We start from the raw sequence: 53,266 nt of genomic DNA on the forward strand, positions 1-53,266 counted from the left end.
GCCGGTCAGCGCCAGCGTGTTGGCGAGGCCGGCCAGCAGCAGGTCGCCATTGGCGATGACGGGCGAGAAGTCCCAGCGATACACGGCCGCGTCAGCCGAGCATTTCCTTGATGATCGGCGGCGCAGCCTTGGGGTCGAGGCCGAAGCCGGTGAGGAACTCCTCGTACCAGCCCTGGATCCTGCGGCTGCGATAGTACTCCCCGACCTGCTGCTCGACGAAGGCCAGGAACGGCGCATCGCCCTTGCGTACGGCAGCGCTGGAGGGGTTCGACTGCGTCGGCTGAGGCACGACGATCTTGCCGGAGCCAAGGCGCTGGCGGGCGGCGATCAGCGGCGGATGGAACAGGCAGACCGCGTCGACGCGACCGGCCTGGAAGGCGGCGATCGCCTCGGTATTGCCAGGGAAGCGCTGGATCGCCGCCTTGGCGACATTGGTGGTGAGGAACCGGTCCATGCTGGTCGCCTGGGGCACGGCGATGCGCACCTCCGGCTTGTTGAGGTCCTCCCAGGAGCGCACCGCGAGATCGTCCTTCGCCAGCACGGCGAGGGAATAGTAGAGCAGCGGCGAGGCGGGGAAATCGACGGCCTCGGCGCGCTCGGGCGTCGCGTCAAGCACGTACATGATGTCGATGCGGTTGGCCTGCAGCGCCGCGATGGCGGTGCCCCAGGTCACCTCGACCGGCTCGAAGCGGACGCCGAGGGCTGCCGCCATAGCCTTGCCGACCGAGACCCCGACGCCCGAGGACCATTCACCGGTGCGGGCATCCTTGGAGTACCAGGGCGGCGCCTGGGTCACGCCGACGCGCAGCGAGCCGCGGCGCTTCACCTCGTCGAGGGTGCCGGTGCCCTGCGCGAAGGCCGGCGCGGCCAATATGCCGCCTGCGGCCGCGGCGAAAGTGGTGGTGAAGGTCCGCCGGTCGATCCTGCTCATGCCCGCCCCCTTGGCTGAAGAATTGCAGTCAAGAATGCCGATTGTCGATTGTCAACAATCTTCGGATCAACGCGATTGACACGCCGAAGGTCGAGCTGGGCAGTTGCATAAGCGCAGCGGCCCTGGGATGCATTCCAACCGCGCATATTGATGCCGTCGCTTGATTTCTGGTCGCCGTGATCCACCTCCCCGCCTCCACGGATGAGGCAGGCATGGCGGATCGTTGGATCGGAACACGCGCGGCGGGGCTCGCGGCCATGGAGGCCTTCGTGCCGGCCATGGGCCGGCGCTATGCCAATGGCCGCAACTACGACGACGGCCCGGGCCATCATCGCGCGGTGTCGCGGCTCTCGCCCTATATCCGCCGCCGCCTCCTTACCGAGCAGGAGGTCGTGGCTGCGGCGGTCGCCGCCCATGGCGCCGAGGGAGCGGAGAAGTTCGTCCAGGAGGTGATCTGGCGGACCTATTTCCAGGGCTGGCTGGAGCGCCGCCCGCAGGTCTGGGACGCCTATGTCACGGGGCTTGCCGGCGACCTTGCCGCCCTTGATGCCGACCGGCGGCTGCGGCGTGACGTGGAGCGGGCCGAGGCCGGCGCCACCGGCATCGCCTGCTTTGATGCCTGGGCGAACGAGCTCGTTGAGACCGGCTATCTCCACAACCACGCCCGCATGTGGTTCGCCTCGATCTGGATCTTCACCCTCGGCCTGCCCTGGCGCATCGGCGCGGACTTCTTCCTGCGCCATCTCATCGACGGCGATGCCGCCTCCAACACACTGGGCTGGCGCTGGGTCGCAGGGCTCCACACCCGCGGCAAGGCCTATCACGCCGAGGCCTGGAACATCGCGACCTATACCCGCCAGCGATTCACGCCGCGTGACAGCGACCTGTCGCGTGCGGCGGAGACGCTGGAGCATCTGGAGCCGGAGGGGCTGCCGCCGCTCCAGCCCCTGCGGCCCATTCGTGCGCCGGAGCCGGGACGCCCGACGGCCCTGCTCATCACCGACGAGGACGGGCGGGTCGAGGAGTTCGATCGCGATGGCCTCACCATCGTCGCTGCCGCAACGCTCGCTGCCTCGGCGCTGCGCTCACCGCGCGCCGTCGCCGAGCATGTGACCCGCTTCGAGCAGGAGGCGCTCGCCGACACCGCCGCGCGGGCGGACGTCACGGCGATCTCCCTCGAGGCGCTTCATCCGGGCGACCTCGCGCGCTGGGCCGCTGCGGCGGGCGCCACCCAGATCATCACGCCCTGGGTGACCCGCGGCCCCCTGCATGACTGGCTGCGCGCCGCCACGCCGGCGCTGGAGCGCGGCGGCATCGCCCTGTGCGAGTGGCGGCGCGACTGGGATGCTGCGATCTGGCCCCATGCCACCGCAGGCTTCTTCAAGGTGAAGCAGCAGATCCCGGCGGTGCTGGAGCGCTTCGGCATCGGCTGAGGCGGTTCGGAACCGCCTCGTCCACGCCGGCCTCAAGGCACGCGCTAAGCGCTGTCGGTACCGACGGCCAGTTGAGACAGCGCAAAGGCGTTCGGCGCGCCGGCATCTAGAAGAGGCGCATCGCTCTTCCAGGTCTGCGGTCCCATGTCTCTCCTGGCCTTTACCGGCGCCTCGCTGCTGATCCTCCTCACCCCCGGTCCGACCAACACTTTGCTGGCGGCGGCGGGAGCAGCCGGAGGTTTTCGGCGCAACGCCACCCTGCCGCTCGCCGAATCCCTCGGCTATGGCCTCGCCATCGGCGCCTATGGCGCGCTGGCGACCGCGCTCGCCGACAACCCGGCAGCGCTCGCCGTGCTCAAGCTCGCCAATATCGGCTGGCTTTGCCTCACGGCCGCGCGGCTCTGGACGCGTCCGCCTGCGGGTGCGGAGCCGGCGCGCGGGTCCTACGGGACCGTGCTGCTCGCGACGCTTCTCAACCCGAAGGCCATGCTCGTCGGCGTGATCCTCATCCCGGCCATGATGGCGCAGGCCCCGGTGGCCGCGATGCTCGCCTTCGCGGCCCTCTCCTTCCTCGCAGGCCTCACCTGGGTGGCGGTGGGCGCCAGCCTGCCGCCGGTGTTGAAGCGTCACGCAAACCGGGCGGCGGCAGCCATCGTCGCAGCCTTCGCCGTCATCGGCGCGATCAGTCTCGGCCAGGCCTGACCGTTCAGCGCGACAGGCGATCCCCGAGTTCGCCCTGATAGGCGCGATACCGCTCCACCTCGGCCTTGAGATAGTCGCCGGTCTCGGCGAGGGTCGCGGGGCTGTAGGTCTCGATACCGGCCCGCTGCAGCCGTTCACGCACCGCCGGATCGCGCAGGGCCTCGTTGATCGCCCCGTTGAGTTTTGTCACCGCCTCCGCCGGCATGCCCTTGGGCCCGATCATGATGACCCAGGAGGTCATGGTCGTGCCGGGAAAGCCGAGGGTTTCCAGCTGCGGCACGGCACCGACCGCGGGCGTATTGCTGGAGGCTGCGAGGGCAAGTGCCCGCACGCTCCCCGCCTCAATGAAGGAAACGGCCGATGCCAGCACCGCCACGCCGAAATCCGCCTCGCCCTTGTAGAGCGCCTCCATCATCGGCGCGCCGCCGCGATAAGGGACATGGAGCGCGGTCAGATCGCCGGCACGCTTGAGGTAAAGCTCGGCGCCGAACTGGGTAATGCCGCCATTGCCCGACGAGGCGTAGGAGACGCGGGCGGCATTGCCGCGCAGATGCGTGTTCAGCTCGGACAGGGTGCGGAAGGGTCGGTTCGCCGGCACGACGAGCACCAGCGGCGACTGGCCGACGAGCGCAATCGGCGCGAAATCGGCAAGCGGGTCATAGCGGGCGGTCTGGGGGAAGACGATCGGGTTGATGGCGAAGGCACCGGGATCCGACAGCATGATCGCGTAGCCATCGGGGGTGGCGCGGGCCGTCGCGGCGGCGGCGACGGAGCCACCCGCGCCGGCGCGGTTCTCGACGACCACGGGCGTCTCCAGCGAGCGGCTCATGCGCTCGGCGAGGATGCGGGCGGCGACGTCGCTGGTGCCGCCGGCCGCGAAGCCGACGGTGATGGTGATCGGCCGGTTCGGATATTGCGCGGCCGCCGGGGCGATGCCCCATGCTGCAACAAGGGCCAGTGCTGCGAGAGCGCGTCTCAGGGCGATCAACGTCATCGGCGGGCCTTTCGCGATGAGGGTCATGTCAGGTCATCATCTCCGGCAGGGTGACGACAGCGATGCCGGCGGCCTCCAGCCCCTTGCGCACATGGCCGGCAACCGCGACCGCCGTCGGCTCGTCGCCATGGACGCAGATGGTCTCCACCGCGACCTTCACCGTCGTGCCCTGTCGCGAGACGACCGTGCCGTCGCGGACCATGGAGAGGCACTGGGCGAGCGCGGTGTCGCCGTCCTTGTAGACAGAGCCCTTGATCTTGCGCGAGGTCAGGTTGCCGTCCTCCTCGTACTGGCGGTCCGCGAAGCCTTCCCTCGCAAGCTTCAGGCCAAGCTTCACCGCCGCCGCCTCCATCTGCGAGCCGGCAAGGGCGACATAGACGAGGTCCGGCGCGACGACCTGGATGGCGCGGCCGATAGCCAGCGCATAGTCCTCCCGCACCGCTGCCATGTTGTTGAGGGCGCCGTGGGGCTTCAGATGGGTCACGGGGAGGCCGGCATAGCGCGCCATCGCCTGGAGGGCGCCGATCTGGTAGGCGACCATGTGCTCGAGGTCGCGCGGGTCCATGTCAATGTTGCGGCGGCCGAAGCCCCAGAGGTCGTTGAAGCCGGGATGGACGCCGATGCTCACGCCCTCCTGCTTCGCCAGCATGACGAGGCGCTGCATGGTATTGGCATCGCCCGCATGGAAGCCGCAGGCGACATTGGCCGACCGGATAATGGTCATGAGCGCGGCATCGTTGCCGATATCGTAGGCGCCGAAGCCCTCGGCGATATCGGCATTCAGGTTGATCTTGAGCGTCATGGCAGCCCTCCTCGTCACGCGAGTGTAGAGGGCCGCGGGCGCAAGGCCTGCGCGTTTTTCGCAGAGCGGCATCGCCCGCTGACGCGCCTCTCCGTCAGCTCCTCAGGCCGGGGGCTTCCTGGCCGGTGCGGGCGACATACTCAAGATAGCCGCCGCCATAGACATGCGGCCCCTCGGGGGTGAGTTCCAGCACGCGGTTCGACAGGGCGGCGAGGAAGTGCCGGTCATGCGAGACGAAGAGCATGGTGCCCTCGTAGTCGCTGAGCGCCTGGATCAGCATTTCCTTGGTGGCCATGTCGAGGTGGTTGGTCGGCTCGTCGAGGACGAGGAAATTCGGCGGATCGTAGAGCATCCGCGCCATGACGAGGCGCGCCTTCTCGCCGCCGGAGAGCACGCGGCAGCGCTTCTCGACATCGTCTCCGGAGAAGCCGAAGCAGCCGGCAAGAGCGCGCAGCGAGCCCTGGCCCGCCTGGGGGAAGGCGTCCTCCAGCCATTCGAAGACGGTGGCCTCGCCATCGAGGAGGTCCATGGCATGCTGGGCGAAATAGCCGAGCTTGACGCTGGCGCCGACCTGCACCGTGCCGCGATCGGGATCGGTCGAACCGGTCACGAGCTTCAGCAGCGTCGACTTGCCGGCGCCGTTGACGCCCATCACGCACCAGCGTTCCTTGCGGCGGATGCTGAAATCCAGCCCCTCGTAGATGGTGCGGCTGCCGTAGCGCTTGTCCACCTGCTTGATGTTGACGACGTCCTCGCCGGAGCGGGGCGCCGGCAGGAACTCGAACATCACGGTCTGGCGGCGGCGCGGCGGCTCGACCCGATCGATCTTGTCGAGCTTCTTCACCCGGCTCTGCACCTGCGCGGCATGGGAGGCGCGGGCCTTGAAGCGCTCGATGAAGGCGATCTCCTTGGCGAGCATGGCCTGCTGGCGCTCGAACTGCGCCTGCTGCTGCTTTTCGGCCAGCGCCCGCTGCTGCTCGTAGAAGGCGTAATCGCCGGAATAGGAGGTGAGCGCGCCGCCGTCGATCTCGATGATCTTGCCGACGATGCGGTTCATGAACTCGCGATCGTGCGAGGTCATGATGAGCGCGCCCTCGAAGCCCTTGAGGAAGGATTCGAGCCAGATGAGGCTCTCGATGTCGAGGTGGTTGGAGGGCTCGTCGAGCAGCATGGCGTCGGGCCGCATCAAGAGGATACGGGCGAGCGCGACGCGCATCTTCCAGCCGCCGGAGAGCTTGCCGACATCGCCCTCCATCATCTCCTCGGAGAAACCGAGGCCAGCGAGGACCTCGCGCGCGCGACCGTCGAGCGCGTAGCCGTCGAGCTCCTCGAAGCGCCCCTGGACCTCGCCATAGCGGCTGATGATCTCGTCCATGCGGTCGGCCTGGTCGGGATCGGCCATCGCGGCCTCGAGCGCCTTGAGCTCGGCCGCAACCTCGCTCACGGGGCCTGCGCCCTCCATGACCTCGGCAACGGCACTGCGGCCGCCCATCTCGCCGACATCCTGGCTGAAATAGCCGATGGTGACGCCGCGATCGACGGAGACCTGGCCCTCGTCGGGCTGCTCCTGGCCGGTGATCATGCGGAACAGAGTCGTCTTGCCCGCGCCGTTGGGGCCGACGAGACCGATCTTCTCGCCGCGCTGCAACGCGGCCGAGGCCTCGATGAAGATGATCTGCTTGCCGTTCTGCTTGCCGATGTTCTCGAGGCGGATCATGCGCGGGAGGCTGCCGGGTCAGTTGCTGGTGCCCGGGGCCATACGCCATGCGGCGGCGCAGCGAAAGCCCGCAGCCGCGCGCGGCGCGCTACAGCGCCTCGTTGGTGGCGCGCAGGCGATGCACCAGCACGTCCATCACGAACCAGCAGAAGCCAGGGATCTCCTCGACCATGAAGCGGAACTTCTTCTGGTCGATCAGCGCGATCTCGGCGGTCTCCACCACCTTGGCGGTCGCGGAGCGCGGATTCTTGTCCACCATCGACACGGTGCCGAGGGCGCGTCCCGCCTCCACCGTCTCGATGAACTTGCCATGGCTGGTCATCTCCACCCGGCCACCGAGGACGAAGTAGAGGTAGACGGGCTCGTCGCCCTCGCGGAACAGGATGTCGCCCTCGCCGTAGCGCATGACCGTGCCGAGGCCGCGCGCGATCTCGCGGAAGTCGCTGGAGCCGTTGGATGTCATGGAGCGGCCTCCCTGCCGTGTCGCAATACCGTCACATGACGATAGGCGAACGGTCAATTGGCGGGACCGTGGATCAGCGCGGACCGAGCGTCGTCACCCAGATGACGCGGGCCACCTGCTGGGTCGGATTGTCGAACATATGCGGGACGGTCGAGGGGAAGCGGAAGCTGTCGCCGGGTTCCAGCACATGGGCCTCGTGGTCAAGCCAGAGCCTGAGGCGGCCGGCAAGGACATAGCCGGCCTTCTCGCCGGTATGGCGAACGAAATCGGTGCCCGAGGAGCCGCCCGGGTTGAGGGTCAGCTCATAGAACTCGATCTCGCCTTTCTCAGCCGGCGTCAGCGCCTCCTTGACCACGCCGCTGGCGGTGAGGCGGAGCAGGCGGCGGTCGTTCTTGCGGACGATGTAGCGAGCAGGCGAAGCCGGCGCGTGCTCCTCGAAGAAGTAGGAGATCGGCACGTCGAGCGCGATGGACAGGAGCCGGAGCGTGCGCACCGACGGCGTCGCCAGCGCCCGCTCCACCTGGCTGATCATGCCGGAGGACAGGCCCGTGCGCTTCGCCACCTCCTGGATGGAGAGACCGGCACGCTGGCGCATGACGCGGATGGTCTCGCCGAGGCGCTGGTCGCCGTCATCGGCAAGCGCCGTGGCGGCCGGCTCGGCGAGAGCCTCGGCCTGCGGCACGACCCCTGCCCGCCCTGCGCTGCTGCGACCGCTCATGCGACGTCCTTCTCCATTTCGCGAGGCGACGAGAACACCATCCTGCCACGCGCAAATGCAGGGGTGATCTTCTGCCAGGGCAGGCGTGGGGCGCGGCCGGCGCCATTGACAGCCCTGTTTAGCAGTGTTGAAGTTTGCTGACGATAATTCAAGCGCATTGAACGCCGCGGACGGTGATCCGCCGGGCGCCGGAGCCCTTCCGGCGGACGGGAGAGCCATGCCGCGTGTCAGTCACGGGGGTCGATGATGAGCGACGAGACGAACAGCGTCAAAGCAGTGCCGACCCTCGCCACCGGACCGAGCCGCCGCGTCCTGATGGTGCTCGGCGCCGGCGCCGCCGCCGGCCTCGCCGCCCCCTCCGCCCTCCTCGCCCAGGGCGCACGGCCCGCAGGACCTCCCGACCGGCCGCGCGGCCAGATCGTCGCCGCCCTGTCGCAGGAACCGACCTCCTTCAACCCGCTCATGCCGGGCATCGAGGTCGACCAGGCGGTGTGGTGGCAGGTCTTCTCGACGCTCTGGGTCATCGATCCCGAGGGCAATTTCGTCCCCGACCTCGCCCGCGAGGTGCCGACGGTGGCCAATGGCGGTCTGTCGGCCGATGGCCTCACCTGGAAGATCAAGCTGCGCAGCGACGTGAAGTGGCATGACGGCACGCCCTTCACCGCCGAGGACGTGAAATACTCGCTGGAGCTGATCAACAACCCGAACTTCCGGGTGCGCAACCGCGTCGGCCACAGCCTCGTCAAGGATATCAAGGTGGTGGCGCCGGACGAGATCCACTGGCGGATGGAGAGCCCCTATTCGCCCTACCTGTCGATCCTGGCGCTGACCTATCTCGTGCCGAAGCACATCCTGGAGAAGGCGCAGGACGTCAACGCCTCGGTGATGAACACCGCGCCCATCGGCACTGGCCCCTTCCGCTGGGTGTCGCGCCAGCCCGGGGACAATATCCAGCTTGCCGCCAACACCGCCTATCACGGCAAGGGTCCCTATGTTGAGCGGCTGATCTTCAAATACATCCCCGACCTGACGGTGCTCTACACCCAGTTCCGCACCGGCCAGGTCGACTACACGGGCATCCAGGGCATCCTGCCGAACTTCGTGCGCGAGGCGAAGACGCTGCGCGACCGCACCGTCGTCGTTTCCTCCACCTCCTCGGTCGAGCATATCGCGCCGAACCTCGACTTCGGCCCGCTCACCGACAAGGCGGTGCGCGAGGCGCTGTACATGGCGGTCAACAAGAAGGCGATCATCGACGCGCTGAACTACGGCCTGCCGACACCGACCGAGACCTTCGTGCCGCAGGACGGCTGGGCCTTCCAGAAGGGCCTGCCCGCCCACAGCTTCGACCCGGCCAAGGCCAATGCGCTGCTGGATGCGGCCGGCTGGGCGCGCGGCTCCGACGGGGTGCGCGCCAAGGGCGGCGTCAGGCTCGAATTCACCAATTCGACCACATCGGGCAATGCCGTGCGCGAGCAGACGCAGCAGCTGCTGATGCAGGACTGGAAAGCCATCGGCGCATCCATGCGCATCCAGAACATGCCGCCCGCCGTCATGTGGGGCGAGTTCTGGCAGCAGTCGAAGTTCAACTCAGCCCTCGTCTCGGTGAACTTCATGCTCGGCGCCGATCCAGACGTGACGCCGCGCTTCGGCTCCGGTGCCATCCCGGCCAAGGGCGGCCGCGGCTTCAACACCTACCAGTACCAGAGCGCCGAGGCCGACCGGCTGCTGACCCTCGGCGCCACGCAGTTCGACCTTGCTGAGCGCAAGCAGACCTATGGCGCGCTGCAGACGCTGATCCGCAACGACCTCGCCATCCTGCCGCTCTACCAGGGCGTCATCGCCGAGGGCCTGAAGGCGAACTTGCGCGGCTTCCGCCCCAACGGCAACGCCTCCACCAACACCTGGAACATCCGCGAATGGTACTGGGCGTGACGGCCGACGCAGGCGGGCCGGTCTGACATGGCGCGTTTCCTCGTCAACCGGCTGGGACAGGCGGTGTTGCTGCTCGCCATCGTCTCCATGCTCGGCTTCGCCATCCTGCATCTGGCGCCCGGTGGGCCGCTGTCGCAGTTCGCCCTGTCGTCGCAGATGACGCAGGAGGATCTCGACCGCATCACCCGCCAGCTCGGCCTCGACCGGCCCCTGCCCATCCAGTACGCCGACTGGCTGTGGCGCATGCTGCGCGGCGACTGGGGCAATTCCTATCGCGACGGCGAGCCGGTGCTGAAGATCATCGGCGCCCATCTCGGCGCGACCCTTGAGCTGATGGCGACGGCCACCGTCATCGCCATCCTGCTGGGCTGCTGGGTCGGCATTCTCGGCGCCATCCGGCGCTACTCGATCTTCGACCAGCTCGCGACCGTCGGCGCCATGGTGGCGCTGTCGATCCCGACCTTCTGGTTCGGGCTCATCGCCATCTACCTGTTCTCGGTGACGCTGGGCTGGCTGCCCTCGGGCAATCGCCACACGGTCGGCGAGGAGGGCTCGCTCCTCGACATGATCCATCACCTCATCGCGCCCGCCCTGGTGCTGGCGCTGGTGGAAACGGCCATGTGGGGGCGCTTCATGCGCTCCTCCATGCTCGACGTCATCAACCAGGACTATATCCGCACGGCCCGCGCCAAGGGCCTGCCGGAATGGCGGATCCTGTCGCAGCACGCGCTGCGCAACGCGCTCCTGCCGATGATCACCGTGGCAGGCCTGCAATTCCCGACATTGCTCGGCGGTGCGCTGGTCACTGAGACGGTCTTCACCTGGCCGGGCATGGGCCGGCTCTTCCTCGATTCCATCGGCTACCGCGACTATCCCGTCGTGATGGGCATCCTGATGTTCTCCGCCACCATGGTGCTCATCGGCTCGCTCATCGCCGACATCCTCTATGCGGTCGTCGACCCGCGCATTCGGGTGGGCTGAACCATGACCGTCGCCGCGCTGCCCATCGAGCACGTCACGCCGGCCCAGGCCGCCTGGCGCCGCTTCCGCCGCCATCGCCTCGCCATGGCCGGGGCGGTGGTGATCCTCGTGCTGATCCTCGGCTCGACGATCGGGCCGTTTCTCCTGCCCTTCGACGACAAGTTCATCGACATCATGCACCGCTTCGCCCCGCCGCTGACGGGCGCCCATGTGCTCGGCACCGACGAGCTCGGCCGCGACGTGCTGGCGCGGCTGATGATGGGCGGGCGGGTGTCGCTCGCCATCGGCATCGTCGCCATGCTCATCGCCATGGGGGTGGGCATCGTCATCGGCACCTTCGCCGGCTTCTATGGCGGCGTGCTCGGTGCGGCGCTGATGCGCTTCGTCGACGCGGTGCTGTGCTTCCCGGCGATCTTCCTGCTGCTGGCGCTGGCGGCCCTCATCGAGCCCGGCATCCTCGCCACGACGATCCTTATCTCGGCCACTGCCTGGATGAGCGTCGCCCGCATCGTCGAGGCGCAGATGCGCGCCCTGCGGGAGCGCGACTTCGCCGCGGCCGCCGTCGCCTTCGGTGCCTCGGACCTCCGGATCATGTTCAAGGAACTGCTGCCCAACGCCATGGCGGCCATCGTCGTGGCCGCGACGCTCAACGTCGCCAAGGCGATCCTGCTCGAATCCTATGTGAGCTATCTCGGCTATGGCATCCAGCCGCCGGCGGCGAGCTGGGGAAACATGCTCAACAACGCGCAGATCTACATGACGAGCGCGCCCTGGCTCGCCATCGTGCCGGGCATCGCCATCACGCTGGCCGTGACCAGCTTCAACTTCCTCGGCGACGGGTTGCGCGACGCGCTCGACCCGCGCCTCGACATCCACTGAACGTATCCGGAGCCGCCCATGTCCCCGCCCCTCACCCGCATCGAGAGCGATGCCCGCCTGCCGGAGAGCGTCGATGTGGTCGTCATCGGCGGCGGCGTCATCGGCGTCTCCTCGGCCTACCAGCTCGCCCGCAAGGGCCTGTCGGTGGCGCTGGTCGAGAAGGGCCATGTCGGCTGCGAGCAATCGAGCCGCAACTGGGGCTGGTGCCGGCAGCAGGGCCGCGCCCGCGCCGAGATCCCGCTGGCGCGCGAGAGCCTGCGCCTGTGGGAGGAGATGCAGGCGGACGCGGGCGAGGATGCCGGCTTCCGCCGCACCGGCGTGCTTTTCCTCACCAAGAACCCGGCCGAGCTCGCCGCCTGGGAGAAGTGGGCGGAGATCGCCCGCGAGATGCAGGTCCATTCGACTGTCCTCTCCCCCGCCGAGGTGCAGGAGCGGCTGCCGCATAATGCCGATACCTGGGTGGGTGGCCTCGTCACCCCGAGCGATGGCCGCGCCGAGCCCTCCATGGCCGTTCCGGTTCTCGCCAAGGCGGCGCGCAAGCACGGCGTCACCATCCACGAGGACTGCGCGGCCCGCGGGCTCGAGACCTCGGCCGGCCGGGTCTCGGGCGTGGTGACGGAGAAGGGCACGATCCGCGCCTCCTCGGTGCTGCTGGCCGGCGGCGCCTGGTCCTCGCTGTTCTGCCGCCGCCACGGCATCGACCTGCCGATCGGCCTCGTCAACGCCACGGCCTGCCGCACGACGCCCGCCGGCGAGATCACCGACGGCGCTCTCGGCACCGATTTCTTCTGCGTACGCCGCCGGCTCGACGGCGGCCTGACGCTGGCGCTGCGCGGCCGCGGTACGGTGGATCTGACGCCCGACCTCATCCGCTATGCCCGCACCTTCCTGCCGACCTACCGGCAGCGGCGGAAGGGCCTGAAGATCTCTTTCGGCAAGCCCTTCCTCGACCAGCTGCTGCGCGGCACCAGCTGGCGGCTCGACCAGCCCTCGCCCTTCGAGGCGGAGCGGGTGCGCGACCCCGCCCCGGACATGAGCCTCGTCGAGGAGGCGCTGGCCGCCCTCGTCAAGGCCAATCCGAACCTTGAGGGAATCGGCATCGCCGAGGCCTGGGGCGGGACAATCGACACGACGCCGGACACGATCCCGGTCATCTCGGGGGTCGACACGCTGCCCGGCTTCTTCCTCGCAACCGGCTTCTCCGGCCACGGCTTCGGCATCGGACCGGGCGCCGGTCGCCTTGCGGCCGACATCGTCACCGGGGACACGCCACTCATCGACCCCGCCGCCTATTCCCACCAGCGCCTCGTCGACGGCCGCCCCCTCGCCCCCGTCGGCCTGTTCTGACGGGCGGCACGATGAGCTTCCTCTACAAGGCCAACCCCGTTCGCGGCGCCGAATGGGGCCGGCACTTCGCGGCGCTGGCACCCGACATTCCGTTTTCGCTGTGGCCGGGGACGGGTGACCCGCGGGACGTCCGCTGGCTCGCCACCTGGGTGCCACCGGACGACATCGCCGCAACCTTCCCGAACCTCGAACTGGTCTTCTCGGTCGGTGCCGGCGTCGACCAGTTCGACTTCACCAAGATCCCGCCGCAGGTGCCGCTGGTGCGGATGCTCGAGCCGAACATCGCCGAGAGCATGGTGGAATATGTCTGCCTCGCCGTGCTGGCACTGCACCGCGACCTGCCACTCTTCCTCGCCCAGCAGCGGCGGGAGGTGTGGAAGGAGTTCCAGATCACCACGGCGGCACGGCGGCGCGTGGGGGTCATGGGCCTCGGCCAGCTTGGCCAGGCGGCGCTTCAGCGCCTCAAGGCCTTCGGCTTCCCGCTGGCGGGGTGGAACCGCTCGCCACGCGCCATCGACGGCGTCGAGGTCTTCACGGGCACAGAAGGACTGCCGGCCTTCCTCGCCCGCACCGATATCCTCGTCTGCCTGCTGCCGCTGACCGACGAGACGCGCGGCATTCTGACCGCCGACCTGTTCGCGCAGCTGCCGGACGGCGCCATGCTGGTGAATGTCGGCCGCGGCGGGCACCTCGTTCAGGAGGACCTCTTGGCGGCGCTCGATACGGCCAAGCTCGCCGCCGCCATGCTCGACGTCGCCGATCCCGAGCCGCTGCCGGCGGGCCATCCGCTCTGGCGGCACGAGAAGGTGATCATCACCCCCCACATCGCCAGCATGACCCATCCGGAAACGGCCGTGCGCTTCGTCCTCGACACGATCGCCCGCCACCGGCGCGGCGAGCCCCTGCCCGGCCTCGTCGACCGCAGCCGCGGCTATTGAGCGCCGCAGACGCAAGCCTCAGAGCATGCCGCCGATGCGCAGACGGAACTGCTGTCGTTCGGCATTGACGAGGTCGTAGTTGCCCGTGGCGCCTGCCGCGGCGCGACCCCAGATCTGGGGCGTCCAGGCGACCGAAAGGAACACGTATTGCAAGGGCCCGACCGTACCGAACTCATGGTAAAGCGTCGGCCCGGCGAGGATGGCGTGGCCTGACCAGCGGCCATAGAAGGCATTGCCGAAGGAAGCTGCGTAGCGGGCATTGACGCCGACGAAAGTGTTGCCGCCCGGCGTCAGGCGATAGGTCGCGGCGAGGCCAAGTTCGAGGGCTGAATCGGCGACATGGCCGGGCGCCAGGCGCACGCGCTCCGTGCCCGGCCCGAGGCTGAAGTTGAAGGCCCCGTAAAGCCGATCCCCTGACAGGGCCATGTCGATGGCGCCTTTGATCGCGACGGAATAGCGGTCGGCGGAGAAGGCCGTGCCCTCGGAGATTTTCGCATAGCGCGTCTCGATACCGACCGAGAAGCCGGGGTCGAAGGCGTGTTCGCCGCGCTCGCGGAACTGGTAGGCGACCTGGACCGACGCTCCGTCAAAGGCGGAACGATTGTGGTTGGGATAGCCCGGCACCGTGTTGTCGCGGATGGCATGGAAGGCGTGCCAGAAGGCCACCGAGATCATCCAGCGCGGCGCGGCGAGCCAGGTGGCCTCCACCTTGGAGTTGAGGGAGGTGAAGCGTCCGTTCTGCTTGCCGTGATGTCCGATGATCTCGGTCTGGATATCGACGGTGCAAGGCTCGCTGAGCGCCGTTCCGTCAAGGAAGCCGAAGGCGTCGTCCGGCTCGGCGGGGCTGGGTGGATGCTGAACCGGGGTGCACGTGGCAGCGAGCGCCGGCGAGGCGGCGAGCAGCGCCAAGCAACACAGCGTAGCCGGTAGCCCCCGGATCATGGCGACGCCCCCCGTGCCGCGATTCCCTGGCCGACGGTATCTCAGTGGTGCATCGACTCACAAGCGAGAGACCGGCGGGTCGGGGACGATGAAAAGCGGCAATGCAACACGGACGGCGACATCGCCGTCATCATGACGAACACCGTGACCCTTCGGGCCGGCATCGTCGGCTGGCGCGAGCGCGTGGCCACCAATGCCGCCTGGCTCGCCTAGGCTCATGCAACGCCGGTCCTGAGCGGCGCGGCTCCGGTCTGCCTTGCCGATGCGATCATTCCGCCCCACGCGCCGGACGACGACGGCGCGCCCTTCGCCTCACCGGGGGCCGTGAGGCTTCGACGCCGATGCTCCCTGACGGGCTTCCCACGGGGGCGTCAGAACCGTCGCCCCACCACCGCCAGGAACTGGTGGCGCTCGAAGTCGCGCATTTTGAGCGTACCAACGCCGCCCACCTCGCGGCCGGCGACCTGGACAGTCCAGGACAGGCTGATCCAGCCCTTCTCAATGGGCGCATAGAGGGTCGGACCGACGTGGATCGCGTCGCCCTGGAAGCGGCCGAAGGTCGAGCCGGCATAGGCCCGCTGGTAGATCAGCTCGGCACCGAGCCAGAGATTGTCGGCGACCCGTGCCGACCCCGCGATGGCCAGGCCGGCATTCGACGTCATGTCGAAACCGGCATTGCCCGATACGTAGCTGCGGCCGCTCGCCATGATGATGTTGGCCCCGAAAAGCAGGCGGTCCCAGATCGGCTCGATATCGAAGGCGAGTCGTGCCTCCACCTGATCAGACCGCCCGCGTTCACCGGTGGCCATGTTGCGCTGGTCAGTGGTGGCCGCAAGCTGCAGCGTCATTCCGAATGGGGCACGCTCGCGGTCGAGAAAGCGATAACGGCCCTGGATGCCGAAGCCTGTGACGAATGCGCCGCGTACATCGGTGGTCCCCGGGACGTTGTGATTGTTGGCGGTCAGCCCGCGCAGCGACAGAGACGCCGAGAAATTCTCCACCACGCCGTATTTGAGCTCCAAAGTCGGGCTGGTGGTCGCATAGGCCCCCGCGCGGCGACCGATGCGGCCCGGCAGCACCAGATGCGGGACGAATGCTCCCGGCTCCTCCGTGTCGGCGCCGGAGGTCTGGCCGAAGAGATGTTCGGTGTCGACCTCACTCGCGCGCTGCCGTCCCGGCGGATCGGCGAAGGCCGAGGCGCATCCGGACCAGAGGACAAGAGCGAGAAGCGGCGTGCGACGCGACACGGAGTACCTCCTGAGGCCCGAAATCGCGGCCTCTTGCAAATGCGAACTGTTTGCAACAATATCGATGGATCCGGCTTTGTCCAGTCGGATGAGCCATGCCGACCTGCCCGGTCAGGGGGACTGTTGCGGAAAACTCCCGGCGGCGCTTCCGGCCGCGTCGGCAGGCGAGTCGTGAAGTCGGCAGGAGTTCAGAACCGGACCATGGTCCGGATGCCGCCGACGAGTGCGTTGCGGCCGGGATCGCCATTGGGGTGGATCACATAGGTGAGCACCGGCTGCACCGTGAGACCGGGCCTAACCAGGGCCTGATAGGTGAATTCCAGGTTGAGCTCGTAGTCGCGGATCACCGTCGGCAGCCCGGTGAAGATGGCAACATCGCGGTCGAAGGCGCGCGCACGATCGGAGAAGCGCGAATAGTCGATGCCGAACCCGAATTTGTCGTCCGGGCGATGCGGGATCATGCCGGAGAAGATGATGCCGCCGTCAGCGAAAAAGCCGATGAGGTTGCGGTCGCCAGGGCTGAAGGAGACACGGCCGTAGAGGCTGACGCCGCTGTCCGCATCGCCGCCCTGCGGGCGATAGATCTGTTGGTCCACCACGGCATAGAGACCCCAGTTGCCGCGCCGGGACAACGGCACTCCGGACCCGGTAGGGTTCGCGATCAGCGTTCCGTCATTGGCAAAGCGCTGATCGTTGAAACGGCCGAGATGCGCCCAGGTGCCGAGCTTGATCGTGGTCGCGAGGCCGGTGTCGGTGGGTGCCCGGTTCTGCCGCCACTGCGCCTCGGCCATGAGCAGAGCCGGATCGGTGACACGGAAGTTCAGGCCGTAGCGGTTGCGCAACTGCTCGTCGCCGGCACCGGGACCGGCCGGATTGCCGTTGAAGATGGCGAAGAGCAGCGACCAGTTCGGGGTCGGATCGATCTTGAGGCGCACACCGGGCGTGGAGAGCGGATAGGCCGGGCCGCCGCTCTGCAGGTTGGCTGCGGCGATGGTCGCCCAGTCGCTCTGCAGCATGAGCGCGCTCATGGCGGAGAAGAAGAACTCCGTGTCGGCGGCCAGCTGACCGACCCTGACGCTGGCGGCGCCACCGGCGAATTTCTGCTCCAGCCACAGTTCCGACAGACGGATCGTCGGCACGGCCTCGATGGCGGCGATGGTGTTGAGGCCGCCGACATAGTCGCGGCGGATCCGGCCGGTGTTGTGGATGAAAAAGACATTCGAATAGAAGGTGAGGCCCTGGAGGCCCATCAGCTTCTCGAGGTCGGCCTGCATCGCCGCCTCGAGCTTGCCCTGGTTGATGACGCCGCGCCTGAGGCCGCCGACGGCATTGCCGAGGACGTCGTTGGTGTAGAGCAGGTTCCAGTTGATGCCGCGTTCGGCGAGCCAGCGCCGCGTGCCGGACGGATCGCCGTCCGAAGGCAGGGACGTCGCGATCGAGGGCACCGGCACGCCGGCCCCATTGTATTCGGGCTGGTCGGCCATGGCGGGCCGCAGCGTTGCCGCGGCGCCGAGAAGCAGGCCAGACGTCAGCGCGAGGGCTCCCGCCCCCCTGAAAATGTCGCGCATCAGCCACCCCTACCCGCAACGATAAAAGCCCTGCCATAGGGCGGCTATCGGAGCAAACGTTTCCTGCGAGTCATTCGCAACAGGACGATGACACCCGGGCCCGCTTTGGCTGTGTAACTGTTTGCAACGCAGCATAGAAAGGCGTAAGGCGACATTCGATTTCATTGTGCGAAGTCGGTCCGATCAGTTGCCCGTTTCCCCCGTTTTTTGGCGCTCGGAGCGCCAGCTGGCCGCGACGGCTCCTCAGGCCTCGCTGGCTGCGCTGGTGGCGCGGCATGGCGGTCGCATCTTCTGGACCCTGGCGCTGACCCACGCAGTTCTGTCGGTGGTTGCGCCGGCGATTGGTTTCCACACCCTGCCGCGCGACACGATCGAGGGCTTCCTCTGGGGCCGCAGCTTCCAGTGGGGCTATTTCAAGCATCCGCCCCTGCAGGCCTGGATCCTCGGCTGGAGCGAGACCGTGGCTCCGCGCGCCGCATGGCTCGCCTATCTCTATGCCCAGATCTGCGCGCTGGTGACGCTCTTTGCCATATGGCGCCTGGCGCGGACTATCCTCGGGCCCGCAGCCGGCGTCATCGCCAGCATGCTGACGCTGGTCGGCATCCACTATTACGGCCCGCCCATGGCGACCTTCACGCCGGACACGCTGTCGGCGCCGCTCTGGGCCCTCACCGGCCTGTTCTGGTGGCGTGCGGTGGTGCAGCGCCGGCCGCTGTTCTGGTTTGCCCTGGCGCTCACCGTCGCCGTCTCGGTCTATGCGAAATATGTCGTGCTGCTGCTGGTCGGCGTGCTCGGCGTCCTCACCCTGGGCACGCCCGAGGGCCGTAAGGAGCTGATGCGCCGCGAACCCTGGCTGGCGCTGGTCTTCGGCCTGTTGCTGGCGGCACCCCACATCGCCTGGATCATCGATGCCGGCGGCTCCTCGCTCGCCCATGCGGTCTCGACCGACGCCAAGGCCGGCACGTTCGGGATGCGGCTGTGGTTCTGCTTCAGTTTCCTGATGGCGCAGGTTGTCGAGCACAGCGGCCTCATCGCGCTGGTGGTGCTCTGCATCGGGATCGGGCGGGCACGCCCCGCAACCGAGCTCATCATCGAGGAACGGCCTGTGGCCGAGCGAGAGCGGGCCATACTGCTCGCCATGGCCTTCGCGCCAATCCTGATCGCCCTGCTCACCAATCTCATCGTCGGGGGCGAGTTCCGCCAGGGTCGCGGCACCGCGCTCTTCGCCTTTTCCGGCATCGCCGCTGTCCTGATTGCAGGCCCTGTCCTGCGTATCGGCCGGCTGAGGGTTGCCGCCGTCATCGCCCTCACCATGGTCGTGGCGCTGCCGATCATCAATGCCGGCCATCACCACCTGCGCCTCGCCTGGGGGGCGGCCGTCGTGCCGACGCTCTATCCGGCCCGGGCCCTTGCCACGGAACTCGAGGCGCGCTGGAAGGAGCGCACCGCGCTGCCGCTGCGCATCGTCGTCGGCGAGCGTTGGCACGCCGGCAACATCGCCTTCTATGCCAATTCCAGGCCGCAGATCCTGCTCGACGGCGATTTCCGCATCTCGCCGTGGATCAGCCGCGAGCGCCTCGCGCGCGAGGGCGCGCTTCTCGTCTGGCACCCGTCCGACCGCGCGATGCTCGCGCGCCTTCGCGACCTCGTTCCGGATCTCGAAGCGGAGGGCTATGCCTTTGCGCCGCCCGCGGTTCGCGGCGGCGTGCCATCGCGGCTCGCCTATGCGGTGATCGAACCGGAACCGGTCGACGACGAAGACTGACGCGTCCGGCCGTCAGCGCCGCGGCGTCTCGGCCGGCGGCACGACACGCAGGTCACGCCAGGCATCGCCGCGCACCTCCCAGTCCGACCGCGCCGGTGCCACCGGCTGCCCCGCCGGCACAAGGCTGGCGATGCCGAGCCGCGCCGGTTCAAGGCGTCCCGTGGCGGCCAGGATGCTGAAGGTCGCGACAATCCGGTCGCCCTGCGCCTGGATCAGGCGGCCGCGGGCGATGGTGAGGTCCTGCTGAGCGTTCAGGAGCTCGACGAGGGTGCGCACGCCCGCCTCGACCTGCTTCTGCATGCCGTCGACACTGACCTCTGCCGCCTTCGACTCCGTCGTCGCCGCACGGATCGTTGCGCCCGCGCTCAGATAGGCAGTGTAGCCGGCATAGGCGGCCGAGCGCGCCTGAAGACGCGCAGAGTCCAGCTGAAGGCGGGCTGCTCCAAGGAGCTCCTGAGCCTGGCGAACCTGCGCCTCCGGCCCTCCGCCGGCATAGAGCGGCACTGTCAGACGACCGGTCAACTGGGCGCTGTCGGTGCGCCGCGTGCTGGCGTCCGTGTCGAGATCACGAGCCACTGCGCCTTGCATCGAAAGTTGCGGCAGCATTTGGCCCTGTGCGATCCGCACGGCGGCGTCGGCCGCACGCACCTGCTCCGTGGCTGCCAAAACCGCGGGATTGCCGGTTCCCGCAAGATCGCGGGATGAATCGCGACTGGACGGCAGCAAGGCGTCGAGCGAACGGACCGGGCGGAGCTGGTTCGCCGCCGGAGCGCCCACCAGACGGGCGAAACGGTCGCGGGCGATCTGCAGGTCGGCCTCAGCGGCGGCCAAGTCCGCCTGCCCGCGGCTGAGGCGTGCTTCAGCCTGGGCCACGTCGGTCGGGGTCGCGACACCGGAAGACAGGCGCGTTCTTGCGCTGCTCAGCGTGGTGTTGAGAAAGCCGATGTTGCGCCGTTGCACGTCGACGAGCGCATGTCCCGTGAGCACGGCGACATAGCTGGCCGCGACATCCAGAAGAATCGACTGCTCAACGGCGCGCAACTGCTGCCTTTGCCCTTCGGTAAGCCGCTGAGCCTGGATCACGGAGTTCTGTGTGCGGCCGCCGTCGAAAAGACTTTGGGTGGCGACGAGACCGACGCCGCGCATGCCGACGGTGGCGCTGTTGATCGTGTTGGTGGGCGTCCCACGCAAGGTTTCACGGGTGGCCAGAACGCCGGCATAGGCCGTGGCGCTGACCTGCGGCAGGCCGGCCGCACGCGCCTGGGCGATGCTCTCGGCGGTGGCGCGCACCTGGCCGCGCTGGGCCTGGATGTCGGGATTGGTCGCGAAGGCGCGGGCGAGCGCCGCCTCCAGCGTGGTGATGCCGACGGGGGCGGCCGGCGGCCGGCTGCCCTGGGCGGAGCGTGGCTGCGTGCCCTCGGCGATGGCGGGCGCGACGAAGCCCGCGGCCAGGGCCGCCACCGCCAGCGCAATCAGCGATGCGCCGGCCCAGCGGGAACGACGGGGAGGCAGCTGGCGGTTCATGAACAGGCTCGCGACATGACCGCCACCAACGCCTGTCGGCCGGCGAAGTCAAACGGCAGAATGCCGCGCGACAAGGCGATCCCCAGGCTCATGTCACCACCTCGCTCTCGTCTCGCTGACGGCGCGACACGAGCGCGATCAGCGCCGGGAGGATGATGAGGATGAGGAAGGGAGCGACCAGGATACCGCCCACCACGACGAAGGCGAGCGGGCGCTGCACCTGGCTGCCGATGCCGGTGTTGAGCGCCGCCGGCAGCAGGCCGACGCAAGCTGCGACGCAGGTGATGAGCACCGGCCGCATGCGGACCCTGCCGCATTCGATCGCCGCCTCGATGCGATCGCGACCCGCCCCGACAAGGCTGTTGAAATAGGAGATGACGATGATGCCCTCCATCACCGACACGCCGACCAGCGCGATGAAGCCGATGGCGGCGGAGACGCCGAAGGGCGTGCCGGTCAGCACCAGCGAGAAGATGCCGCCGACCATGGCAAGCGGCACGACCGAAAGCGCGAGCAGCGTGTCGACAATGGAGTTGAAGTTGGCGAAGAGCAGGAAGGCGATGAGCAGCAGGGTGATCGGCACGACCACCTGGAGGCGGGCGATGGCGTTCTGCAGGTTCTCGAACTCCCCGGCCCATTCCATACGCATGCCGGCGGGCAGTTGGACCTGCTCGGCCATCTTGGTCTGCGCCTCCTGAATCGCCGATCCAAGGTCGCGGTCGCGCACGGAGAAGCGGATCGGGATGTAGCGCTGCTGCTGCTCGCGATAAATGGCGGCGGCACCGGAGACGAGGTTGACGGACGCCACTTCGCTGAGCGGGATCTGCGTGACCGTCCCGGACGCATCCACTGCGCCGATGCGCAGGTTGAGGATGGCCTCGGGGCTCTGGCGGAACTCTGGCGCGAGGCGGACGATGATGGGGAAGCGCCGGTCGCTACCGGGCTCGAAGAAGTCACCGGGCGTGTCGCCGCCGATGGCGGTCCGGATCGCGGTGTTGATGTCACCGGGGCTGAGGCCGTAGCGCCCGGCGGCGAGCCGGTCGATGCGGATGGTCAGCGTCGGCTGGCCGAGCACGGTGAAGACGGCGAGGTCGTCGATGCCGCGCACGCTGGCGAGGACGCGGCGCACCCTCTCGGCCTGTTCGGTGGCGACCTCGAGATTGTTGCCGAAGAGCTTGATGGCGTTCTCGCCCTTCACGCCCGAGGCGGCCTCGGAGACGTTGTCCTCGAGATATTGCGAGAAGTTGAAGTCGACGCCGGGGAATTCCCGCGAGAGCCGCGCGAGCATCTGCTCGACGAGCTTGTTCTTGTCGACGCCCTGGCGCCATTGCTCAGGCGGCTTGAGGGGCGTGAAGAACTCGACATTGTTGAAGCCGGCGACTTCGGTGCCGTCGTCGGTGCGGCCCTGCTGGGAGACGACGCTCTGCACTTCCGGATAGCTTGCGATCACCCGCCGGATGCGATTGGCGTAGAGGTTGCCCTCCTCCAGCGAGATGGTCGGATTGAGGGTGGCGCGGATCCAGAGGTTGCCCTCTTCCAGCTTCGGCAGGAATTCGAGTCCCAGGGTGCGGCCGGCGAGCAGCGACACGGCGAGCAGAACGACTGCGCAGACCATGGTGATGCCGCGATGCGCCACGGCCCGGGCGAGCATCGGCTCGTAGACGGCGCGGATGCCGCGAACGATGAAGGTTTCCTTCTCGGACAGGTGCCCCCGCAGCAGGAAGACGGCGAGGGCCGGCGTGACGAAGAAGGCGCAGATCAGGCCGCCCGAGAGCGCATAGGCATAGGTCTTCGCCATGGGCGAGAAGATGTGCCCTTCGACGCCCTGCATGGTGAAGAGCGGCAGGAAGCTCGTCACAATGATGAGGCAGGAGAAGATGATCGCCGTGCCCACCTGATTGGAGGCGGTCAGGATCGTGTGGATGCGGCCGCGCAGGTCGGTGGCGGCATCCTCCTTGATCCCGTGCTTCTCCTTCTCGTGACTTCGTTCGGAGAGCATGCGGAAGATGTTCTCGGTCATGATGACCGCGGCATCGACGATGAGGCCGAAATCGACCGCGCCGACCGAGAGAAGGTTGGCGGATTCCCCCCTCACGACCATGAACGTCACGGCGAAGGCGAGCGCGAAGGGAATGGTCAGCGCAACAATGACCGCCGAGCGGAAATTGCCGAGGAACAGCCACTGCACGATGAAGATCAGCGCGATGCCGAAGGACGCGCTGTGCAGCACCGTATGGGTGGTGATGTCGATGAGTTCCTTGCGGTCGTAGATGCGCTCGATCCTGACACCGGGCGGCAGCACGCCGCCGTTGTTGATCCGGGCCACCTCGGCGAGGACGCGCTCGATGGTCGGGCGGCTCTGCTCGCCGCGGCGCATGAGGACGATGCCCTGGACAATGTCGTCGTCGTTGTTCTGGCCGGCAATGCCGAGGCGCGTCTTGTGGCCGATGGAGACCGTGGCGATGTCGCGCACGCGGACGGGGGTCGTGCCGGCATTGGCGACGAAGGTGTCCGCAATGTCCTCGATCGAAGAGATGAGGCCGACGCCGCGGATGACGCCGGATTGCGCCCCGAGCGACACGGTGTTGCCGCCGACATTCTGGTTGGAGTTCTGCAGCGCCGTCATCAGCTGCGGCATGGTCAGGCCATAGGCGAGCAGCTTGTTGAAATCGACGGTGACCTCATAGGCCTTGCTCTTGCCGCCCCAGCCGATGGCGTCGACGACGCCGGGGATGGAGCGGAAGCGGCGCTGAAGCACCCAGTTCTGCAGGGTGTTGAGATCGGTGACGGAATAGTCGGGCGGCCCGACGAGCCGGTATCGGAAGATTTCGCCGATGGGGCTGAGCGGGGAGATCTGCGGCTGGGCGCCGTTCGGCAGGCCGGAGAGCAGCGACAGCTGGTTCAGGACGCGCTGGAGCGCCACCTCGTAGGTGACGTCATAGGTGAACTGCAGCTTCACGTCCGACAGGCCGAAGACGGAGGTCGTGCGGATCAGCCTGAGGTTCTGCAGGCCCGCGGTGACCGATTCGATCGGCACGGTGATGTAGCGCTCGATCTCCTCGGAGGAGAGCCCTGGCGCCTGGGTGATGACGTTCACCATCGGCGGCACCGGGTCAGGATAGGCCTCGATGTTGAGCCGCATGAAGGCAATCGAGCCGGCGAGGCACAGGACGCCGGCGAGCAGGACCATCAGGATCCGCTGCGTCAGGGCGAACTCGAAGATCTTGTTCATGATCCCGGCCCGGTCAGCGGCGGAAGGCGGCGGTCATCTGGTCGATGAAGAGCGCCCCCCGGACGACGACCTCCTCGCCAACCCTAACGCCCTCGACGATCTGCACCTGATCACCGTCGGTGATGCCCGGCGTGACGCGGCGAAGCTCCGCCGTTTTGTCGGGATGGGCGACCCAGAGGCGGGCGATGGGGCCTTCGTAGATGAGGGCGTTGCGGGGCACGGCGGGCGCCGTCACCGCCTGGCCCACCTGGATCGTCACGCTGGCGAACATCTGCTGCTTCAGCACGCCCTGCGGATTGTCGACCGTTGCTCGGACGAGAAGCCGCTTCGAGGTCGCGTCAATGCTGGCGCTGATGAAGTCGAGGCGGGCGGCGAAGGCCTGATTGCGCAGGGCGATGATGCGGAACTCGACCGGCGCACCGCGGCGCACGCGCGGCACATCCTCCTCGCGGACGAAGATGTTGAGCCAGAGCGTGTCGAGATCGTCGATGACGAAAACCGGTTCGCCGCCGCCGGAGAGGAACTGGCCTGGGCTGACGCGCCGCGTGACGACGGTGCCGTCGGCGGGCGCAGGGATCGCGATCTCCGGGTTGATGCGGCGATCGGCGCGGAAGCTGGCGATCTCGGCATCGGTCTTGCCGAAAAGGCGCAGGCGGTTCTCGAGGGCCTCCAGCCCCGTCACGGCCGCGCGATGGTCGGCGCGGGCATTGTCGAGGTCGGCACGGGCCTGGTCGACGTCGCGCTGCGGCGCCGCCCGGCCCGCCAGAAGATCGTTCTGGCGCTTCTCGTTGATCTCGGCGAGGCGGAGTTGCGCGACCGCCTTGTCGAGATTGGAGATGGCGGCGACGAACTCGTTCTGGGTCTGCACCATTTCGTTGGCGAGCATGAACAGCAGCGGCTGGCCGCGGCGCACCACGTCGCCGGCGATGACCGGCACGCGGGTGGTGCGGCCGGCATAGGGCGAGATGACCGGGACGGCGCTGTTCTCGTCGATCGCGAGACGGCCTTCGGTGAGGATCTGTTCGCGGAAGCTGCGGGGCTCGACCTTGGTGAGCACGAAGGTCGACCAGTCAGCCTCGGAGATGCGGAACCGGCCGTCGACGCGGGTGACGCGATCAGGCGCCTCCGCCGGCGATTCGGCCGGCTTCGACGAGCCGAAAAGGCGGCCGAAGAAGGACAGATCGACGGCCTGGGCGCCGGAGGCGGCCGCGGACATGCCGAGGACGACCAGCGCCGGGAGCCAGAGGGAGCGGAATTTCGGCAGCAAGGTCGGGCACTTTCGCGTCGAGAAGGACCGCCTCGGCGATTGGCCGGCAGCGGCTTTCCACTAGCCGGTATCGGCCAAACGGTCAAAACGATCAATCAGCACATTCACGCACAGCAACACGCTACCGCGAGGCGGTTTTGTCGGCCCTCAGGCCGCCACGCCCGCGACCCGGTGGGCGAGGTTGTTGCAGTAGCCGCGCGGGTTCCAGGGCGCGGTATCGAGCGGTTGCTCGCGACCAGCGAGGTCCCGGGCCACGGCGACGAGCGTCACGGGCCCTCTGGTAACGGTCAGCGCGGCCGAGAAGCGGCGCCAGGCGAAGGGTTCGCCGGTCGGTGCCAGATTCGCCTCGGTCCAGCTGGCGCCGCCATCGGCGGAGACGCGCACGCCCGCGACGGGCGTCGCGCCCGACCAGGCCCAGCCCGCGACGGCGAGCGGGGCTTTGGACCCATGGGTGAAGCCCGCCGCTGGCGTGGTGATCAGCGACTTCACGGGCATGTCGGTGATCACGGCGAAACCGGCCGGATCGACGGCCTCGCCCGGCCCGAGAGGCGTCACGGGAAGCCGGTAATCCGTGCCGCGCATCTTCTCGCCGTCATGCTCGCGGTCGCGGATCTCGAGGCGGTCCAGCCATTTCTGCCAGGCCGATCCGGGATAGCCGGGCACGACCACCCGCAGCGGTCCACCATGAAGAGCTGGCAGCGGTGCGCCATTCATGGCGAAGGCGAGAAGCGTTTCGGGGGCGAGCGCCTTGGCGATGGGAATGCCGCGCGACAGGGCGGGCTTGCCAGGCGCCGTGAGGCTGCGATCGGGGCTGTGATGGGCGGTGTAGACGGCCGCTTCGGTAAGTCCCGCCCGCTGCAGGACGTCGCGCATCCGCACACCCGTCCAGCGGGCGCAGCCGACGGCGCCATCACGCCATTGCGCGCCGGAGACGGGCGGCGAGAGGAAGGCGCGGCCGTTGCCGGCGCATTCGAGGACAGCGCTCAGGTCTACGACGGGAAAGTCGCGGGCGAGGTCGGTAAGGCTGAGGGACAACGGCTGGCGTACCTCGCCGGTCACCTCCAGACGCCAGGCCTCGGGGGCGCCGATGGCGGGCATATCGCCGTTGTTGCGGACGAAAAAGGCCTCGTCCGGGGTCAGTTCGGGGTCAAGCGCCGCGGCATCCGGCTCGCCGTTCAGCGCGTCGTCCTCGAGCCAGCGCAGGCGCGGCTTGCTGGCGAAGACGGCATCGGGCGCCGGATGCGGCATGCGGGGGTGACCTCGTGCGGAAGCTGCCGGCGAGCCTAGCCGGGCACCCGCCGGGGTGCCAGCCCCGGGCCCGCCGGAGGAGAACGGCGTTTCGTCACGCCCCGCGTCCGGAGATGCTTGATCTCCGGACGCGGGGCGTCGGGGGATCGGCTCAAGCCGGGGCGCCGCCATCGTCCGGCGACCAGTCCGGCGGCGGCACGCGGGCGATGATGCCGCGGCGCATCGCCTCCGGCCGGTCGCGCCAGGGAACGAAGCCGTGGGGGGCCTCGGCGCAGGCCCTGGCCATGGCGACGACGTCACCGGCGTCGCGTTCGGGATCGAGGTCGCCGAAGACGAAGGTGTAGCCACCGGCGGCCGACAGCGACACCGTGCAGATGCGCTTGCAGACGCTGAGGCATTGGGTCGGCCGAACGCGGCAGTCCGTTCCCTCGGCGGCGCTCGCCACGGCCTCGTAGAGCCGGCGGCCGGGCGCATCGGCGAGGTCGCTGCCGGCGCTGCGGCAGGATGTGCAGACGGTGACGATGACCGGCCCGGCGGGACGGTCAGGGGATGGGGTGGTGGTCACGATGCAATGTCCCGGCGCCGCGGCGCCAGATGCCAGCCCTGACGGTCGAGGCCCGGCATTCGGCCTCGCCAGCGCGCAACCCGTGCTCCCCGCCGGCTTGCGTCCATCAGCAGCGATATGAGCAGCCGGTCTCCTGGCTCGCGACTAGGGGCGCCCCGCCATCCTTCCCGGCCTTTCGGCCAGTGGCTCACGGCAAGGGCTCGTCGCCTACAGTTGCGGGGGCAGCCGCGGCTTCGGGAAACCCCTCACCGCATTCCCGTTTCACCCGCCGGGGCGGGCACTGCTCGGGCCGGACAGTGCCACGACCCTGCCGCCGGCTCAAGCCGCCGGTGTCAGCGGGCCGGCACGAAGGGGCGGCGCTTGCCCTCCGGCCGGGCCGCGGGCGCTGCCGAGGCAAGGGCCCTGAGGATCCAGTGGCGCGTGTCGGCGGGATCGATGACCGCGTCGATCTCGAGGAAGGCGGCCATGCTGGTGGCCTTGCCCTTCTCATAGAGCGCGTCGACGTGCCGGCGATAGGTGGCCTCGCGCTCCGCCGGGTCTTCGATCGCCGCGAGTTCGTTGCGATAGGCAAGGCGCACGGCGCCTTCCAGCCCCATGCCGCCGAATTCGCCGGTCGGCCAGGAGACGATGAAGACCGGCGCCTGGAACGAACCGGCAGCCATGGCCTGCGCGCCGAGGCCATAGCCCTTGCGCAGCACCACGGTCATCAGCGGCACGGTGAGCGCTGCGCCCGACAGGAACATGCGGGAGACGCGGCGCACCAGCGCCGTCTCCTCGGCCGGCGGGCCGACCATGAAGCCCGGCGTGTCGCAGAGGGAGAGGATCGGCAGGCCATGGGTCTCGCAGAGATCCATGAACCGCGCGCCCTTTTCGGCAGCCTCAGCATCGATGGCGCCACCGAGATGGCGGGGATTGTTGGCGATGAGGCCTATGGGCTTGCCGGCGATCCGCACCAGCGCGGTGATCATGCCGATGCCGTGGCGGGGCCGGAGTTCCAGCACCGAGCCCTCGTCGCAAAGAAGATCGATGACGGCGCGCACGTCATAGGCGCGCAGCCGGTTTGCGGGGATGGCGCGGCGCAACCGGTCCTGATCGGCCGCGGTCCAGCCGGCAACCGGACCCTGGAAATAGGCGAGGTAGCGCTTGGCGGCGGCCACCGCCTCCGCCTCGTCGGCGACAAGGATGTCGATGACGCCGTTCGGCTCCTGCACGCCGACCGGGCCGACCTCTTCCGGCGAGAAGACGCCGAGACCGCCGCCCTCGATCATGGCCGGGCCGCCCATGCCGAGATTGGCGTTTTCGGTGGCGATGATGACGTCGCAGCAGCCGGCGACAGCGGCATTGCCGGCGAAGCAACGGCCCGAGACGATGGCGATGGTCGGCGCCCGGCCGCTATGGCCGGCGAGCATCCGGAAGGTCGGCACGTCCAGGCCCGCGACGCCCATATAGTCGGTCTCGCCGGGACGGCCGCCGCCACCCTCGGCAAAGACGACGATGGGCAGGCGCTGCTCCTCGGCGAGGCGGAACATCCGGTCCATCTTCTTGTGGTTCATGAAGCCCTGGGTGCCGGCGAAGACCGTGTAGTCATAGGTCATCGCCATGCAGCGGCCGCCCTCCTCGCCGAAAAGGCCGGCATTGACCGTACCGAGGCCGCAGATGAGGCCGTCCGCCGGGCTCATCTCGCGCAGCTCCTCAAGGCTGCGACGGCGGCGCTGGGCGGCGAGAGCGAGCGCGCCGTATTCGATGAAGCTGCCGGGATCGCAGAGGTCGGCGATGTTCTCGCGCGCCGTGCACTGGCCGGTCTTGCGGCGGCGGGCGACGGCCTTGGGGCGACGGTGATCCTGGAGCGCGTCGTGGAGGTCGAGGACCTCCGCAAGGTCGGCGCGGATGGAGCCGGCGGCCTCCTCGCCGGTGTCGCCGGGACCATCGGCGGCGACATCGGCGGGTTCGATGAAGACCAGCGGATCGCCGGCATCGGCCTGATCGCCCGCGGCGAAGGCGAGGCCACGGACGAAGCCCGCCCGGTCGGCAACGACGACGTGCTCCATCTTCATCGCCTCGATGACGGCGACCTCACGGCCGGCGGCGACCGCATCGCCCTCGGCAACGGCGATGGAGACGATCCGGCCGCTCATCGGGGCGATGACCGGTTCGGTCCCGGCGGGACCGGTGGCGACGGTCTTGGCGGCCGTGGCGCTGGCGGAAGCGGCGGCGAAGCGGGTCACGCGCGGCGCGGCGACGAGGGCCGCCGCATGGCGCTCGACAAAGGTGGTGTCGGCCCGGCCGGCGAGCACGTCCGGATCGGCAAGGAGCGCCTGGAGCACGGCGGTGTTGGTCTCGACCCCCTCGATGCGGAACTCGCTCAAGGCCCGGGCGCAGCGCGCCGCGGCCTCGGGCCAGCCGCCATCGGGCGCATGGGCGATGACCTTGGCGAGGAGGGAATCGTAGCCGGTGGAGGTGCGATAGCCGCTGCGCCCATAGGTCTCGACGCGGATGCCCGGCCCTCCCGGTGGATCGAAGGCGGCAAGCGTGCCGCCGGTCGGCGTGGCGCTGCCATCCGCCGCCATCCGCTCCATGTTGACGCGCACCTGCACGGCCGTGCCGCGCGGGGCGGGCGGCGCGCCGGCCAGGCCCAGATCGGCGAGCGACTGCCCCGCGGCGAGGCGGATCTGCGTCTTCACGAGATCGATGCCGGTCACCTCCTCGGTGACGGTGTGCTCGACCTGCAGGCGCGGATTGGCCTCCATGAAGACGAAGCGGCCCGCTGCCGGGTCGACGAGGAATTCCATCGTGGTCAGCGTCGTGACGCCGCCGGCGCGGGCGAGGGTCACCGCGGCATCGAGGATGCGGTCGCGCAGGGCCGGATCGAGCCCTGGGGCGGGGGCGATCTCGACGAGCTTCTGGTGGCGGCGCTGCAGGCTGCATTCGCGTTCGTGGAGGTGGCGGATGGCACCGGTATGGTCGCCGAGGATCTGCACCTCGACATGGCGGGCCGGCCGGATCAGTTCCTCGACATAGAGGCCATCGGCGCCGAAGCTTGCCTGCGCCTCCGAGGCCGCGCGGGCGAAGGCCTCGGCAAGGCCGGCAGGGCTCTCGACGACGCGCATGCCGCGTCCGCCCCCGCCGGCGAGCGCCTTGACCATGACCGGGCGGCCCCCCTGCCCCGCCATGAAGGCCTCGGCCTCCGCGAGCGAGGTGATGCCGGTGGTACCGGCGGCAAGCGGCACGCCGGCCTCGGCGGCGAGGCGACGGGCCGCGGCCTTGTTGCCGAAGAGCGCGAGGGTTTCCGGCTTCGGGCCGATGAAGGTGAGCCCAGCGGCCGCGCAGGCGCGGGCGAACCCGGCATTCTCCGACAGGAAGCCGTAGCCGGGATGGACCGCGTCGCAGCCACCCGCCTTGGCCGCAGCGACGATGGCATCGCCGTCGAGATAGGCCGCGGCGCCGCGACCGGGCAAAGCCACCGCGGCATCGGCGCGCGTCACATGCAGGCAGTCGGCGTCATCCGCGCCGTAGACGGCGAGCGAGCCGATGCCGAGCTCGGCAAGCGCATGGGCGATGCGGATCGCGACTTCGCCGCGGTTGGCGATCAGGACTTTGCGGAACATCGGCGGCTTTCGCAGACGGGAGGGGCGGCGAGCCTCGCAGCTTTCGCGGCTCCCTGGCCATTCGGCCGTTCTTCCGGGGGCGGTGGCCGGCTTCCCCCTCGTCACGCACCCGTGAACGGGGCCCCGTAACATCCAGCCTCTTGCCGGCGAAACCGGAACATCGCGTCCAACCAGGGGGAACCGACGCCATGCAGACCGCCACCGCCGCCAAGCCCAGTGCCTTGATCGCCTTTCCCGCCGTGCCTTCAGCCCGCACGCTGTGGAACCTGTTCCTCGGCGGCGCCGCCGGCCTCGGCTTCTGGGAATTCTTCTCCGCCACCGCAACGCATTGGGCCGCGGGCTTTCCGCTGCAGCCGCCAGAGCTGGTCAAGTCGCTGTTCCAGCACCAGCTCGGGCTGACCATCAGCAACCCGATGGCCGAGTTCCTGCACGGGCTCACCGGCCTCATCTTCTATCCGATCGGCTACTACATCCTGTCGCGCGCCCTGCCCTGGCTGGGTGTCACGGCGGCGGGATGGATCTGGGGCGTTGCGACCTATTTCATCGCGCTCGGCTTCTTTGCCCCTCTCGCAGGCCAGTCCTTCTTGCTCCACGACGTGCCGGTGCTCTCCTTCATGAGCCTCGTCGGCCACGCCATCTACGGCTATCTCGCGGCGATCGTCTTCGAGCGCTTCGAGGAGAGCCGATGAGCCCGGCTCCCGGCACAGCCGAACCCAAGGCGCGGGGTCGCGACGCGAGGATCGACCTCGCCCGCGGCCTCACCATGCTCATCATTTTCGTCGCCCATGTTCCGGGCAACCTCTGGGCCGAATTCATCCCGGCCCGGATGGGCTTTTCCTCAGGGGCCGAAGCCTTCGTCCTCTGCTCGGGGCTTGCCTGCGGCATCGCCTTCGGCGGCACCTTCCAGCGTGACGGCTGGCTCGCCGGCACGCGGCGGATCGGCAAGCGGGTCTGGCAGCTCTGGCTCGCCCAAGTGCTGACGTTCGGTGGGTTTGCCGCATTGATGCTCTCGATCGACGCCTGGCTCGGCGGGGACGCCTATGCCGCCCGCTACAGCCTCGCCTATCCCGTTGGCGCTCCGCTGGAGGCGGCCCTCGCGCTGATGACGCTGCGCTACGTGCCGGACTTCTTCGACATCCTGCCGCTCTACATCGTGCTGCTCGCCGCCGTGCCGCTGATGAGTCTCGTCGCCGGCGCCTCGCGCTGGCTGGTCCTCGGCCTGTCGGCGGGCCTCTGGCTCGTCGTGCAGGTCGTGCCGCTGAACCTTCCGGCGAACCCGGCGGGCACCAAGCTCTGGTATTTCGACCCGCTCGCCTGGCAGTTCCTGTTCTTCCTCGGCTATGCCACGACGGCCGGGTGGCTCACCCCGCCGCGGGCAACGCCGGCCCGCATCGCCGTTGCGGGGGCGATCATCCTCGCCTGCATCCCGCTGACCTTCTGGGGGGCTCACGCCGCCTTCCCGGTGCTCGGCGAGCTCTACCGGGCGATCTATCCGGCGGAGGCGATCTCGACCCTCCACCCGCTGCGGCTCGCCCATGTGCTGCTGCTCGCCTGGCTCTTCGCCGCCCTGCTCGCGAGCCGGCGGTCCTCGCTCTACGACGGCCCGCTGAAGCCCGTCCTCGTGGTCGGCCAGCAATCGCTGACGACCTTCCTCACCGGCATCGTGCTTGCGGCGCTGGCGGGCGTCGCGCTGGACCTCATCGGCCGTGGCATCGCCGCGACCGCCCTCATCAACCTCACCGGCTGCGCGCTGCTGGTCGCCACCGCCTATGCCGCGCGCACCGTCAAGGCATCGCTCAAGACCCGCACACCCACAGGTAAGGACAGGCCATGGCTCGCCACGCAGTGACGTTCTCCCGCCGCGCCCTCCTCGCCGGCGCTGCCCTCGCCCTTCCCGCCACCGCGAGCGCGACACGGGCGGAGACCGGCCGCATCACGCTCATCGTGCCCTTTGCCGCCGGCGGGCCGACCGACATCGTCGCGCGGCTGGCCGCCGACGGCATGGCCCGCCATCTCGGCCGCGCCGTGATCGTCGAGAATTTCGCGGGAGCCGGCGGCGCGACCGGCACGCTGCGGGCGGCGCGGGCGCGCCCGGACGGCACGACCATGGTGCTCGGGCAGATGGCGACCCATGCGCTCACCCCGATCCTCAATCCGCAGGCAGGCTATGACCCGCTCGCCGATTTCGTGCCGATCGGGCTCATCGCCAATGCGCCCATGGTCATCGCGGCGCGCAAGGGCCTGCCGGCGTCATCGCTGCGCGAGTTCCGCGATTTCGTGGCGGGAAGCGGCAATCGCCTGTCCTTCGGCCATGCCGGGCTCGGGGCGACGTCGCAGGTCGCCTGCGAGCTGTTCAACCGGGGGACCGGCGCAGCACCCGTCTCCATCGCCTATCGCGGCACGGCCCCGGCGCTGAACGACCTCGCCGCGGGCCAGATCGACTTTGCCTGCGACCAGCTCACCAGCATCGCGCCGCTGATCCGCTCCGGCCATATCCAGGGCGTGGCGCTGATGGCGGCGACGCGCTCGCCCGTCCTGCCGGACCTGCCCTCCGCCGCCGAACAGGGCTTTCCCGACCTGTCGGTCGAGGTCTGGAACGGACTGCTCTTCCCGCGCGGCACACCGCAGACCGTCGTGGCGGAGGTCCATGCCGCGCTCACCACGGCGCTCGACGATCCAGGCCTGATCCGCCGCTTCGAGGAGCTCGGCGCCTCGGTGCCGGCGGGCGCGGCCAACACGCCCGCGGCCTTCGGCGCGCTGATCCGCTCCGAGAATGCCCGCTGGCGGCCGGTGCTGGAGCGCCTCACGCGCTGACCGGTTTTACTCGCTCACATCCCGCAGGATCCGCGCCAGGACCGGATGTGGAAAGCGGCGGGCGACCGTCACGGCGAAGAAGGTCTCGGTGATCCGGTCGAGCTTGGCGGCTTCGGCGAGGAAGCCGGCGGCAAGCTCATCGCGCACGACGATGCGCGGGATGACGGCGAGCCCCAGATCCTCGCGCGCGAGGAGACGCAGCATCGCCATGTCGTCGGCTTCGGCCGCGACCGTCGGCGTGACCCCGAGCTGGGCGGCGAAGGCGTCGAAGGAAGCGCGCAGCGCGGTATCGAGGGCGGGCAGCACCAGCGGCTGCTCGGCGAGGAGCGCGGCGAGGTCGCCTCCGGCCGATCCCACGCGGCGCGGCGTGCCGATGAGGCTCACGGGCTGGTCGGCGAGGCGGTTGACGAGCCAGGGGATGGCGTCATCGCGGGGCGGGGCGTGGGTGGTGAGCACCACGTCGAGCTCAAGACTCTCCAGCCCCCGCAGCAGCTCGGCCTGCGAACCGGACCGCAGGTGCACCTCCACGTCGCCCTTGCCAATGACCGGGCGGATGAACTGCATCTGGAAATTGCGCGACAGCGTGGCCAGCGCGCCGACCCTCAGGGCGCGTCGCGAGCCGCCGGTCTCGCGCAGCGTCGCGGTCAGGTCCTCGGCGGTGCGGAAGATCGTCTCGGCATGGTCGAAGGCGATTCGCCCCGCCTCGGTGAGGACGAGACCGCGGCCGCGCCGTTCAAAGAGATCATGGCCGAGCGTCGCCTCCAGCGTCTTCAGCTGGGTCGACAGCGCGGATTGGGCGAGGTTCAGCCGCCGCGCCGCGCCGGTGAGCGTTCCCTCGGCCGCAACGGCGTGAAAGAGGCGGAGGTGGTGGAGGTTCAGCGCGGGCATCGTTCTTCTCAATAGAACGTAACGACCGAAATTATGTATTTTTATTGAAGTCAGGCAAGCCTTATCTCCGGCGGCACTCGTTGATCCCCGGAGTCGCCATGTCGACCTTCATCCCCTTCGTGCAATTCGCACCGCTGGTGCTTCTCGGCGCCGCCGCCTTCGCCCTGGTGCGGCCCGGCCGCCGCCCCGGCGCCTATCCGGCCTTCGCGGAAGCCGCCGCCCTCGCCGCGCTCGGCCTCGCCCTCGCCTCCCTGATCCAGCTTCTCGTTCTCGGCCAGCGGGTGACGGCGGTCGGCGCCGGCCCCGCCCTGCTCGCGCTGCGGCTCGACGCGGTGAGCGCGACCATGACGGTGCTGGTCGGCTTCGTCGGCTGGATCGTGGTGCGCTACGCCCGCTCCTATCTCGACGGTGAGGAGCAGGAGGGCCGGTTCCACGGCCTGATGCTGGCGACGCTCGCGGCTGTGCTCCTGCTCGTCCAGTCCGGCAGCCTGGTCGTCCTCGCCGCGAGCTTCGTCGCGGTCGGCGCCGGCCTGAGGCGGCTCCTGATGTTCTACGGCGAGCGGGCTGAGGCGCGGCGCGCCGCCACCAAGTTCGCCCTCGTCTGGTTCGGCGGCGACGTGCTGCTGGTCCTCGCCGCCGCCCTGCTGTGGGTCGGCTTCGGGACCGCCGACCTCGGCGCCATCGGCGCGGCGGCGAAGGGCGGCCTGCCCCTCTCGGCCCACATCGCGGTCGCCTTGCTGGTCGTGGTGGCGGCGCTGAAGACCGCCTCCTTCCCGCTGCACGGCTGGATCACCGAGGTGATGGAGGCCCCGACCCCGGTCTCCGCCCTCCTCCATGCCGGCATCATCAATGCCGGCGGCTTCCTGATGATCCGCCTCGCGGAGCTGGTGCAGGCGAGCTCCGGCGGCATGGCGGCCCTCGTCATGCTCGGCGGCCTCACCGCCCTGTTCGGCGCGGTGGTGATGCTCACCCAGAGCGCCGCCAAGACGGCGCTGGCCTGGTCGACCGTCTCGCAGATGGGCTTCATGCTGCTCCAGTGCGGCCTCGGCCTCTGGCCCCTCGCCCTCCTGCACATCGTCGCCCACTCGCTCTACAAGGCGCATGCCTTCCTCGCCGCCGGCGGCGCGGTAGAGGCGGTGGCCTCGATCCGGCGGCCCGGCCCGGTGGCGGTGCCCGGTGGCCTTGCGGTGGCGCGGTCCTTCGCGCTGGCCATCGTGCTCTACCTTGCGGTTGCCAGCCTCTTCGGCCTGGTCAGCGGCCACAAGTCGGCCCAGGCCCTGGCGCTTGGCGCGATCCTGGTCTTCGGTGTCGCCTACCTTGTCGCCCAGGGCCTTGCCGACGCAGCCCCCCGCGAGCTCACCCGCCGCACGGCCCTCGCCTCCCTCGGCGCGGCGGTGGCCTATTTCGGCTTCCACCTGATCTCCGGGGCGATCTGGGGCCCGTATCTGCCGGCCGTGCCGACCGCCGGCCCGCTGGAATGGGCGCTGATCATCCTCGCCCTCCTCTCCTTCGGCCTCGTGGCGGTCGCCCAGGCGCTCTTCCCCCTCTGGGCCCACCACCCGGCGGCGGCGGGCCTGCGCGTCCACCTCGCCAACGGCCTCTACCTCAACGCCGTCCTCGACCGGCTGATCGGCGGCTTCCGGGCCGCAAAAGCCCACTGACCTCACGGAGAGCATCATGTTGCTGAACCAGCCCCAGGTCGCCCCCGCCCGGTACGCCGCCCTCATCAAGGCCGCTGAAGCCGCCGCCCGCGCGATCCCCCCGGCCTTCCCGCTCTCGGCGACGGTCGCGGTCAATCCCTTCCTCGGCCAGACCGGCGAGGATTTCGCCACCGCCGCGGCGCGGCTCGCCCGGGTCGCCGGCGTGCCGCTGACCCGCAGCCGGCAGGACTACGCGGCGAAGATCGCCTCCGGCGAGATCACCGTCGAGGACCTGTCGGCGGCGCTCGCCGCCTCGGCCTCGGCGCTGAAGCCGAAGGACCTCGCCGCCCTCAAGGCGCGGCTGGCGACGCCGGAAGCCGCACCCGTCGCGCTGCCGACGGTGGCAGCGCTGGCCGCCGACGCCACGGGAACGGACTGGCCGGCCCTCGTCGAGCGGTGCTTCGGCCTCTGGGCCGCCGGCCATTTCGACCGGGGCCAGGCGCTCTGGTCGCCGGCCCCCGGCCGCAGCGCCTTCTCGGCCTGGCGGGACTGGGCCGTCCACGACCTCACTCCGGAGATCGCTGGCCTCAAGGGCTTCTGCGCCCATGTGGCCGATGCCCCGGACACGCCGGAGCGGGCGATCCTTCGGGCTGCCGACAGCCTCGGCATCGGCGAGGCGGCGGCGGAGACGCTGTTCCACCGGCTCCTCAGCGATCTCGGCGGCTGGGCGCAGCACGCCCGCTGGCTGCTCTGGGAGGCCGAGCTCGGTGAGGCGACCGACACGACCATCACCGACCTGCTCGCCATCCGGCTGATCTTCGAGGAGGCGCTCCTTGCCCATGTCCCGGCCATCGCCGAGCGCTGGCAGCAGATCGTCGCCGCCCATGCCGCGCCGGTCGCAGCGACGCCTGACCAGGTGGCCGATGCGATCCTGCAGGACGCCGCCGACCGGGCGCATCAGCGGCGGCTTGCCGCGCAGCTCACGGGCATGGCCGGCGCGACAGCCCGGCCCGCCGTGCAGGCCGCCTTCTGCATCGACGTGCGGTCGGAAGTGTACCGGCGGGCGCTCGAGAGCCTCAGCCCGGAGATCGCCACCATCGGTTTCGCCGGCTTCTTCGGCCTGCCGCTGGCCCACCGGCCGCACGGCACGGACGAGGTCGCCAAGCACCTCCCCGTTCTGCTGAAGCCCGCCATGTTCACCTGCAGCCACGTCTCGCCTGAGGACGAGGCGACGAGCCGGATCGGCGCGCGGGCAACCCGCGCCTGGGGCCGGTTCCGGCAGGCGGCCGTCTCGTCCTTCGCCTTCGTCGAGGCCTCCGGGCCCCTCTACGGCGCCAAGCTCGTCAAGGACGCGCTCGGCTTCGGCGAGGCGCCGAAGCAAAACCCGCGGCCGCGGATCGATGGCGGCCTCACCGCCGAGGCCAAGGCGGCGACGGGCGCTGCGGTGCTGAAGGCGATGAGCATGACCGAGGGCCATGCCCGGCTGGTGCTGCTCTTCGGCCACGGCGCCAAGGTGACCAACAACCCGCACGAGAGCGCCTATCATTGCGGCGCCTGCGGCGGCCAGACGGGCGAGGTCTCGGCGCGGATCCTCGCCGACCTCCTCAACGATCCGGAAACGCGGGCGGGCCTGCCGGCCCATGGCATCATCCTGCCCGAGGACACGGTCTTCGTCGCCGGCCTGCACGAGACCACGACCGACACGATCACCCTCTACCGCGACATGGAGCTCGGTGGCCACGTGGCGGATCTCGTCCGCGCCGAGGCCTGGCTGTCCGAGGCAACCCGGATCACCCGGGCCGAGCGGGCGAAGCGGCTGCCGCGGGCCCATGCCGAGACCATCGCGCAGCGGGCGCTGGACTGGGCCGAGCTCCGGCCGGAATGGGGCCTTGCGGGCTGCGCCGCCTTCATCGCCGCGCCGCGGGCCGTCACCGCAACGACGGATCTCGGCGGCCGCGCCTTCCTGCACAGCTACGACTGGGAGGCGGATGAAGGCTTTGCCACGCTGGAGCTGATCCTGACCGCCCCGGTGGTGGTCGCGAGCTGGATCAGCCTCCAGTACTACGGCTCCTCCGTCGCGCCCGACATGTTCGGTGGCGGCAACAAGCTGATCCACAACGTGGTGGGCGGGTTCGGCGTGGTGCAGGGCAATGGCGGCGTCCTCCGCACCGGCCTGCCCTGGCAGGCGGTCCACGACGGCGAGAGCCTCGCGCACGAGCCGCTGCGCCTCACCGTGATGATCGACGCGCCGCAGGAGGCGATTACGGCCATCCTCGACAAGCATGCGGGCGTCCGGCAGCTGTTCGACAATGGCTGGCTGCACCTGCTGCGGCTGGAGAACGGCAAGGTTGCCGGCCGCTACCGGCCGGGCCTCGCCTGGGAAGGCGCCACGCCGCTGCGCTCGGCCGCCTGACCCATCGCCGCAGCGGCGGCGATCGCAGACGAAACGGGGCCGTCGCACCATCCGGTGCGGCGGCCTTTTTGCGCCGGCATGCGGGCATCCGGAACTCGACGTCCACCCTTCGGGCGAGGCACCCGCCTGCCCCCCCCTGCGCGCCCTCGCCTTGACTTCGGCCGCCATCGTCTTGTAAGTAACTGGTGAGTTATATACGTCGCCACCTGAGAGCGACGGGCATGGGCAGGAGACCGAGGATGGCGGCATCGCGCGCCGGGAGCACTGGGCTTGGCCGCTGGCTGAATGCCGCCTGGCTCAGCCCCTTCGGCATGCTCGCCCTGCTCAACCTCGCCTGGGACCTCGTGGCCTTTCCGGATCTCGCCAAGAAGGTCCGGGCGCATTTCTACGCTCAAGGGGGGATCGACTGATGGCCGCCCCGCGCACTCGCATTGCCGAGGCCGAAGCCTTCGAGCGCTGGACGCCCTTCGTGCGGCCGTTCCGTTTCGGAGCAGTCACGGTGGAAGGTGCCTTCCAGGCCTTCGTGCGCGTCGTCGTGGAGGTCGAGGGCCATGGCCGCGCCACCGGCATGACCGCCGAACTCATGCCGCCCAAATGGTTCGACAAACGGGCGGAGCGCAGCACCGACGATACGGTGCGAGACCTGAAAAGCAGCCTCGCGGCGGCGGTGGCATCGACGCGCCACCTCGGCTGCGACACGGCCTTCGGGCACCATGTGCGGCTGCAGGAGGCGCAGGCGGACTGGGCGAAGGCCGCCGATGCCACCGCCCTCTCCGCCTCCTTCGGCGTCGCGCAGGTGGACAAGGCCGTGCTCGACGGATTGGCACGGGCGATGGGCCAAGGCTTCGTCGCAGTGCTCAAGGCCAATGCCGCTGGCATCGACGCGCGGTTGACGCCGGACCTGACGGAGGCTGCCATTGCGGCACGTCTCGCCGCCCTTTCCCCCGGCCGGTCCATCGCCATCCGTCACACGGTCGGCCTCACCGACCGCATCATCGGCGCCGACAGCCTCGCCTCCGAGATCGACGCCGCCGACCTCCGCTTCTTCAAGATCAAGCTCGGCGGGGATCCTGCCGCCGACATCGACCGGCTCCTCGCCATCGCAGCGCTCCTGGAGGCGCGTGGCATCGACTATCGCGCCACCGTCGATGCCAACGAGCAATATGCCCCCGATGCCCTCGTCGAGCTTCTTGCCCGTGCCGAGGCCGAGCCGCGGCTCGGCGGGCTCATGGCGCGCCTCCTCTTCATCGAACAGCCCTTCGACCGGCGCGTCACCTTCGAGCGGCCGCTGCCGCCAGCGGTGGCGGCGCGCGGCGTCATCATCGACGAGGCGGATGATGCCGACGACGCCTTCCCGCGCGCCAGGGCGCTTGGCTATCGCGGCGTCTCGTCCAAGTGCTGCAAGGGCCTCTACAAGGCGCTCATGAACACGGTGCGTGCCGCCGCCTGGAATGCCGGCAGCACCGGTGGCCCGGCCTTCCTCGTCTCGGCGGAGGACCTCACCTGCCAGGCGGGCCTTGCGGTCCAGCAAGACAGCGCCTTCGTCGCGGCGCTTGGCCTCACCCATGTGGAGCGCAACGGCCATCACTATGTCGACGGCTTCGCCGAGGCGCCCGCCGCCGAGGCCGAGGCGTTTCTTGCCGCCCATCCCGGGCTCTACGCCCGGACCGATCGCATCCGCCTCACTGTCGCGAGCGGACGGCTCGACCTCTCCTCGCTGGACGGTCCCGGCTTCGCCAGCGCGGCGATGCCGGATGTCGCCCGCCTCTCCCCTCTCACAACCCTCCCCGCACAAGGACTACCCGCATGACCAGGACCCTCGGCGTCGTGATGAACGGCGTGACCGGCCGCATGGGCACCAACCAGCATCTGGTGCGCTCCGTCGCCGCCATTCGCGCCCAGGGCGGCGTGCTGATGTCGGATGGCAGCCGCGTGCAGCTCGACCCGATCCTCATCGGCCGCAATGCCGACAAGGTTGCCGCGCTCGCCAAGGCCAATGGCGTCGAGCGCTGGTCGACCGACCTCGACGCGGCCATCGTCGATCCAAAGAACCACATCTTCTTCGACGCGGCGACGACGCAGATGCGCCCGACTCTGCTCGAAAAGGCCATCCATGCCGGCAAGCACATCTATTGCGAGAAGCCGATCGCCACGAACCTCCCCGAGGCGCTGAAGATCGTGAAGCTCGCCAAGGACAAGGGCATCAAGAACGGCACGGTGCAGGACAAGCTGTTCCTGCCCGGCCTGATGAAGCTGAAGGCGCTGCGCGATAGCGGCTTCTTCGGCAAGATGCTCTCGGTCCGCGGCGAGTTCGGCTACTGGGTCTTCGAGGGCGACTGGCAGACGGCGCAGCGGCCCTCCTGGAACTACCGCTCCGAGGATGGCGGCGGCATGATCCTCGATATGGTCTGCCACTGGCGCTACGTGCTCGACAATCTCTTCGGGCAGGTGAAGTCGGTCTCCTGCCTTGGCGCGACGCATATTCCGGAGCGCTGGGACGAGAACGGCAAGGCCTACAAGGCCACCGCCGACGACGCGGCCTATGCGACCTTCGAGCTCGAGGGCGGCGTCATCGCCCATATGAACATGAGCTGGGTGACGCGCGTCTATCGCGACGATCTCGTCACCTTCAACGTCGACGGCACGCTGGGCTCGGCGGTGGCAGGCCTCCACGACTGCATGATCCAGCCGCGCAACGCCACGCCGCGTCCGGTGTGGAACCCCGACCAGAAGCAGACCATCGATTTCCGCTCGACCTGGCAGAAAATGCCGGACAACCAGAGCTACGATAACGGCTTCAAGGTGCAGTGGGAGATGTTCGTCCGCCACGTGGTGGAGGACGCGCCCTATTCCTACACGCTGATGGAAGGCGCCAAGGGTGTGCAGCTCGTGGAATGCGCGCTGCAGAGCTGGAAGGAGCGCCGCTGGATCGACGTTCCGAAGCTGACGGTGTGATGCGGGATCGAGAGGAGAGCCGACCGATGCTCGACAAGACCAAGCTTGCCGCCAGCGTGCGGCTGCCGACCGCGGCGGGGACCATCGAGACCTACCGGCTCTCGGTGCCGCGCCAGTTCCCGGAGAAGGTGACAGGCCCGCTCAACCGCGTGGCGCTGGCCGCCACCCACATGGTCGCGAACCCGCTCGCCGACAACGATCCCTGGCTCACCAATGCCATCGACTGGGATCGGACCATGGCCTATCGCGATTATCTCTGGGGCCTCGGCCTCGGGGTGGCGGAGGCCATGGACACGGCGCAGCGCGGCATGGGCCTCGACTGGGCCGGCGCGCTCGACCTGATCGGCCGGTCGGTGCGGCAGGCCAAGGCGACGCCCGGCGCGGTGGTGTTCTCGGGCGCTGGCACCGACCATCTCGACCCCGCCGCCGTGCGCAGCCTCGAGGAGGTGATCGCGGCTTACGAGATGCAGTTCGAGGCGATCGAAGCGCTTGGCGGGCGCATCATCCTCATGGCCTCGCGGGCGCTCGCCCGCGTCGCCAAGGGGCCGGAGGACTATGGCCGCGTCTATGACCGCATCCTGTCGCAGGCCGCGCAGCCGGTGATCATCCACTGGCTCGGCGACATGTTCGATCCGGCACTCGCCGGCTACTGGGGCACGGCCGACCTCGACGCCGCCATGGACACGGCAGTGGACGTCATCAACCGCAACGCCGCCAAGGTCGACGGCGTGAAGATCTCCCTCCTCGACAAGGACAAGGAGATCGCCATGCGGCGCCGGCTCGCGCCCTCGGTGAAGATGTATACCGGCGACGACTTCAACTACGCCGAGCTCATCGCCGGCGACGACAAGGGCTATTCCCACGCCCTGCTCGGCATCTTCGACGCCATCGCGCCGGCGGCAGCGGGCGCTCTCTCGGCGCTGGCCAACGGCGATCTCGCGACGTTCCATGACATCTTCGCGCCGACCGTGCCGCTGTCGCGGCACATCTTCAAGGCGCCGACCCGCTTCTACAAGACGGGTGTCGTGTTCGTGGCCTATCTCAATGGCCACCAGGACCATTTCACCATGGTCGGCGGCCAGGAAAGCACGCGCTCGACCCAGCATCTCGCCGAGCTCTTCCGTCTTGCCGATGCGGCCGGGATCCTGCGCGACCCCGAGCGTGCCGCGGCGCGGATGGCGGCGGTCATGGCGACGCGCGGCGTGGCGTGAGGCGCTCAAGGCGAGGCGTCAACCTCTCCCTGGTGCCCGGGCTTGTCCCGGGCATCCATGACTTCCTGCGATCATTCCTGCGATGCCGTGTTCACGTCGTGGATGCCCGGGACAAGCCCGGGCATGACGCGGCAAGGAATGCGGCCTGACCTCCGGTGCGTCCATGCGCGATTTCTCCGCCGACCATTCCCTCCTCTCCATCAACACCGCGACGGTGCGCCAGCAGGGCGACCTCCTCGCCATCATCGAAGGCTGCGTGCGCCATGGCATCCAGGCCATCTCGCCCTGGCGCGACCAGGTGGCGACGGTGGGGCTCGATGCCGCCGCCAAGGCGGTGCGCACCCATGGGCTGAAGCTCTCCGGCTATTGCCGCGGCGGCATGTTCCCAGCTGATGCCTCCAAGAAGCAGGAGGCGCGCGACGACAACCGCCGCGCCGTCGACGAGGCGGCAACGCTGGGCGCGGCCTGCCTCGTCCTCGTGGTCGGCGGCCTGCCGCAGTACTCGCGGCCCGGCTCGGCGGTCTCGCATGACCTCGGCGCGGCCCGCGCGCAGGTGGAGGACGGCATCGGCGAGCTCCTCGACCATGCGCGGGGCGCCCGGATGCCGCTCGCCATCGAGCCGCTGCACCCGATGTATGCGGCGGACCGGGCCTGCGTGAACACACTCGACCAGGCCCTCGACATCTGCGACCGGCTCGATCCCACACGCTCCGGCGCACTCGGCGTCGCGGCCGACGTCTATCACATCTGGTGGGACCCGAACCTTTCCACCGCCATCCGCCGGGCAGGGCGCGAGCGGCTCCTCGCCTATCATGTCTGCGACTGGCTGGTGCCGACGCGCGATCTGCTCACCGATCGCGGCATGATGGGCGACGGGGTGATCGAGCTGAAAAAGATCCGACAGGCGGTGGAGGCCGAGGGCTTCACCGGGTTCTCGGAGGTCGAGATCTTCTCGGCGCTGGACTGGTGGAAGCGGCCGATGGACGAGGTGCTTCAGACCTGCATCGAGAGGCACAGAAGCGTGGTGTGAGGCCTCAGGCCTTCACGCCGCGCAGCACGAACTCCACCACATGGGCGCGGCGCTCCGCGATGGAATCCGGGCTCTCCATGTCGGCGTCGAAGATCACCGACAGCGTGTAGACGTTGGAGAAGAAGAAGTAGCAGATGCCGATGATGGTCACCCAGAGCTGGCGGGCGTCGAGCCCCGCGCGGATGGTGCCCTCGGCATGGCCGCGGGTGATGATGCGCGCGATGGCGTCGATCACCGGCGAGTTCATCATGTTCACCCGCGCCGACTTCTTCAGCACCTTGGCGCGCTGGCGGTTCTCGGTGGCGAGCAGGTTGATGAAGGTGCGGTCGCGCACGAAGCTGTCGAAGGTGAATTCGGTGAAGCGGGTCAGTGCCTCAACGGGCTCCAGCCGGTCGAGATCCAGCTTCTGCTCGGCGGAGCGGGCGCGCTCATAGGCCGCCTCAAGAACTGCCAGATAGAGCAGCTCCTTCGAGGAAAAGTAGTGGTAGATCATGCGCTTGTTGATGCGCGCGCGGTCGGCGATGTCGTCGGTCCTCGCCCCCTCGTAGCCGCGATTGGCGAATTCGCGGGTGGCGACATTGAGGATGCGCGCGCGCGTGCCGGCGCTGTCGCGCTTGCGCACCGTCTTCTGCACCGCCTCCGTCACGCCCGTGTCGCCCCCTGCGGCCGAGGGACCGCGATTCGCCTCATTGCCGACACTGGCATGACCAGCCGGGTCCGTCATGTCGCGGTATCCAGCGCCTCGAGGAGACCACGCACATAGCCGGCCGCCCGCGCCGCGCAGGCCGGTCCGTCCGGCTCGTAGATGAAGGGTTCGATGGCAATGTCGCCGCCATAGCCGGTCTCGCCGAGCGCACGGAGCACGGGCGCGAAGCGGTCGCGGCCCTCGCCGGGGCCGCGGCGGTTGGCATCGTTCAGCTGGACATGGGCGATGTGACCGGTCGGCATCCAGCGGCGGATGAGGTCCGCCACAGGTTCGGCCTCGCGGGCGGAGGCGGCGGAGGTATCGATCATGGTGCGGAAGGCGGGATGGCCCACCGCATCGACCAGCCGGACGGCCTCAGCGACCGTCTCAATGAAGACGTTGTCGGGCGGTGCCAGCGGCTCGATGCAATAGGTGAAACCGCGCGCCGCGATCTCCTCCGTGAGCCCGGCGAAGAGGTCGCGGGCGCGGCCGAAGGCGACATCGGTCCCCTCCCCATCGGCCGGGCGGCGCTGGGCGGGCGAGCCATGGACGAGGACGCGGGCGCCGAGGCCCGCGGCAAGATCGAGAAGGCCGAGGATGACGTCGCGGGTGCGGCCGCGCAGCTCCGCGTCGGGCGAGACGATGGAGAGGCCCGGCGGCGTCACCAGCAGCCAATGCAGACCGGTGACGGCGAGTCCGTGATCCTCGACGGTGCGGCGCGCCGCGGCGATGGCCGCAGCGGAGAGCCGGTGAGGCTCCTCTGACAGCGTGAACGGCGCGATCTCAAGGCCGTCATAGCCGACGGCCCGGGCGAAGGCGCATTGCCGGGCGAGGTCCCAGGGCGCGAGCACCTCGTTGCAGAGGGAAAGGCGCATCGCGCGTGTCCTGGGATCGGGCGAGGTCCGCGGCCCTCAGGGGACGCGGATCTCGGCGGCGCGGATGACCTCGCCCCACTTGGCGACGTCGGCGGCATGGACGCGGCGCAGCGCCTCGGGCGTGCGGTCGGCCTCGGCCGGGGCCTCGGCGCCGAGCTGGAGGAAGCGCGCGGTTGCGGCAGGATCATCGATGGCCCGGCGCAGGGCGGCGTTGAGCGCGGCAATGATCGGGGCTGGCGTCGCCTTGGGCGCGAAGACCGCGTTCCAGACCACCATTTCGACGCCCTCCATGCCGGCTTCCCGCGCGGTGGGGACATTGGGCAGGACCGGCGAGCGGGTCGGCGCCAGCACGGCAACAGCCTGCACGGCGCCCGCCTGGACCTGCCCCATGAGGCTGGTCACCTGGTCGCAGATATAGCCGACATTGCCGGCGACGAGATCCTGGATGGCCGGCCCTGTGCCGCGATAGGGCACCGAGGTCGAATTGGCGCCGATGCGGCGGTTCAGCAGGGTGCAGGCGAGGTGGGAGGTCGATCCGACGCCGGCATTGCCGTTGTTGATGGTGGCGGCATTGGCCTTCAGATGGGCCGAGAACTCCGCGAGCGTCTTGGCCGGGAGAGCCTTGTTGGCGACCAGGAGGATCGGCGCCGAGGCGGCGATCCCGATCGGCTCGAAGTCGGTCAGGACATTGAAGGCAAGGTTGGGATAGAGCGCTGGCGAGAAACTCATGGTGCTCATCGGGCCCATGAGGATCGTGTGGCCATCGGGATCGGCGCGGGCGACGCGGTTGGCGCCTGTCGTCCCGGCGGCGCCGGCGACGTTCTCGACCACGACCTGCTGGCCCAGCGTCTGGCTCATGCGCTCGGCAACGATGCGGGCGACGATGTCAGTCGGACCGCCCGGTGCGAAGGGCACGACCATGGTGATCGGCCGCGACGGGAAGGCCTGGCCAAAGGCGGGGGCGACGGCGAACGGCGAGACGGCGACGAGCAGCGCCGCGACGGCGCATCTCCTTGAAATCACAGCTTCCTCCAGGACATTTGGCGCGGTGCCCGCGCTTCTTGTCCCGGACGATAAACAGCCCCTCGGGCAGCGTCAATGAAGTATGTAACCGGTGAGTGCATTGGTCGCGCGAGCGAGGCGCGGAGCACGCCACGGCGCCGTCCTTACGGCAGGCGGCCGGCGCAGATCGCGGTCATGTCGAAGGCAGCGGCGGCGAAGCCCTGCAGGCGGGCGCGCAACTCGCCCTGATCGGCGCCGGCGACGGCGACGAAGAGTTCCTCGGAGCGGGAGGCCCGGAAGAAGAGGCCGTCATTGGCAGAGATGTAGTAGCCGCCATTGGGGTGGCCGAGGATGGATCCTGTGCTCGGTTCGAATTCGTGAACTTCGGCGACGCCGGAATCAAGACGCAGCGAGAAGCGCTGGCGGCTCTGGTGCTGTTCCTCAAGCCGCTGCGGCCAGCGGATGCCGAGCCGCGGACGGCCCGCGACACACAGGATCAGCACTTCGCCGTTGCGCCCGCCCTTGGCCTCGGCGAGGGCAGGCGCCGCAGCAACGCCCTCGTAACGGCGGGTCCAGACATTCTCGAAGGCGCGAATGGTCCAGTCATGGTGACGATAGCGCCGCTCGGCCGGGGCCGCGGCGGCAGGGCCAGGCGCCAGAAGAACGAGCACGAGCCCGGCAACGGCCATAACGGCAGTGCGGAATGCGTCACGCGACACGATCGGTCCCCTCGTCAGAAGCGAACCGGCGCTCCTGCGGCCGGTTCTCGTCACCCGCGGAGGACCATAACCGTGGCCCCATGACGGGCCGTGAAAACATTCATTCAAATGCGATGAAAAACGGAGGGAACCTGCGCGCCCGTGCCGCATTGGTATCGATGGGCCAGAGCCTTGCACTCTGCTTGGGCTTTCCCATCTGAGCCCCCGTTCCGACGCCAAAGGAGGTCGCCATGGTTCAGCGCATGACCCGTATCCGACGCCTTCGCCGCCTGCCCGGCCAAGTCTCCCGCCTCGCCATGGTGGGCGTTGCCGGCATCATCACGATTGCCGCGACGATCAGCGTCCTGACAGCCTGACGCCCCAAAGCCGGGCGGGCCCACCGCCCGGTGCATGTCCTCCATTCGGGAATGGCGGGGCGCTGGCGCCTCGAACCGCCCTAGCCTGCCCTCTTGGGGAAACCCACGATCCGCGCGGTTCTAGAGACGCGGACGGGCCAGGAGGAGATCAGGATGAAGCGCAGAACATTCATGGCTGCCGGCGCGACAGGCGCGGTCGCCGCAACCGTTGCCGCCCCCGCCATCGCCCAGACCCTGCCGGAGGTCAGCTGGCGCTGCGCCTCGTCCTTCCCGAAATCGCTCGACGCGCTCTATGGCCCGCTCGACACGATGACGAAGCAGATCGCCGAGGCGACCGATGGGCGTTTCAAGATCCAGTGCTTCGCTGCGGGCGAGATCGTCGGCGCCTTCCAGACGCTGGACGCGGTCTCGGCCGGCACGATCGAGATGTGCCAGTCGCCCGGCTACTATTTCGTCGGCAAGGACCCGGTCCTGGCGCTGATGGCCGACGTGCCCTTCATCATGAACGTGCGCCAGCGCAACGCCTGGCTCTATCAGGGCGGCGGCCAGCAGCTCATCAACGACTACGTCAAGAAGTACAACGTCCATACCGTGCCTGGCGGTAATACGGGCACGCAGATGGGCGGCTGGTTCCGCAAGGAGGTCCGCACGCTCGACGACCTCAAAGGGCTGAAGTTCCGCATCGCCGGCCTTGCCGGCCAGGTCATGGCCAAGCTCGGCGTGGTGCCGCAGCAGATCCCCGGCGGCGATACCTATTCCTCGCTGGAGCGCGGTGTCATCGACGCGGCCGAGTGGGTCGGGCCCTATGACGACGAGAAGCTCGCCTTCGTCCGGGTCGCTCCCTACTACTATTATCCCGGCTTCTGGGAGGGCGCGCCGACGGTCCATTACTGGATCGGCCAGGACAAGTGGAACGCCCTGCCGAAGTCCTATCAGCAGATCTTCAACAATGCTGCGGCGGCCAACAACATGGACATGACCGCCATCTATGATGCCCGCAATCCGGCGGCGCTCCGGCGCCTCGTGGCGGCCGGCGCGCAGCTCCGGCCCTTCAGCACCGAGATCCTCGATGCGGCCTTCAAGGCGGCGAATGAGATCTATGCCGAACTCTCGGCCGGCAATGCCGATTTCAAGCGGATCTACGAGCACATGCGGGCGTTCCGGAACGAGGAATACCTGTGGTGGCAGGTCGCCGAGTACTCGTTCGACACGATGATGCTGCGGCTGCGCCAGCGCGGCTGAGCCCCTCCCCTTTCAGCCCAAACAAAAGCGCCGGTCCCTCGCGGGGCCGGCGCTTCGCATGTCAAGACGCGGCGGGGGGCGCGCCCCCGCCCGCGCTGCGGCCTCAGGCGAGGTCGAAGCGGTCGGCGTTCATCACTTTGGTCCAGGCGGCGACGAAGTCGGCCACGAACTTCCCGTGGGCGTCGTCCTGGGCATAGACCTCTGCATAGGCGCGCAGGATCGAGTTCGAACCGAAGACGAGGTCGACACGGGTCGCGGTCCACTTGGCCGCGCCGGTCTTGCGGTCACGGATCTCGTAGCTGTTCTTGCCGGTCGGCACCCAGCTATAGGCCATGTCCGTGAGGTTGACGAAGAAGTCTGTCGTCAGCGCGCCCGGGCGATCGGTGAAGACGCCGTGCTTGGCACCGCCATGGTTGGCGCCGAGGGCGCGCAGGCCGCCGACGAGCACGGTCATCTCCGGACCGGTCAGGCCCATGAGCTGGGCGCGGTCGAGGAGAAGCTCCTCAGGGGTGACGACATAGTCCTTCTTCACCCAGTTGCGGAAGCCATCATGGATCGGCTCCAGCACCTTGAACGCGTCCGCATCCGTCTGCTCGGCGGTGGCGTCGCCGCGACCGGCGGCGAATGGCACCTCGACGGTGACGCCGGCAGCCTTCGCCGCCTTCTCGACGCCGACATTGCCGGCGAGGACGATGACGTCGGCGATGCTGGCGCCGGCCTCAAGGGCGATGGGCTCCAGCACGGCGAGCACCTTGGCGAGACGGGCGGGCTCGTTGCCCTCCCAGTCCTTCTGGGGCGCGAGGCGGATGCGGGCGCCGTTGGCGCCGCCGCGCATGTCCGAGCCGCGATAGGTGCGGGCGCTGTCCCAGGCGGTGGCGACGAGATCGGCGGTCGACAGGCCGCTCGCGGCGATCTTCGCCTTCACGGCGCCGATGTCCCAGTTCGTCGGGCCGACGGGGACCGGATCCTGCCAGATCAGGTCCTCGGTCGGCGCATCGGGGCCGATATAGCGGATCTTCGGGCCGAGATCGCGGTGGGTCAGCTTGAACCAGGCACGGGCGAAGGTGTCCTGGAAATAGGCGGGGTCCGCCATGAACTTCTCGCAGATGGCTCGATAGGTCGGGTCCATCTTCATCGCCATGTCGGCGTCGGTCATGATCGGCATGCGGCGCTGGGACGGGTCCGAGGCGTCGACCGGCATGTGCTCCGGCTTGATACCAACGGGCTGCCACTGCCAGGCACCGGCCGGGCTCTTGGCGAGCGCCCAGTCATAGCCGAAGAGCAGCTCGAAATAGCCCATGTCGAAGACGGTGGGATGGGTGGTCCAAGCCCCCTCGAGGCCCGAGGTCACGGCCTCGCTGGCCTTGCCGTGCTGGTTGGGGTTCATCCAGCCGAAGCCCTGGTTCTCGAGGCCGGCGGCCTCGGGCTCCACACCGAGCGCCTCGGCGCTGCCATTGCCGTGGGCCTTGCCGACGGTGTGACCGCCGGCGGTCAGGGCCGCGGTCTCCTCGTCGTTCATGGCCATGCGGGCGAAAGTCTCGCGCACATGCAGCGCCGTCTTCAGCGGGTCGGGCTGGCCGTTCACGCCCTGCGGATTGACGTAGATGAGACCCATCTGCACGGCAGCGAGCGGGTTCTCCATGGTCTCCGGCTTGGCGACGTCCTCGTAGCGCGTGTCGGATGGCGCCAGCCATTCCTTCTCGGCGCCCCAGTAGACGTCCTTCTCGGGGTGCCAGATGTCCTCGCGGCCGAAGGAGAAGCCGAAGATCTTCAGGCCCATATCCTCATAGGCGAGCGTGCCGGAGAGGATGATGAGGTCGGCCCAGGAGATCTTGTTGCCGTACTTCTTCTTCAGCGGCCACAGCAGGCGGCGCGCCTTGTCGAGGGAGGTGTTGTCCGGCCAGGAATTGAGCGGGGCGAAGCGGATGTTGCCAGTGCCGGCACCGCCGCGGCCATCGGCGAGGCGATAGGAGCCCGCGGCGTGCCAGGCGAGGCGGATCATCAGGCCACCGTAATGGCCCCAGTCGGCCGGCCACCAGGACTGGCTGTCACGGAACAGCGCCTTCATGTCGGCGCGCAGGGCGGCAACGTCCAGCGAGCGCACGGCGGCCCGGTAGTTGAAGCCGGCGAGCGGGTTCGACTTGGTATCGTGCTGGTGGAGGATGTCGAGGTTGAGCGTGTTCGGCCACCAGGCCGTCACCGCCGCCTTCTCCATCGTGTTCGAACCATGCATGACCGGGCACTTGCCCATTCCCGTATCCAGACCGTCCATGGCGCTGCCTCCATCGTGCCGTTACCCCCGGAAGGGGCGCGAGAGCGCTTCTTCTAGAGGAGAGTTGCGATTAGAATAAGTCGAATTATCTGATCGTGACGATAAGATGACCTGATGACGAATCTGACACTGAAACAGCTGCGTTATTTCGAGGCGCTCGCCCGCGAGGGGCATTTCGGCCGTGCGGCGGAGGCCTGCGCCATTTCCCAGCCGGCGCTGTCGATGCAGGTGCGCGAGCTCGAGGAGACGCTCGGGGTGCCGCTGGTGGAGCGCTCGGCGCGGCAGGTGCGGCTGACGGCGCTGGGGGAGGACCTGGCGCAGCGCGCGCGTCTCATCCTGCGTTCGGTGGACGAACTCGCCGATCTCGCCCGCGCCTCGCGGGGCGGTCTCGTCGGGCGCTTCCGGCTCGGCGTGATCCCCACCGTCGCGCCCTATCTCCTGCCCGCCATCGTCGGCGAACTCGATCGCCGCCATACGGGCCTCGACCTGAGGGTGCGGGAGACCCAGACGCCGCGGCTCATCGCCGACCTGGCGGAGGGACGGCTCGATGCCGCCATCGTCGCCCTCACCGTCTCCGAGCCGGCGCTCACCGAGGTGGCGCTGTTCAGGGAGGACTTCGTGCTGGTGCGGCCGGCAGCGGAAGTGGACCTGCCCGTCCCAAACGGCGAGGCGCTCGGCACGATGCGGCTGCTGCTGCTGGAGGAAGGCCATTGCTTCCGCGACCAGGCCCTCGCCTTCTGCGCCATGACGGCCAGGCCAAGGGAGATCCTCGACGGCTCGTCGCTCTCCACCCTCGTCCATATGGTGAGCGCCGGCTTCGGCGTGACGCTGATCCCGGACATGGCCGTGCCGGTGGAAACCCGCTCGGCGGCGGTGGCCGTGGCCCGGTTCGAGGAGCCGAGGCCCTCCCGCACGATTGGCATGGTCTGGCGGTCGAGCAGCCCGCTGGACCGACAGCTCCAGGGCATCGCCGAGACGGTGAGGTCCGCGGCGCTGCGCCTCACCGAGACGCGACCGCCAGGCCCGCGCTGAGGCTCAGCCGTTCCGCTGGTCGCGGCGCAGCGTCGGCAGGCCAATGCCCGTGGCGTCGAAGCCGCCATCGACGGCGAGCGTCTGGCCGGTGATGTAGCTCGCGCCGGGCGAGCACAGATAGACAATGGCGTCGGCGAGCTCTTCCGGCAGCCCGTAGCGGTTGAGCGGGATGGCGTCGTGGTAATCGGCACGGATCTCCGGCGAATGCACCTTCTTGGCCATGGCGGTATCGACCGGGCCTGGCGCGACGGCATTGACGCGGATGCCATAGCTCGCAAGCTCCACCGCCATCTGCTTGGTGAGATGGCCGAGCGCCGCCTTCGACGTGCCATAGGCGACACGCAGCGTGGAGGCGCGCAGCGACGAGATCGAGGTGATGTTGACGATGGCCCCGCCGGTCTCGCGCATCAGCGGCACGGCTGCCTTGGTCATCATGAAGGGGCCGGTGACATTGACGGCCATGACCTCGTTCCAGGCCTCGAGCGGCGTCTCCATCAGCGGGCCAAAATGGGCAATCCCGGCATTGTTGACGAGCGCGTCGAGCCGACCGAAGCGGGTCCTGACCTCATCCAGGGCTGCCGCGACATCGGAGGGCTGCGAGACATCCTTGTGAAGCGCGAGCACGCGGTCGGGTGCCCGGAACGCCTCGGCCGCGGCAACCAGCACGTCCTTCTTCCAGTCCAGCATGACGACGGACCAGCCCTCGGCGAGGAAGCGGGCGGCGGCGGCGTGACCGATCCCCTGGGCGGCACCGGTGACGAGCGCGACACGGGAGGATGCGGGGGACGTGGGGGAGGTCATGGGCAAAGTCCGGGATGGCGGGACGGATGGCCCGATGTGACCACGCTGCGAGGTCATCGGCCATGCGGCCATCCGGATGAGCGTGAGCGAGGCCCCCTACCCGGTCCGCACCGGCCGGACGCTGTGGACAAGTCACCGCCATGGATGCGACAAGAGCACGTGGCTCCTGGATTCGTGGAGCCCCCGCAGGGCATGACCGTGGAGGCGTGAGGAACGCCGCCGCGAAATTTTTGCGGCACCCTGTTGACACCCGAAAGCGGGTTCTCCTATAAGCCGCCTCCTCGACGCGGCGCCGCCGACCACCGGCCGGCCCCAAGTCACCTGAAATCCTCGGTCAGCACCTCGTGCATGACGCTTTCGACCCCGGTCGAAAGAGGACCTTCAGTTGCCCTTTTGGGTGGGAGCCCTGTGTGGTTCCGGTTCTTTGACAATTGAATATGGGAAAGAGAAACGTAGGCGGCGGAGTTCTTGCGGACCGGTCTTCGGACTGGTCGATGACGAGACTTCGGCAGTGCTACGTTTCAGATG

At 69.0% G+C, this 53,266-nt stretch carries 44 protein-coding genes and 1 riboswitch (1 of these 45 cut by a window edge); of the genes, 21 read left to right on the plus strand and 23 right to left on the minus strand.

Annotation, left to right across the window (positions count from 1 at the left end):
- Together O9344_RS02475 and O9344_RS02480 are read right to left on the minus strand one after the other, a co-directional pair.
- On the minus strand, positions 1-84 hold the beginning of the coding sequence (locus O9344_RS02475; RefSeq protein ID WP_298472320.1) for an amino acid ABC transporter permease. The gene continues 591 nt to the left of window position 1, outside the view; only the first 84 of its 675 coding nucleotides appear in the window; it begins with the start codon at positions 82-84; the stop codon falls past the left edge of the window.
- A 7-nt stretch (positions 85-91) separates the two neighbouring features.
- Positions 92-931, minus strand: coding sequence for a transporter substrate-binding domain-containing protein (locus tag O9344_RS02480; RefSeq protein WP_298472321.1), 840 nt, complete (start codon positions 929-931; stop codon positions 92-94).
- Positions 932-1,143: 212 nt separating this feature from the next.
- Between O9344_RS02480 and O9344_RS02485 the strand changes: the two genes are divergently transcribed.
- Together O9344_RS02485 and O9344_RS02490 are read left to right on the plus strand one after the other, a co-directional pair.
- Positions 1,144-2,364 (plus strand): FAD-binding domain-containing protein, encoded by a 1,221-nt coding sequence (locus O9344_RS02485; protein WP_298472322.1) that lies wholly within the window; start codon positions 1,144-1,146, stop codon positions 2,362-2,364.
- A 144-nt stretch (positions 2,365-2,508) separates the two neighbouring features.
- A complete protein-coding gene (locus O9344_RS02490; protein ID WP_298472323.1) occupies positions 2,509-3,066 on the plus strand; it encodes a LysE family transporter in 558 nt (185 codons plus the stop codon).
- 4 nt (positions 3,067-3,070) lie between these two features.
- Here the strand turns inward: O9344_RS02490 and O9344_RS02495 are convergent, their stop codons facing one another.
- The 5 genes from O9344_RS02495 to O9344_RS02515 form a co-directional block, all read right to left on the minus strand.
- Positions 3,071-4,087 (minus strand): tripartite tricarboxylate transporter substrate binding protein, encoded by a 1,017-nt coding sequence (locus O9344_RS02495; protein WP_298472325.1) that lies wholly within the window; start codon positions 4,085-4,087, stop codon positions 3,071-3,073.
- A 1-nt stretch (position 4,088) separates the two neighbouring features.
- Positions 4,089-4,862: a 5-oxoprolinase subunit PxpA gene (locus O9344_RS02500; RefSeq protein ID WP_298472326.1), complete on the minus strand. Its 774-nt coding sequence runs from the start codon at positions 4,860-4,862 to the stop codon at positions 4,089-4,091.
- 94 nt (positions 4,863-4,956) lie between these two features.
- Positions 4,957-6,579 carry an ABC-F family ATP-binding cassette domain-containing protein gene (locus O9344_RS02505; RefSeq protein WP_298472328.1) on the minus strand — a complete coding sequence of 541 codons (1,623 nt, stop codon included), beginning with the start codon at positions 6,577-6,579 and terminating at the stop codon, positions 4,957-4,959.
- Between the two features lie 88 nt (positions 6,580-6,667).
- A complete protein-coding gene (locus O9344_RS02510) occupies positions 6,668-7,042 on the minus strand; it encodes a Crp/Fnr family transcriptional regulator (protein WP_298472330.1) in 375 nt (124 codons plus the stop codon).
- A 73-nt stretch (positions 7,043-7,115) separates the two neighbouring features.
- Positions 7,116-7,760 (minus strand): cupin domain-containing protein, encoded by a 645-nt coding sequence (locus tag O9344_RS02515; protein WP_298472332.1) that lies wholly within the window; start codon positions 7,758-7,760, stop codon positions 7,116-7,118.
- Between the two features lie 246 nt (positions 7,761-8,006).
- Here O9344_RS02515 and O9344_RS02520 point away from each other — a divergent pair, with 246 nt between their 5' ends.
- The 5 genes from O9344_RS02520 to O9344_RS02540 are packed head-to-tail and all read left to right on the plus strand — an operon-like array spanning position 8,007 to position 13,840.
- Positions 8,007-9,695 (plus strand): peptide ABC transporter substrate-binding protein, encoded by a 1,689-nt coding sequence (locus O9344_RS02520; RefSeq protein WP_298472333.1) that lies wholly within the window; start codon positions 8,007-8,009, stop codon positions 9,693-9,695.
- Positions 9,696-9,722: 27 nt separating this feature from the next.
- Complete coding sequence (locus tag O9344_RS02525; protein ID WP_298472334.1) at positions 9,723-10,676, plus strand: ABC transporter permease; 954 nt, start codon at positions 9,723-9,725, stop codon at positions 10,674-10,676.
- Between the two features lie 3 nt (positions 10,677-10,679).
- Entirely contained in the window at positions 10,680-11,555 is an 876-nt protein-coding gene (locus tag O9344_RS02530; protein ID WP_298472335.1) for an ABC transporter permease, read from the plus strand.
- An 18-nt stretch (positions 11,556-11,573) separates the two neighbouring features.
- Entirely contained in the window at positions 11,574-12,902 is a 1,329-nt protein-coding gene (locus O9344_RS02535) for an FAD-binding oxidoreductase (RefSeq protein ID WP_298472336.1), read from the plus strand.
- A gap of 11 nt (positions 12,903-12,913) precedes the next feature.
- A complete protein-coding gene (locus O9344_RS02540) occupies positions 12,914-13,840 on the plus strand; it encodes a glyoxylate/hydroxypyruvate reductase A (protein WP_298472338.1) in 927 nt (308 codons plus the stop codon).
- 18 nt (positions 13,841-13,858) lie between these two features.
- Here the strand turns inward: O9344_RS02540 and O9344_RS02545 are convergent, their stop codons facing one another.
- The 3 genes from O9344_RS02545 to O9344_RS02555 form a co-directional block, all read right to left on the minus strand.
- Positions 13,859-14,749 (minus strand): hypothetical protein, encoded by an 891-nt coding sequence (locus O9344_RS02545; protein ID WP_298472340.1) that lies wholly within the window; start codon positions 14,747-14,749, stop codon positions 13,859-13,861.
- A 404-nt stretch (positions 14,750-15,153) separates the two neighbouring features.
- Positions 15,154-16,029, minus strand: coding sequence for a hypothetical protein (locus O9344_RS02550; protein WP_298472341.1), 876 nt, complete (start codon positions 16,027-16,029; stop codon positions 15,154-15,156).
- 188 nt (positions 16,030-16,217) lie between these two features.
- Positions 16,218-17,597: a carbohydrate porin gene (locus O9344_RS02555; protein ID WP_298472342.1), complete on the minus strand. Its 1,380-nt coding sequence runs from the start codon at positions 17,595-17,597 to the stop codon at positions 16,218-16,220.
- A gap of 187 nt (positions 17,598-17,784) precedes the next feature.
- Between O9344_RS02555 and O9344_RS02560 the strand changes: the two genes are divergently transcribed.
- The gene (locus tag O9344_RS02560) at positions 17,785-19,362 is read left to right on the plus strand and encodes a glycosyltransferase family 39 protein (protein ID WP_298472343.1); all 1,578 of its coding nucleotides are present in this window, start codon (positions 17,785-17,787) and stop codon (positions 19,360-19,362) included.
- 12 nt (positions 19,363-19,374) lie between these two features.
- Here O9344_RS02560 and O9344_RS02565 read toward each other — a convergent pair whose 3' ends face one another.
- The 6 genes from O9344_RS02565 to O9344_RS02590 all read right to left on the minus strand — a co-directional run bounded on the left by O9344_RS02565 (position 19,375) and on the right by O9344_RS02590 (position 30,803).
- Positions 19,375-20,886, minus strand: a complete 1,512-nt coding sequence (locus O9344_RS02565) for a TolC family outer membrane protein (RefSeq protein WP_298472345.1) — start codon at positions 20,884-20,886, stop codon at positions 19,375-19,377.
- Between the two features lie 88 nt (positions 20,887-20,974).
- Entirely contained in the window at positions 20,975-24,118 is a 3,144-nt protein-coding gene (locus tag O9344_RS02570; RefSeq protein ID WP_298472347.1) for a CusA/CzcA family heavy metal efflux RND transporter, read from the minus strand.
- Positions 24,119-24,131: 13 nt separating this feature from the next.
- Positions 24,132-25,385 (minus strand): efflux RND transporter periplasmic adaptor subunit, encoded by a 1,254-nt coding sequence (locus tag O9344_RS02575; RefSeq protein WP_298472349.1) that lies wholly within the window; start codon positions 25,383-25,385, stop codon positions 24,132-24,134.
- Between the two features lie 147 nt (positions 25,386-25,532).
- Complete coding sequence (locus O9344_RS02580) at positions 25,533-26,633, minus strand: sulfite oxidase (RefSeq protein WP_298472351.1); 1,101 nt, start codon at positions 26,631-26,633, stop codon at positions 25,533-25,535.
- A 151-nt stretch (positions 26,634-26,784) separates the two neighbouring features.
- Positions 26,785-27,198, minus strand: a complete 414-nt coding sequence (locus tag O9344_RS02585) for a DUF1636 domain-containing protein (protein ID WP_298472354.1) — start codon at positions 27,196-27,198, stop codon at positions 26,785-26,787.
- Between the two features lie 105 nt (positions 27,199-27,303).
- A riboswitch (cobalamin riboswitch) is annotated at positions 27,304-27,498 on the minus strand.
- Positions 27,499-27,530: 32 nt separating this feature from the next.
- Entirely contained in the window at positions 27,531-30,803 is a 3,273-nt protein-coding gene (locus O9344_RS02590) for a carboxyl transferase domain-containing protein (RefSeq protein ID WP_298472356.1), read from the minus strand.
- A gap of 188 nt (positions 30,804-30,991) precedes the next feature.
- Here O9344_RS02590 and O9344_RS02595 point away from each other — a divergent pair, with 188 nt between their 5' ends.
- Genes O9344_RS02595 through O9344_RS02605 form a run of 3 tightly spaced genes read left to right on the plus strand, consistent with a single transcriptional unit; the run spans position 30,992 to position 33,617 of the window.
- Complete coding sequence (locus O9344_RS02595; protein WP_298472357.1) at positions 30,992-31,492, plus strand: hypothetical protein; 501 nt, start codon at positions 30,992-30,994, stop codon at positions 31,490-31,492.
- A complete protein-coding gene (locus O9344_RS02600; protein WP_298472359.1) occupies positions 31,489-32,652 on the plus strand; it encodes an OpgC domain-containing protein in 1,164 nt (387 codons plus the stop codon). Before O9344_RS02595 ends, O9344_RS02600 begins: the two co-directional genes overlap by 4 nt.
- Positions 32,634-33,617, plus strand: a complete 984-nt coding sequence (locus O9344_RS02605; RefSeq protein ID WP_298472361.1) for a tripartite tricarboxylate transporter substrate-binding protein — start codon at positions 32,634-32,636, stop codon at positions 33,615-33,617. The genes O9344_RS02600 and O9344_RS02605 overlap by 19 nt, the downstream gene beginning before the upstream one ends.
- 6 nt (positions 33,618-33,623) lie before the next feature.
- Here O9344_RS02605 and O9344_RS02610 read toward each other — a convergent pair whose 3' ends face one another.
- Positions 33,624-34,505, minus strand: coding sequence for a LysR family transcriptional regulator (locus O9344_RS02610; protein WP_298472363.1), 882 nt, complete (start codon positions 34,503-34,505; stop codon positions 33,624-33,626).
- 98 nt (positions 34,506-34,603) lie between these two features.
- Here O9344_RS02610 and O9344_RS02615 point away from each other — a divergent pair, with 98 nt between their 5' ends.
- The 7 genes from O9344_RS02615 to O9344_RS02645 all read left to right on the plus strand — a co-directional run bounded on the left by O9344_RS02615 (position 34,604) and on the right by O9344_RS02645 (position 43,754).
- The gene (locus tag O9344_RS02615) at positions 34,604-36,166 is read left to right on the plus strand and encodes a proton-conducting transporter membrane subunit (protein ID WP_298472366.1); all 1,563 of its coding nucleotides are present in this window, start codon (positions 34,604-34,606) and stop codon (positions 36,164-36,166) included.
- 16 nt (positions 36,167-36,182) lie between these two features.
- The gene (locus tag O9344_RS02620; RefSeq protein ID WP_298472368.1) at positions 36,183-38,558 is read left to right on the plus strand and encodes a DUF2309 domain-containing protein; all 2,376 of its coding nucleotides are present in this window, start codon (positions 36,183-36,185) and stop codon (positions 38,556-38,558) included.
- A gap of 239 nt (positions 38,559-38,797) precedes the next feature.
- Entirely contained in the window at positions 38,798-38,968 is a 171-nt protein-coding gene (locus tag O9344_RS02625) for a hypothetical protein (RefSeq protein WP_298472370.1), read from the plus strand.
- Positions 38,968-40,368 (plus strand): enolase, encoded by a 1,401-nt coding sequence (locus O9344_RS02630; protein ID WP_298472372.1) that lies wholly within the window; start codon positions 38,968-38,970, stop codon positions 40,366-40,368. Before O9344_RS02625 ends, O9344_RS02630 begins: the two co-directional genes overlap by 1 nt.
- Positions 40,365-41,513 (plus strand): Gfo/Idh/MocA family oxidoreductase, encoded by a 1,149-nt coding sequence (locus O9344_RS02635; protein ID WP_298472373.1) that lies wholly within the window; start codon positions 40,365-40,367, stop codon positions 41,511-41,513. Before O9344_RS02630 ends, O9344_RS02635 begins: the two co-directional genes overlap by 4 nt.
- A 26-nt stretch (positions 41,514-41,539) precedes the next feature.
- The gene (locus O9344_RS02640; RefSeq protein WP_298472375.1) at positions 41,540-42,724 is read left to right on the plus strand and encodes a dihydrodipicolinate synthase family protein; all 1,185 of its coding nucleotides are present in this window, start codon (positions 41,540-41,542) and stop codon (positions 42,722-42,724) included.
- 163 nt (positions 42,725-42,887) lie between these two features.
- Complete coding sequence (locus O9344_RS02645; RefSeq protein WP_298472377.1) at positions 42,888-43,754, plus strand: sugar phosphate isomerase/epimerase family protein; 867 nt, start codon at positions 42,888-42,890, stop codon at positions 43,752-43,754.
- A 4-nt stretch (positions 43,755-43,758) separates the two neighbouring features.
- Here O9344_RS02645 and O9344_RS02650 read toward each other — a convergent pair whose 3' ends face one another.
- The 4 genes from O9344_RS02650 to O9344_RS02665 form a co-directional block, all read right to left on the minus strand.
- The gene (locus O9344_RS02650; RefSeq protein ID WP_298472379.1) at positions 43,759-44,478 is read right to left on the minus strand and encodes a TetR/AcrR family transcriptional regulator; all 720 of its coding nucleotides are present in this window, start codon (positions 44,476-44,478) and stop codon (positions 43,759-43,761) included.
- Positions 44,475-45,314: a sugar phosphate isomerase/epimerase family protein gene (locus O9344_RS02655; RefSeq protein ID WP_298472380.1), complete on the minus strand. Its 840-nt coding sequence runs from the start codon at positions 45,312-45,314 to the stop codon at positions 44,475-44,477. Before O9344_RS02655 ends, O9344_RS02650 begins: the two co-directional genes overlap by 4 nt.
- 36 nt (positions 45,315-45,350) lie before the next feature.
- Positions 45,351-46,337, minus strand: coding sequence for a tripartite tricarboxylate transporter substrate-binding protein (locus tag O9344_RS02660; protein WP_298472382.1), 987 nt, complete (start codon positions 46,335-46,337; stop codon positions 45,351-45,353).
- A 143-nt stretch (positions 46,338-46,480) separates the two neighbouring features.
- The gene (locus tag O9344_RS02665) at positions 46,481-47,035 is read right to left on the minus strand and encodes a hypothetical protein (protein WP_298472385.1); all 555 of its coding nucleotides are present in this window, start codon (positions 47,033-47,035) and stop codon (positions 46,481-46,483) included.
- A gap of 230 nt (positions 47,036-47,265) precedes the next feature.
- Here O9344_RS02665 and O9344_RS02670 point away from each other — a divergent pair, with 230 nt between their 5' ends.
- Together O9344_RS02670 and dctP are read left to right on the plus strand one after the other, a co-directional pair.
- The gene (locus O9344_RS02670) at positions 47,266-47,391 is read left to right on the plus strand and encodes a hypothetical protein (protein ID WP_298472388.1); all 126 of its coding nucleotides are present in this window, start codon (positions 47,266-47,268) and stop codon (positions 47,389-47,391) included.
- Positions 47,392-47,544: 153 nt separating this feature from the next.
- Positions 47,545-48,633, plus strand: a complete 1,089-nt coding sequence (dctP, locus tag O9344_RS02675) for a TRAP transporter substrate-binding protein DctP (protein WP_298472393.1) — start codon at positions 47,545-47,547, stop codon at positions 48,631-48,633.
- A gap of 103 nt (positions 48,634-48,736) precedes the next feature.
- Here dctP and katG read toward each other — a convergent pair whose 3' ends face one another.
- Positions 48,737-50,905 (minus strand): catalase/peroxidase HPI, encoded by a 2,169-nt coding sequence (gene katG / locus O9344_RS02680; protein WP_298472396.1) that lies wholly within the window; start codon positions 50,903-50,905, stop codon positions 48,737-48,739.
- A gap of 114 nt (positions 50,906-51,019) precedes the next feature.
- On the opposite strand from katG, the gene O9344_RS02685 reads away from it, so the two are divergent.
- Positions 51,020-51,937, plus strand: coding sequence for a LysR substrate-binding domain-containing protein (locus O9344_RS02685; RefSeq protein ID WP_298472399.1), 918 nt, complete (start codon positions 51,020-51,022; stop codon positions 51,935-51,937).
- 3 nt (positions 51,938-51,940) lie between these two features.
- On the opposite strand, the gene O9344_RS02690 is transcribed toward O9344_RS02685, so the two are convergent.
- On the minus strand, positions 51,941-52,738 hold the full coding sequence (locus O9344_RS02690; protein ID WP_298472402.1) for an SDR family oxidoreductase: 798 nt from the start codon (positions 52,736-52,738) through the stop codon (positions 51,941-51,943).
- Between the last annotated feature and the right edge of the window lie 528 nt (positions 52,739-53,266).

Origin of the sequence: Phreatobacter sp. (genome assembly GCF_027532945.1) — a bacterium.
Taxonomy (GTDB): domain Bacteria; phylum Pseudomonadota; class Alphaproteobacteria; order Rhizobiales; family Phreatobacteraceae; genus Phreatobacter.

Coding starts and splice junctions, on each gene's coding strand:
- O9344_RS02480 (WP_298472321.1), bottom strand. CDS start 931: ATGAGCAGGATCGACCGGCGGACCTTCACCACCACTTTCGCCGCGGCC.
- O9344_RS02485 (WP_298472322.1), top strand. CDS start 1,144: ATGGCGGATCGTTGGATCGGAACACGCGCGGCGGGGCTCGCGGCCATG.
- O9344_RS02490 (WP_298472323.1), top strand. CDS start 2,509: ATGTCTCTCCTGGCCTTTACCGGCGCCTCGCTGCTGATCCTCCTCACC.
- O9344_RS02495 (WP_298472325.1), bottom strand. CDS start 4,087: ATGACCCTCATCGCGAAAGGCCCGCCGATGACGTTGATCGCCCTGAGA.
- O9344_RS02500 (WP_298472326.1), bottom strand. CDS start 4,862: ATGACGCTCAAGATCAACCTGAATGCCGATATCGCCGAGGGCTTCGGC.
- O9344_RS02505 (WP_298472328.1), bottom strand. CDS start 6,579: ATGATCCGCCTCGAGAACATCGGCAAGCAGAACGGCAAGCAGATCATC.
- O9344_RS02510 (WP_298472330.1), bottom strand. CDS start 7,042: ATGACATCCAACGGCTCCAGCGACTTCCGCGAGATCGCGCGCGGCCTC.
- O9344_RS02515 (WP_298472332.1), bottom strand. CDS start 7,760: ATGAGCGGTCGCAGCAGCGCAGGGCGGGCAGGGGTCGTGCCGCAGGCC.
- O9344_RS02520 (WP_298472333.1), top strand. CDS start 8,007: ATGAGCGACGAGACGAACAGCGTCAAAGCAGTGCCGACCCTCGCCACC.
- O9344_RS02525 (WP_298472334.1), top strand. CDS start 9,723: ATGGCGCGTTTCCTCGTCAACCGGCTGGGACAGGCGGTGTTGCTGCTC.
- O9344_RS02530 (WP_298472335.1), top strand. CDS start 10,680: ATGACCGTCGCCGCGCTGCCCATCGAGCACGTCACGCCGGCCCAGGCC.
- O9344_RS02535 (WP_298472336.1), top strand. CDS start 11,574: ATGTCCCCGCCCCTCACCCGCATCGAGAGCGATGCCCGCCTGCCGGAG.
- O9344_RS02540 (WP_298472338.1), top strand. CDS start 12,914: ATGAGCTTCCTCTACAAGGCCAACCCCGTTCGCGGCGCCGAATGGGGC.
- O9344_RS02555 (WP_298472342.1), bottom strand. CDS start 17,597: ATGCGCGACATTTTCAGGGGGGCGGGAGCCCTCGCGCTGACGTCTGGC.
- O9344_RS02565 (WP_298472345.1), bottom strand. CDS start 20,886: ATGAACCGCCAGCTGCCTCCCCGTCGTTCCCGCTGGGCCGGCGCATCG.
- O9344_RS02570 (WP_298472347.1), bottom strand. CDS start 24,118: ATGAACAAGATCTTCGAGTTCGCCCTGACGCAGCGGATCCTGATGGTC.
- O9344_RS02580 (WP_298472351.1), bottom strand. CDS start 26,633: ATGCCGCATCCGGCGCCCGATGCCGTCTTCGCCAGCAAGCCGCGCCTG.
- O9344_RS02590 (WP_298472356.1), bottom strand. CDS start 30,803: ATGTTCCGCAAAGTCCTGATCGCCAACCGCGGCGAAGTCGCGATCCGC.
- O9344_RS02595 (WP_298472357.1), top strand. CDS start 30,992: ATGCAGACCGCCACCGCCGCCAAGCCCAGTGCCTTGATCGCCTTTCCC.
- O9344_RS02600 (WP_298472359.1), top strand. CDS start 31,489: ATGAGCCCGGCTCCCGGCACAGCCGAACCCAAGGCGCGGGGTCGCGAC.
- O9344_RS02605 (WP_298472361.1), top strand. CDS start 32,634: ATGGCTCGCCACGCAGTGACGTTCTCCCGCCGCGCCCTCCTCGCCGGC.
- O9344_RS02610 (WP_298472363.1), bottom strand. CDS start 34,505: ATGCCCGCGCTGAACCTCCACCACCTCCGCCTCTTTCACGCCGTTGCG.
- O9344_RS02615 (WP_298472366.1), top strand. CDS start 34,604: ATGTCGACCTTCATCCCCTTCGTGCAATTCGCACCGCTGGTGCTTCTC.
- O9344_RS02620 (WP_298472368.1), top strand. CDS start 36,183: ATGTTGCTGAACCAGCCCCAGGTCGCCCCCGCCCGGTACGCCGCCCTC.
- O9344_RS02625 (WP_298472370.1), top strand. CDS start 38,798: ATGGCGGCATCGCGCGCCGGGAGCACTGGGCTTGGCCGCTGGCTGAAT.
- O9344_RS02630 (WP_298472372.1), top strand. CDS start 38,968: ATGGCCGCCCCGCGCACTCGCATTGCCGAGGCCGAAGCCTTCGAGCGC.
- O9344_RS02635 (WP_298472373.1), top strand. CDS start 40,365: ATGACCAGGACCCTCGGCGTCGTGATGAACGGCGTGACCGGCCGCATG.
- O9344_RS02640 (WP_298472375.1), top strand. CDS start 41,540: ATGCTCGACAAGACCAAGCTTGCCGCCAGCGTGCGGCTGCCGACCGCG.
- O9344_RS02645 (WP_298472377.1), top strand. CDS start 42,888: ATGCGCGATTTCTCCGCCGACCATTCCCTCCTCTCCATCAACACCGCG.
- O9344_RS02650 (WP_298472379.1), bottom strand. CDS start 44,478: ATGACGGACCCGGCTGGTCATGCCAGTGTCGGCAATGAGGCGAATCGC.
- O9344_RS02655 (WP_298472380.1), bottom strand. CDS start 45,314: ATGCGCCTTTCCCTCTGCAACGAGGTGCTCGCGCCCTGGGACCTCGCC.
- O9344_RS02670 (WP_298472388.1), top strand. CDS start 47,266: ATGGTTCAGCGCATGACCCGTATCCGACGCCTTCGCCGCCTGCCCGGC.
- dctP (WP_298472393.1), top strand. CDS start 47,545: ATGAAGCGCAGAACATTCATGGCTGCCGGCGCGACAGGCGCGGTCGCC.
- katG (WP_298472396.1), bottom strand. CDS start 50,905: ATGGACGGTCTGGATACGGGAATGGGCAAGTGCCCGGTCATGCATGGT.
- O9344_RS02685 (WP_298472399.1), top strand. CDS start 51,020: ATGACGAATCTGACACTGAAACAGCTGCGTTATTTCGAGGCGCTCGCC.
- O9344_RS02690 (WP_298472402.1), bottom strand. CDS start 52,738: ATGACCTCCCCCACGTCCCCCGCATCCTCCCGTGTCGCGCTCGTCACC.